Source organism: Bradyrhizobium canariense (assembly GCF_018130465.1).
Taxonomy (GTDB): Bacteria; Pseudomonadota; Alphaproteobacteria; order Rhizobiales; family Xanthobacteraceae; genus Bradyrhizobium; species Bradyrhizobium canariense_C.
Genome location: NZ_JAFCKJ010000013.1, coordinates 1 through 56,276, shown reverse-complemented (window position 1 = coordinate 56,276; position 56,276 = coordinate 1). Strand labels below are relative to the sequence as shown.

The 56,276-nt window shown below is 64.8% G+C and carries 56 protein-coding genes (1 of these 56 running past the window's edge); 26 read left to right on the top strand and 30 right to left on the bottom strand.

The annotated features are described in order from the left end of the window. Positions 1–166 carry the end of a 4'-phosphopantetheinyl transferase family protein gene (locus tag JQ591_RS27740; protein ID WP_211399185.1) on the top strand. 566 nt of this gene lie to the left of the window's left edge, so the window shows 166 of its 732 coding nt (coding positions 567–732); the start codon falls outside the window, past its left edge; the stop codon is at positions 164–166. Continuing rightward, positions 163–1,143: an LLM class flavin-dependent oxidoreductase gene (locus JQ591_RS27735; protein ID WP_211399184.1), complete on the top strand. Its 981-nt coding sequence runs from the start codon at positions 163–165 to the stop codon at positions 1,141–1,143. Before JQ591_RS27740 ends, JQ591_RS27735 begins: the two co-directional genes overlap by 4 nt. Before the next feature lie 40 nt (positions 1,144–1,183). Here the strand turns inward: JQ591_RS27735 and JQ591_RS27730 are convergent, their stop codons facing one another. From JQ591_RS27730 to JQ591_RS27720, 3 genes are all read right to left on the bottom strand, one after another. Then, positions 1,184–2,209, bottom strand: coding sequence for a histone deacetylase family protein (locus JQ591_RS27730; protein WP_211399183.1), 1,026 nt, complete (start codon positions 2,207–2,209; stop codon positions 1,184–1,186). Positions 2,210–2,335: 126 nt separating this feature from the next. Then, complete coding sequence (locus JQ591_RS27725; protein WP_211399182.1) at positions 2,336–3,277, bottom strand: SMP-30/gluconolactonase/LRE family protein; 942 nt, start codon at positions 3,275–3,277, stop codon at positions 2,336–2,338. Then, positions 3,234–5,306, bottom strand: a complete 2,073-nt coding sequence (locus JQ591_RS27720; RefSeq protein WP_211399181.1) for a PQQ-dependent sugar dehydrogenase — start codon at positions 5,304–5,306, stop codon at positions 3,234–3,236. The genes JQ591_RS27725 and JQ591_RS27720 overlap by 44 nt, the downstream gene beginning before the upstream one ends. A 206-nt stretch (positions 5,307–5,512) precedes the next feature. Here JQ591_RS27720 and JQ591_RS27715 point away from each other — a divergent pair, with 206 nt between their 5' ends. The 3 genes from JQ591_RS27715 (at position 5,513) to JQ591_RS27705 (ending at position 7,809) form a co-directional block, all read left to right on the top strand. After that, complete coding sequence (locus JQ591_RS27715) at positions 5,513–5,746, top strand: DUF6894 family protein (protein ID WP_211399180.1); 234 nt, start codon at positions 5,513–5,515, stop codon at positions 5,744–5,746. 9 nt (positions 5,747–5,755) lie between these two features. Continuing rightward, positions 5,756–5,932, top strand: a complete 177-nt coding sequence (locus tag JQ591_RS27710) for a hypothetical protein (protein WP_211399179.1) — start codon at positions 5,756–5,758, stop codon at positions 5,930–5,932. Positions 5,933–6,219: 287 nt separating this feature from the next. Beyond that, positions 6,220–7,809 carry a gamma-glutamyltransferase family protein gene (locus JQ591_RS27705; protein ID WP_211399178.1) on the top strand — a complete coding sequence of 530 codons (1,590 nt, stop codon included), beginning with the start codon at positions 6,220–6,222 and terminating at the stop codon, positions 7,807–7,809. Positions 7,810–7,811: 2 nt separating this feature from the next. Here the strand turns inward: JQ591_RS27705 and JQ591_RS27700 are convergent, their stop codons facing one another. Genes JQ591_RS27700 through JQ591_RS27685 form a run of 4 tightly spaced genes read right to left on the bottom strand, consistent with a single transcriptional unit; the run spans position 7,812 to position 11,283 of the window. Further along, positions 7,812–9,098, bottom strand: a complete 1,287-nt coding sequence (locus tag JQ591_RS27700) for an NAD(P)/FAD-dependent oxidoreductase (RefSeq protein ID WP_211399177.1) — start codon at positions 9,096–9,098, stop codon at positions 7,812–7,814. Positions 9,099–9,110: 12 nt separating this feature from the next. Next, positions 9,111–9,842, bottom strand: coding sequence for an amino acid ABC transporter ATP-binding protein (locus JQ591_RS27695; protein WP_211399176.1), 732 nt, complete (start codon positions 9,840–9,842; stop codon positions 9,111–9,113). After that, positions 9,839–10,492: an amino acid ABC transporter permease gene (locus JQ591_RS27690; protein WP_211399175.1), complete on the bottom strand. Its 654-nt coding sequence runs from the start codon at positions 10,490–10,492 to the stop codon at positions 9,839–9,841. The genes JQ591_RS27695 and JQ591_RS27690 overlap by 4 nt, the downstream gene beginning before the upstream one ends. Positions 10,493–10,518: 26 nt before the next feature. After that, entirely contained in the window at positions 10,519–11,283 is a 765-nt protein-coding gene (locus JQ591_RS27685; RefSeq protein ID WP_211399174.1) for an ABC transporter substrate-binding protein, read from the bottom strand. Positions 11,284–11,464: 181 nt separating this feature from the next. Between JQ591_RS27685 and JQ591_RS27680 the strand changes: the two genes are divergently transcribed. Continuing rightward, entirely contained in the window at positions 11,465–12,121 is a 657-nt protein-coding gene (locus JQ591_RS27680; RefSeq protein WP_211399173.1) for a helix-turn-helix domain-containing protein, read from the top strand. Positions 12,122–12,330: 209 nt separating this feature from the next. Here the strand turns inward: JQ591_RS27680 and JQ591_RS27675 are convergent, their stop codons facing one another. Both JQ591_RS27675 and JQ591_RS27670 read right to left on the bottom strand, forming a co-directional pair. Then, the gene (locus tag JQ591_RS27675) at positions 12,331–13,596 is read right to left on the bottom strand and encodes a D-amino acid dehydrogenase (RefSeq protein WP_211399172.1); all 1,266 of its coding nucleotides are present in this window, start codon (positions 13,594–13,596) and stop codon (positions 12,331–12,333) included. A gap of 70 nt (positions 13,597–13,666) precedes the next feature. Beyond that, complete coding sequence (locus JQ591_RS27670) at positions 13,667–15,001, bottom strand: aspartate aminotransferase family protein (RefSeq protein WP_211399171.1); 1,335 nt, start codon at positions 14,999–15,001, stop codon at positions 13,667–13,669. Positions 15,002–15,143: 142 nt separating this feature from the next. Between JQ591_RS27670 and JQ591_RS27665 the strand changes: the two genes are divergently transcribed. After that, positions 15,144–15,692 carry a cupin domain-containing protein gene (locus JQ591_RS27665; RefSeq protein WP_211399170.1) on the top strand — a complete coding sequence of 183 codons (549 nt, stop codon included), beginning with the start codon at positions 15,144–15,146 and terminating at the stop codon, positions 15,690–15,692. A gap of 186 nt (positions 15,693–15,878) precedes the next feature. Continuing rightward, a complete protein-coding gene (locus JQ591_RS27660; protein WP_167552259.1) occupies positions 15,879–16,031 on the top strand; it encodes a hypothetical protein in 153 nt (50 codons plus the stop codon). Positions 16,032–16,068: 37 nt separating this feature from the next. On the opposite strand, the gene JQ591_RS27655 is transcribed toward JQ591_RS27660, so the two are convergent. The 3 genes from JQ591_RS27655 to JQ591_RS27645 are packed head-to-tail and all read right to left on the bottom strand — an operon-like array spanning position 16,069 to position 19,872. Next, on the bottom strand, positions 16,069–18,330 hold the full coding sequence (locus JQ591_RS27655) for a xanthine dehydrogenase family protein molybdopterin-binding subunit (protein ID WP_211399169.1): 2,262 nt from the start codon (positions 18,328–18,330) through the stop codon (positions 16,069–16,071). Further along, entirely contained in the window at positions 18,323–19,378 is a 1,056-nt protein-coding gene (locus JQ591_RS27650) for an FAD binding domain-containing protein (RefSeq protein ID WP_211399168.1), read from the bottom strand. Before JQ591_RS27650 ends, JQ591_RS27655 begins: the two co-directional genes overlap by 8 nt. Further along, the gene (locus JQ591_RS27645; RefSeq protein WP_211399167.1) at positions 19,375–19,872 is read right to left on the bottom strand and encodes a (2Fe-2S)-binding protein; all 498 of its coding nucleotides are present in this window, start codon (positions 19,870–19,872) and stop codon (positions 19,375–19,377) included. The genes JQ591_RS27650 and JQ591_RS27645 overlap by 4 nt, the downstream gene beginning before the upstream one ends. 239 nt (positions 19,873–20,111) lie before the next feature. On the opposite strand from JQ591_RS27645, the gene JQ591_RS27640 reads away from it, so the two are divergent. After that, positions 20,112–20,753, top strand: a complete 642-nt coding sequence (locus tag JQ591_RS27640; RefSeq protein ID WP_211399301.1) for a TetR/AcrR family transcriptional regulator — start codon at positions 20,112–20,114, stop codon at positions 20,751–20,753. Positions 20,754–20,755: 2 nt separating this feature from the next. On the opposite strand, the gene JQ591_RS27635 is transcribed toward JQ591_RS27640, so the two are convergent. Continuing rightward, a complete protein-coding gene (locus tag JQ591_RS27635; protein ID WP_211399166.1) occupies positions 20,756–21,646 on the bottom strand; it encodes a LysR family transcriptional regulator in 891 nt (296 codons plus the stop codon). A 108-nt stretch (positions 21,647–21,754) separates the two neighbouring features. Here JQ591_RS27635 and JQ591_RS27630 point away from each other — a divergent pair, with 108 nt between their 5' ends. Both JQ591_RS27630 and JQ591_RS27625 read left to right on the top strand, forming a co-directional pair. Beyond that, the gene (locus tag JQ591_RS27630) at positions 21,755–22,171 is read left to right on the top strand and encodes a cupin domain-containing protein (protein WP_211399165.1); all 417 of its coding nucleotides are present in this window, start codon (positions 21,755–21,757) and stop codon (positions 22,169–22,171) included. Positions 22,172–22,238: 67 nt separating this feature from the next. Beyond that, positions 22,239–22,640, top strand: a complete 402-nt coding sequence (locus tag JQ591_RS27625) for a DUF4864 domain-containing protein (RefSeq protein WP_211399164.1) — start codon at positions 22,239–22,241, stop codon at positions 22,638–22,640. On the opposite strand, the gene JQ591_RS27620 is transcribed toward JQ591_RS27625, so the two are convergent. Then, positions 22,637–23,902 (bottom strand): MFS transporter, encoded by a 1,266-nt coding sequence (locus JQ591_RS27620; protein WP_211399163.1) that lies wholly within the window; start codon positions 23,900–23,902, stop codon positions 22,637–22,639. The two genes, JQ591_RS27625 and JQ591_RS27620, sit on opposite strands and share 4 nt — an antisense overlap. A 152-nt stretch (positions 23,903–24,054) precedes the next feature. On the opposite strand from JQ591_RS27620, the gene JQ591_RS27615 reads away from it, so the two are divergent. The 9 genes from JQ591_RS27615 to JQ591_RS27575 all read left to right on the top strand — a co-directional run bounded on the left by JQ591_RS27615 (position 24,055) and on the right by JQ591_RS27575 (position 35,975). After that, positions 24,055–24,501, top strand: coding sequence for a hypothetical protein (locus JQ591_RS27615; RefSeq protein WP_211399162.1), 447 nt, complete (start codon positions 24,055–24,057; stop codon positions 24,499–24,501). Positions 24,502–24,580: 79 nt separating this feature from the next. Continuing rightward, complete coding sequence (locus tag JQ591_RS27610) at positions 24,581–24,865, top strand: hypothetical protein (RefSeq protein WP_211399161.1); 285 nt, start codon at positions 24,581–24,583, stop codon at positions 24,863–24,865. Between the two features lie 9 nt (positions 24,866–24,874). Next, entirely contained in the window at positions 24,875–26,314 is a 1,440-nt protein-coding gene (locus JQ591_RS27605; RefSeq protein WP_211399160.1) for a TolC family protein, read from the top strand. A 13-nt stretch (positions 26,315–26,327) separates the two neighbouring features. Beyond that, complete coding sequence (locus JQ591_RS27600; RefSeq protein ID WP_211399159.1) at positions 26,328–27,659, top strand: copper oxidase; 1,332 nt, start codon at positions 26,328–26,330, stop codon at positions 27,657–27,659. 35 nt (positions 27,660–27,694) lie between these two features. Beyond that, positions 27,695–28,150 (top strand): cupredoxin domain-containing protein, encoded by a 456-nt coding sequence (locus tag JQ591_RS27595; protein ID WP_211399158.1) that lies wholly within the window; start codon positions 27,695–27,697, stop codon positions 28,148–28,150. Between the two features lie 23 nt (positions 28,151–28,173). Further along, positions 28,174–28,476 carry a copper-binding protein gene (locus JQ591_RS27590; protein ID WP_211399300.1) on the top strand — a complete coding sequence of 101 codons (303 nt, stop codon included), beginning with the start codon at positions 28,174–28,176 and terminating at the stop codon, positions 28,474–28,476. Between the two features lie 338 nt (positions 28,477–28,814). Next, positions 28,815–30,956: a flagellar biosynthesis protein FlhA gene (flhA, locus tag JQ591_RS27585; protein ID WP_211399157.1), complete on the top strand. Its 2,142-nt coding sequence runs from the start codon at positions 28,815–28,817 to the stop codon at positions 30,954–30,956. 294 nt (positions 30,957–31,250) lie between these two features. After that, positions 31,251–31,451 carry a hypothetical protein gene (locus JQ591_RS27580; RefSeq protein ID WP_211399156.1) on the top strand — a complete coding sequence of 67 codons (201 nt, stop codon included), beginning with the start codon at positions 31,251–31,253 and terminating at the stop codon, positions 31,449–31,451. Between the two features lie 1,056 nt (positions 31,452–32,507). Then, positions 32,508–35,975: a caspase family protein gene (locus tag JQ591_RS27575; protein ID WP_211399155.1), complete on the top strand. Its 3,468-nt coding sequence runs from the start codon at positions 32,508–32,510 to the stop codon at positions 35,973–35,975. 48 nt (positions 35,976–36,023) lie between these two features. On the opposite strand, the gene JQ591_RS27570 is transcribed toward JQ591_RS27575, so the two are convergent. The 7 genes from JQ591_RS27570 to JQ591_RS27540 form a co-directional block, all read right to left on the bottom strand. Further along, the gene (locus JQ591_RS27570; protein WP_211399154.1) at positions 36,024–37,250 is read right to left on the bottom strand and encodes an NAD(P)/FAD-dependent oxidoreductase; all 1,227 of its coding nucleotides are present in this window, start codon (positions 37,248–37,250) and stop codon (positions 36,024–36,026) included. Positions 37,251–37,348: 98 nt separating this feature from the next. Next, positions 37,349–38,317: a hypothetical protein gene (locus JQ591_RS27565; RefSeq protein WP_211399153.1), complete on the bottom strand. Its 969-nt coding sequence runs from the start codon at positions 38,315–38,317 to the stop codon at positions 37,349–37,351. 4 nt (positions 38,318–38,321) lie between these two features. Further along, on the bottom strand, positions 38,322–39,626 hold the full coding sequence (locus JQ591_RS27560) for a tetratricopeptide repeat protein (RefSeq protein ID WP_211399152.1): 1,305 nt from the start codon (positions 39,624–39,626) through the stop codon (positions 38,322–38,324). Beyond that, positions 39,623–40,813, bottom strand: coding sequence for an AAA family ATPase (locus tag JQ591_RS27555; protein WP_249137809.1), 1,191 nt, complete (start codon positions 40,811–40,813; stop codon positions 39,623–39,625). Before JQ591_RS27555 ends, JQ591_RS27560 begins: the two co-directional genes overlap by 4 nt. A gap of 5 nt (positions 40,814–40,818) precedes the next feature. Continuing rightward, entirely contained in the window at positions 40,819–41,445 is a 627-nt protein-coding gene (locus JQ591_RS27550; protein WP_211399150.1) for a hypothetical protein, read from the bottom strand. 81 nt (positions 41,446–41,526) lie between these two features. Continuing rightward, positions 41,527–42,486 (bottom strand): helix-turn-helix transcriptional regulator, encoded by a 960-nt coding sequence (locus JQ591_RS27545; RefSeq protein ID WP_211399149.1) that lies wholly within the window; start codon positions 42,484–42,486, stop codon positions 41,527–41,529. A 266-nt stretch (positions 42,487–42,752) separates the two neighbouring features. Continuing rightward, entirely contained in the window at positions 42,753–43,034 is a 282-nt protein-coding gene (locus JQ591_RS27540; protein WP_211399148.1) for a hypothetical protein, read from the bottom strand. Between the two features lie 97 nt (positions 43,035–43,131). Here JQ591_RS27540 and JQ591_RS27535 point away from each other — a divergent pair, with 97 nt between their 5' ends. Together JQ591_RS27535 and JQ591_RS27530 are read left to right on the top strand one after the other, a co-directional pair. Continuing rightward, the gene (locus tag JQ591_RS27535) at positions 43,132–43,371 is read left to right on the top strand and encodes a hypothetical protein (protein ID WP_211399147.1); all 240 of its coding nucleotides are present in this window, start codon (positions 43,132–43,134) and stop codon (positions 43,369–43,371) included. A 295-nt stretch (positions 43,372–43,666) separates the two neighbouring features. After that, the gene (locus JQ591_RS27530; RefSeq protein ID WP_211399146.1) at positions 43,667–43,912 is read left to right on the top strand and encodes a hypothetical protein; all 246 of its coding nucleotides are present in this window, start codon (positions 43,667–43,669) and stop codon (positions 43,910–43,912) included. Positions 43,913–43,978: 66 nt separating this feature from the next. Here the strand turns inward: JQ591_RS27530 and JQ591_RS27525 are convergent, their stop codons facing one another. The 4 genes from JQ591_RS27525 to fliI all read right to left on the bottom strand — a co-directional run bounded on the left by JQ591_RS27525 (position 43,979) and on the right by fliI (position 47,673). Further along, positions 43,979–45,031, bottom strand: coding sequence for an anti-sigma factor (locus JQ591_RS27525; protein ID WP_211399145.1), 1,053 nt, complete (start codon positions 45,029–45,031; stop codon positions 43,979–43,981). Between the two features lie 51 nt (positions 45,032–45,082). Continuing rightward, positions 45,083–45,628 (bottom strand): sigma-70 family RNA polymerase sigma factor, encoded by a 546-nt coding sequence (locus tag JQ591_RS27520; protein WP_211399144.1) that lies wholly within the window; start codon positions 45,626–45,628, stop codon positions 45,083–45,085. Between the two features lie 178 nt (positions 45,629–45,806). Further along, on the bottom strand, positions 45,807–46,226 hold the full coding sequence (gene fliJ, locus JQ591_RS27515) for a flagellar export protein FliJ (protein WP_211399143.1): 420 nt from the start codon (positions 46,224–46,226) through the stop codon (positions 45,807–45,809). A 121-nt stretch (positions 46,227–46,347) separates the two neighbouring features. Beyond that, entirely contained in the window at positions 46,348–47,673 is a 1,326-nt protein-coding gene (gene fliI / locus JQ591_RS27510; RefSeq protein WP_211399142.1) for a flagellar protein export ATPase FliI, read from the bottom strand. A gap of 443 nt (positions 47,674–48,116) precedes the next feature. Here fliI and ctrA point away from each other — a divergent pair, with 443 nt between their 5' ends. The 4 genes from ctrA to JQ591_RS27490 all read left to right on the top strand — a co-directional run bounded on the left by ctrA (position 48,117) and on the right by JQ591_RS27490 (position 50,998). Then, the gene (gene ctrA, locus JQ591_RS27505) at positions 48,117–48,818 is read left to right on the top strand and encodes a response regulator transcription factor CtrA (protein ID WP_007600544.1); all 702 of its coding nucleotides are present in this window, start codon (positions 48,117–48,119) and stop codon (positions 48,816–48,818) included. Between the two features lie 169 nt (positions 48,819–48,987). Continuing rightward, the gene (locus tag JQ591_RS27500) at positions 48,988–49,392 is read left to right on the top strand and encodes a DUF350 domain-containing protein (protein WP_211381727.1); all 405 of its coding nucleotides are present in this window, start codon (positions 48,988–48,990) and stop codon (positions 49,390–49,392) included. 1 nt (position 49,393) lies between these two features. Then, the gene (locus JQ591_RS27495; RefSeq protein WP_211399141.1) at positions 49,394–49,834 is read left to right on the top strand and encodes a hypothetical protein; all 441 of its coding nucleotides are present in this window, start codon (positions 49,394–49,396) and stop codon (positions 49,832–49,834) included. 3 nt (positions 49,835–49,837) lie between these two features. Then, positions 49,838–50,998: a glutathionylspermidine synthase family protein gene (locus JQ591_RS27490; protein ID WP_211399140.1), complete on the top strand. Its 1,161-nt coding sequence runs from the start codon at positions 49,838–49,840 to the stop codon at positions 50,996–50,998. A 49-nt stretch (positions 50,999–51,047) separates the two neighbouring features. Here JQ591_RS27490 and JQ591_RS27485 read toward each other — a convergent pair whose 3' ends face one another. The 5 genes from JQ591_RS27485 to JQ591_RS27465 all read right to left on the bottom strand — a co-directional run. Continuing rightward, entirely contained in the window at positions 51,048–51,920 is an 873-nt protein-coding gene (locus JQ591_RS27485) for a CheR family methyltransferase (protein WP_211399139.1), read from the bottom strand. Then, a complete protein-coding gene (locus JQ591_RS27480; RefSeq protein WP_211399138.1) occupies positions 51,917–53,119 on the bottom strand; it encodes a protein-glutamate methylesterase/protein-glutamine glutaminase in 1,203 nt (400 codons plus the stop codon). Before JQ591_RS27480 ends, JQ591_RS27485 begins: the two co-directional genes overlap by 4 nt. A gap of 74 nt (positions 53,120–53,193) precedes the next feature. Next, on the bottom strand, positions 53,194–53,559 hold the full coding sequence (locus tag JQ591_RS27475; protein ID WP_007600538.1) for a response regulator: 366 nt from the start codon (positions 53,557–53,559) through the stop codon (positions 53,194–53,196). A gap of 72 nt (positions 53,560–53,631) precedes the next feature. Further along, positions 53,632–54,102: a chemotaxis protein CheW gene (locus tag JQ591_RS27470; protein WP_211399137.1), complete on the bottom strand. Its 471-nt coding sequence runs from the start codon at positions 54,100–54,102 to the stop codon at positions 53,632–53,634. 31 nt (positions 54,103–54,133) lie between these two features. Continuing rightward, a partial coding sequence (locus JQ591_RS27465) for a hybrid sensor histidine kinase/response regulator (protein ID WP_211399136.1) occupies positions 54,134–56,276 on the bottom strand: 2,143 nt, incomplete at its 5' end.

Below are 56,276 nucleotides of genomic sequence, written 5' to 3'. Positions count from 1 at the left end.
CGAGATCAGCTTCAAGCCCGATATCGCCGACGATCCGGAAGGCTGGCGCTTCTCGCTGTGCTCGCCGTCGCCCTCGCATCGTCTCGCGATTGCCGACGGCTCCCGCGCCACCGGCGGCCTTCCCATCACCCGCAATGCATGGCCGCTGCAGGAGGCGGCTGAATGACGCCGCCGCGGCTGCGCGTCTTTCCCGCGATTTCGCGCAACCGCGACCCCAGGAAATATGTCGGCGAGTTGATGCGGATGGCGCAGTTCGCCGACCGCAACGGCTTCGAAGGCATCCTGCTGTTCGAAGGCAACGACGTGTTCGTCGAGCCCTGGGCGATGGCCCAGCACATCATCAGCGAGACGACCCGATCCTCGCCGCTGATCGCGGTCAATCCGGTCTACATGCACCCGTTCACGGCGGCAAAATTCGTCTCGTCCTTTGCGCAGCTCCACGGCCGCAAGGTCTATCTCAACATGATCACGGGAACGGCGGTCAGCGATCTGCAGGGGCTGGGCGACGAGCAGTCGCATGCCGACCGCTATGTCCGGCTCGGCGAATTCGTCGCGCTGATGCGCCAGCTGCTGGCAAGCCCGCGGCCGACGACTTTCGAGGGCCGGTTCTACCGCGCAAGCAATCTGCAACTGCGGCCGCGCCTGCCGCCGGAGCTGATGCCGGAATTTCTGGTCGCGGGCCAGTCCGAGGCGGCACAGCGCGTGGCGAAGGAGACCGGCTGCATCAAGATGCAGATGCTGCTGCCCGATCTCGACCGCGGCCTTAATGCGCCCGGCATGAATTTTGGAATTTTCGCCCGCGAGGGACGCGACGAGGCACGGCAAGCGGCAAAGGCGCGTTTCCGCGACAATGCCGACGATCGCGAGCTGCTCGCGCTCACCGTGGATAACAGCGACTCCGTGTGGAAGCGGCGCCTCTACGAGGGCCAGAGCGGCGAGCTCGCGGACAATGGCTATTGGCTGCTGCCGTTCCTGACCTTCCAGGCCGACTGCCCCTACCTCGTCGGCAGCTACGCCGAGATCGGCGCGAAGCTGAAGGAGTTTGCCGCCAAGGGGCTGACCACGATCATGCTCGACCTGGTCGCGGACGAGACCGAGATGCAGCACGTCTGCAAGGCGCTCGCGGCAAGCGGGATGTTTTGAATTTTCCCCCTCTCCCCGCATGCGGGGAGAGGCGAACAGATCACCGCGCCTCTTCGAATCCCGCCAGCACCGAGGTCAGGTTCGCGCCGAGGATATCCGAGAGGTAGCCGCCCTCCTGCACGAACACGGTCGGCAGGCCCATCTTTGCGATGGCCTGGCCGATGCGGCGGAAGCCGGGCGTGGTGACGGCGAGGCCCTTCAGCGGATCGTGCTCGGAGGCGTCGAGGCCGAGCGCGATGACGAGGGCCCCGGGCGCGAAGGATTCGATCGCCTTGCGCGCGACGTCCATCGCCTGGATGTAGCCGTCATCCCCGGTGCCGATCGCCAGGGGGATGTTGAGGTTGGTGCCGAGGCCGGGACCTTCGCCGCGCTCATGCGCGTAGCCCCACACGTACGGATAGTAAGCGACGGGATCGGCATGGATCGACACCGTGTAGACATCCGGTCGCGCGTAAAAAATGCCTTGCGTGCCGTTGCCGTGATGGACGTCGACGTCGAGGATCACGACACGCTCGTGCCTCTGCCGCAGATGCGCCGCCGCGATCGCGCTGTTGTTGAGGAAGCAGAAGCCGCCGGCCATGTCGCGATAGGCGTGATGGCCGGGCGGCCGGCAGAGCGCATAGGTCGCATCCTCGCCATCCATCACCATCTGTGCCGCGGTGACCGCGACGTCGGTCGCGGCGCAGGCCGCGGCCCATGTGCCCGCGCCGATCGGCGCCGCGGTGTCGGCGGTGTGCCAGCCGAGTCGGCCTACGATGTGAGTGGGATAAGTCGCGGCATGGCGCACCGGATGGATGTTGCCGATCATCTCCGGACCGGAATCGCCGAGCGCGGTCCAGGCCTCCCAGGCCTCGCTCAGGAACGACAGATATTCCGGACTGTGGACGCGCGCTCGCGGCCCCTGCCCGAATGTGGTTGGCTCGACCAGTTGATGCTTGCCGTCCTTCAATCCCTTGAGCAGGCGGTCGGCACGTTCGGGCTGCTCGGTGGTGCGCTTGACGACGCCGCGAACCAGGAAGAATTGCGGATCGTGGCTGCGATGAAGTTCGGTATGGACGGCTTTCACTCAAACACTCCGTGGTCGCTTTGGCGGTGCCACAGTTGTCTAAATCCCTGCGGCGGCGAGATGCAAGCAAGAAGAATGCCGCCCCTGTCGCGCCGCCCTGCGCCGGAAGCAGATCGTCTCTGATGCTCAGCAGCGCCCGCGCTGGAGGCAGTGCTCGCGGCCCTGCTGGTCGGTGCGGAAGGACTCGACGAAGCCGCCCTGACGCTGGGTGACGAAGATTGTCTTGCCGTCGCTGCCGCCGAAGGCAAGGTTGGTCGGCTCCTTGGCCCTCAGCGCGATCTCCCGCTCGACCGCGCCGTTGGTTTTCATCAACGTGATCGTACCCCTGAGGATGCGCGCGACATAGAGGCGGCCGGCCACGTCGGTGCGCAGGCCGTCGACGGTGTCGGGCTGAAACGCCTTGACGAGTTTTGGACTGGTGAGCTCGTTGCCGCCAACGGTGTAGGACCAGATCTGGCCGCTGCTGGATTCCCCGACATAGAGCGTCTTGTCATCAGGGCTGAGATCGATGCCGTTGGTGGTGCCCATCGCGCGCGGCGCCGACATGACCTGTCCCTGCACCGTTCCGTCGGCTCCCTTCGCGATGCGCCAGATGTGGCCTTCCCTGCCCTTCCAGTTCGGATCACTCGCGTAGATCGTGCCGTCGCGGGCGATGGTGATGTCGTTTGGCTGGTTCATCTCGTCGGAGTGAAACCATATGGCGGGCTCGGTTGATCCCTTCGGGATCGCGAAGATGTTGTGCTTCTTGTAGTCGGCGATGAACATGGTGCCGTCGCGCGCGAAGCGGATGGCATTGCCGACGCTGCCCTCGGGCAGCGTCGTAAAGGGCTCGGACGCCGCGCCGCCGACAGGCAGCTTGCCGATGGTGCCGGGCTTGCCGAAATTGACGACGAAGAGATTGCCATCGAGATCGGCGGCCGGCCCTTCGATGCCAAACGTGTATTCGCCTGATGGCGTCACCTGCACGCTTTCGAACAGTTTTGTTTCCGCTCGGGCCGGTGCCGTCGCAAGGACGAGAACAACGCTACTGCACAGGCACCAGAAATTCCTGCCGGATGTAATAGCCATCGTCGTCGCTGCACTCGCCATTCAGATAGGGATCGGCCGGCCGGAAGAAGCGGCTGAAGCCGGGTTTGTCTACAGCGTTCCTTTGTGTCACGACGACGACCTTGGCGGCCGGTATTTCGCCGCATTCCTTGTTCGTTTTCCCAAAGAACTTGCGCTGCGGCGGGCCGGGCTTGATCCGCATTCGGATGCCTGGAACCATTTTTGCCACCAGCAGATCCGCCGTGTCGAGCAGGCGCGTGTAACCAGGTTCGGCCTTCGGCAGGCCTTCGCCACCCGGCGGCATCAGCTTCTCCGCGCCTAACCCACGAAGGCGCGTGCGCAACTTGCCGGAGTCGGGATCGTCAGGGTAGACCCAGCCGTCCTGCGCCAGCATGAAGCGAAGGACTGTCGCGTCCTTCTGTGCGTCGGATTGGCCCGGCTTCAGGCCGAAATCCGAGTGACAGCCGACGCAATGCTTTTCGACGAGGCCCTTGCGCAACGCGGTGAGCCGGACGCTGTTCTGCGCATCCCTGGCAACGAAGACCGCCAGTTGATCGATCAGCGCCTGGCTACGCATGTCGCAGGGCAACGGCGGCGGCGCATCACCCGCGGCGCGGTCGATCCGGATCACGGTCTGGTTCTTGTCCTCGACCAGCCAGATGGCGCCGTCCTCCGCGACCGTCATGCCGACCGGGGCGCCCTGCGGCCGTGCGCCGTTGACGCGGTGCCAGCCTGCGATCAGCTCCTCGAACGGCGCGGCGGCGACGTCGCCGGCCTCGGTCTGAAAGCTGTGGGTCGGATCGGCCGCGCAACTGACATGGTAGCGCACCGGCACCGGGGCGGGCTTCGGAAAGCCGCGGTCGTCGACGTCATAGACGATGACGCGGCTGCCGGTCGGGCGATAGCCATGCAGGCCGACCAGCAGCTTGCCCTCGAACTCCGGAAATTTCGCGCCGTGATAATAGAGCATCGCGAGCGGCGCGCCGTGCGGCGGCAGCAGCGAGAACGGCGCCTTGTAGAGCGCGTTGGCGGTGCACAGCGACTTGTAGATCCCCGACTGCAATACGATCCTGAACTCGGGACTCGGCGTCGACAAATCGTAGCAATAGGGCCAGCCGTAATGCCTGCCCTGCTCGATCGCGTTGATCTCCTCGTTCGGCTTGAAAATGTCAGGCAGGTCGCGGCCGTTCTCGCCTTGCAGGAAGGCATAGCCGGCATCGGGAAAGTTCGGATGCAGCGCCAGCGCCATCGAGTTGCGCAGGCCGCGCGCATAGACCACGTGCGGTGGGTCGGTCTCGCCAGGCTTCAACGCCGGGAAGATGCCGCCCGGGGGCGGCGTGAACAGCCAGATCGATGCCATCGCGGAAGCGCCCTCGGCCGCCGCGCAAGGTTTCGTGATCGGCGCCGGCGTGATGCAGTCGTCGCTGTGCGAGCCGACATTGACGAACAGCCGGCCGTTCCTGTCGAACACAAACTGCTTGAGCGGGTGGGCGCTCTCGTCGAGCCTGGTCCCGTCGGGCAATGTGATCCGGCGACCGGGCATGTGACGGACGACGGTCTCGACCGTGTCGCGCGGATTGTCGGCGAGCGGATCGAACCGGAAGATCGTCTCCGCGCTCGAGGCATAGAGCTTCTTGTCCGGGCCGATCACGAGACCGAACGGATATTCGATTGCAGTTAGCAGTTCCCTGAACCGCTGGCCTTGGGGTGCGCGCGGGTCGAGCAACAGCAGCCGGCCATCGGTATGGCCCCAGCCCGCCATGTCGGCGACCACGAACAGGTCACGACCGGGCACCTGGATGATCGAACGCGGGAATTTCAGCCGATCCTCCTCGCTGGCGACGAGGCCAGCGCAAAATCCCGCCTTCATGTCGATCTGGATTTTTGGAAAAGCCAGATCCGCGCTACCGCAGGTCTCCGTGCCGATGGCATAGCCGCTCTTGCGGACCGGTTCTGATGAGCCTACCGAGGCGAGGGTCAGGAGGACCACCAAGGCGCCCGCGCATGCGCGCAGGCTTCGGCTTTCGCGCCAAGATATGAGGTGGTTCACGGTAGCCTCCGGACTTTCCGTCCAAGGTTGTTCCATGCCGTGGGAACGCCGTCCAGTTGATCAACACCCCCTTGTGATCAAACCAGCAGGGGTCTTGGTGCCGACCAATATCCGTAGATTCCCTTACCGGGCTCACCCCGAATGTTTCGCGAATGCTTCGGGTGGTATTGGTTTGCCGTCCCAGTCGCTTTCTACAGGAGGCGTGTATGGTCCAGATGTATTTCCATTGTTCCAATGCCGAAGGCACGCTGATCGATCGGTACGGCACCGCCGTCGCCAATCTGAACGAGGCGCGCGACCGTGCCGCCCAGATCATGCGCTCGATGATCCTGACGCCCGGCACTGAGGACTGGCGCGACTGGGTGATTCATATCAGCAGCGACGACGGCGAGGAGATCTTCGACCTCCCCTTCACTGCCATGCTCGGCAAGCCGCACTGAGGTGATGCCATGTTGCTCGCGTCACTGACCCTGCTCCGCCATCCCCTGAACTTCGTCGCCAGCAAATGGCAGACGCTGATCCGGATCGCGGGCAATTCCTACCGGCCCGAGCTCCACTACATGCGCGGGCCTGGCCCGAAATGGCACGCCAAGTATCAGGCCAGCCGGCTGGATCGCGCGCGCTGAGCCCTGAGGCTCCTGCTTCCCACTGATCGGTCTCTCGACTCATGATGCCCGGGCATAGCCGTCCGAAGGACGGCGTCGCTTCCACTCGCCTATGCCCCCGGGCATTAACGTCTTGGCATCTAACGTCTTGGCGACTGCGCCATCCCCCGCCTGTTTCACACCAGCCATGCCGCGCCGCCCTTTCGATGTTCTCGGTGGGGGCGATGTGCCATTCTTCGCGCGCTCCCGCCAATCGCGGAGCTCAGCGCAACGTACCAGACAACCGAAGACAGCACGCAGACATCATCATGCCGCATCAGCTCAGCCACGCCCAAACCGTCCGCAAGCCCGCCGTCACATCCAAGGGCGGCATCGTCGCCGCGCAATCGCGGCGAGCGGCCGAAGTGGGGGCGCAAGTGCTGGCGGCAGGCGGCGACTGTGTGGACGCGATCGTCGCGACCACCTTCGCGCTCAACGTGCTGGAGCCCTGGAACAGCGGCATGGGCGGCGGCGGCGCGATGGTGCTCTACCGCGCCGCGGAAAATAGCTATGAGGTGATCGACTACGGCATGTGCGCGCCGCAAAGCCTGCACACCGCCGACTATCCGCTCAGCGGCGAAGGCGCGGCTTCCGATCTGTTTCCCTGGTCGCGGGTGAAGGACGACCGCAACATCCACGGCCCCGGCTCGATCGCCGTGCCCGGCGTCGTCGCCGGCATGGAGGAGGCGCATCGCCGCCACGCCAGGCTGCCTTGGAAAGATCTGGTCGCGCCGGCAGTGGCCCTCGCCGACGAAGGCCTGCTGGTCGACTGGTGGACCACGCTGACGATCGCGAGCTCGGCGGCGGACCTTCGGCGCTATCCCGCGAGCGCAGCAACGTTTCTGAAGGACGGCCTGCCGCCGAGCGCGCCGTGGGGCATCAAATCCGAGACGCGACTGCCGCTGGACATGCTGAAGGCGACGCTGTCGCATCTCGCGGCCGCCGGTCCGCGCGATTTCTACCAGGGCGATCTCGCCAAGAGCATCGCGTCCGACATCAGGGCCGACGGCGGCTCGCTGTCGGTGGAGGACCTCGCTGCGTTCCGGGCCCATCTGCGCGAGCCGCTGGCGATCCCCTATCGCGGCGGCAAGGTGTTTGCGACGCCGGAGCTCACGGCCGGCCCGACGATGGCGCATGCGCTGCGCCTGTTGCAGCAAAATCTGAAGCCGGGAAGCGTGCCCGATGCGGCCGCCTATGCCGAATATGCCGCCGCGCTGCAATCGGCCTATCGCGAGCGGCTCAAGGATATGGGCGATGCCGACGGCAAGCGCTCGCTCGGCGCGGAATATCTGGCGCCCGCCTGCACCACGCATTTCTCTGTGGTCGACCGCCACGGCAACATCGCGGCGGTGACGCAGACGCTGCTGTCATCCTTCGGCTCGAAATACGTCACGCCGCACACCGGCATTGCCATGAACAACGGCATCATGTGGTTCGACCCGACGCCGGGCACCACCAACTCGCTCGTGTCAGGCAAGCGCTGCCTCACCAACTACACGCCTGTCATCGCCGAGACCAAGGACGGCAGGCGGCTCGCCGTCGGCGCCTCCGGCGGTCGCCGCATCCTGCCGTCGGTGATGCAGATCGTGTCCTTTGCGATGGATTTCGGCATGGATCTCGATACCGCGATCCATCAACCGCGCATCGACGCCAGCGAAGGCGCGATCGTGATCGGCGATATCAGACTGCCGGCGGACACACGCGAGACGCTCGCGGCGCGATTCGACTATGAAGAGGCGCGGGTGCAGTCCTTGCCGCAGAAGTTCGCCTGCCCGAGCGTCGTGATGCGCGACGGCGACACCAATTCCGGCGCGGTCGAGATCTTCCAGCCTTGGGCCGACGCAGTGGCGGAGGGCTGAGCTTAGATCCCCAGCCGGTCCCGCACCCGGCCTGCGATCACCGCCGTCGTCACGCCGATCGGCCAGAATGCGTGCATCGGGATCGGCTTGATGCCTGTCACGGGCATGTCGATCTCGGCCTTGGTGCCGCCGATCAGCCGGCGTGCGAGCTGCGCGCCCATCGCGGTCGAGAGTGCGACGCCGCGACCGTTGCAGCCGAGCGAGATCAGGATGTTGTCCGCGGGCTCGTGCACATGCGGGTAATGATCCCCGGTGATGGCGAGCCGGCTGTTCCAGCCATGGGTCCAGGCAACGCCCCTGAGCTGCGGCCATAACCGCTCGGCGTACCGCATGAGATAGGCGACGTCGGTGGGCGAGCTGATCCAACGCATCGGGCCGCGGCCGCCCATCAAGAGGCGGTTCTGCTGATCGATGCGGTAATAGACGGTGATGTGGCCGCTCTCGTAAAGAACGGGACGCGTCGGCATGATCGCACGGGCGACCTCATCCGAAAGCGGCGCGGTGGCAGCGATCGAGGAAAACACCGGCACGATGGTGCGGCGGAGCGCCGGCCAGAGATCGTCCGTAAAACCGTTGGTCGCAAGCAGCACCTTGTCGGCATGCACCACCGCGCGCGGCGTTTCGATACGCCAGCGGCTGCCCTCGCGGCGCAGCGACAGCGCCGGTGTTTCGCCGTGGACCTGCGCACCCGCGGAGATCGCGGCGCGCGCAAGGCCGCGGGCATAGCTGAGGGGATGCAGATCGCCGCCGCGCGTATCCAGCATGGCGCCGATGTAGCGATCTGTGCCGGTCATCTCGCGCAACTGCTCGCGATTCAGGTACGACACCGGCATGCCACGGACGATGCATTGCTGCGCGGTTTTCTCGATCGCGGCGGCGCTGGCCTCGTTATAGGCCGCGCGCAGCGTGCCGCTCTGCCGCGCCTCGCACGGGATCTGGTAACGGCGGATCAAATCATGCGTGAAGTTGGTCGTGCCGTAAGAGAAGTCGATCATGCGGCGCCCGAGTTCGGCACCGAAATCGGCCTCGATCTGATCGGGATCGTGCTTCAGGCCGGGATTGGTGTGGCCGCCATTATTGCCGGATGCGCCCCAGCCCGGCTCCTGCGCCTCCAGCACCAGTGCCTCGGCACCTTGCTCCGCCAGATGCAACGCGGTGGACAAGCCGGTGTAGCCGCCGCCAATGATGGCGACCGAGACCGTCTTGTCGACGTCGAGCGGCGGCGTGGCAACTGGCGCGACGGCGGTGTCGGCATAGAGAGACGGCGGCAGCGGCAGGCGCGCGTTCATGGCGAAGACCGGTCAGAGCGGATGCAGCACGCGGCGCAAAAAATCCTGCGTGCGCGGATGCTGGGGTTGGTTGAGCAGCGCCTTGGCCGGCCCCTGCTCGACGATAACGCCGCCGTCGATGAACAGCACGCGGTCGGCGACGTCGCGGGCAAAGCCCATCTCATGGGTGACGACGACCATGGTCATGCCGTCGTCGGCGAGCTTGCGCATCACGCCGAGAACGTCGCCGACGAGCTCGGGATCGAGCGCCGAGGTCGGTTCGTCGAACAGGATGGCCTTGGGCTGCATGGCGAGCGCGCGCGCAATCGCGACGCGTTGCTGCTGGCCGCCGGAGAGCTGCGGCGGATGCGCGTCGGCTTTCTCGGCGAGGCCCACTTGCGCAAGCAGGGCACGGCCGCGCTCGAACGCCTGCGCACGCGGCTCCTTCTTCACATAGAGCGGACCTTCGACGACGTTCTCCAGCACCGTCCGGTGCGGAAACAGGTTGAAGCGCTGGAACACCATCGAGACCTGTGTGCGGACCTTCACGATCGACGGGGCGTCGCGCTCGACCTTCAATCCTTCGACGCTGATCTGGCCGCGGTCGTAGCTTTCAAGGCCGTTGATACAGCGCAAGATGGTGGACTTGCCGGAGCCGGACGGGCCGACGATGCAGACCACCTCGCCCTTCTCGACGGACGCCGTGATGCCCTTGAGCACCTCGTTCTCGCCAAAGCTCTTGTGGACGTCGGTAAGCTCGATCATTTCTTGCCGGCCCGCTTCTCGAAGTGACGGACCAGCAGGATCAGCGGAATGCTCATGGTGAGATACATCAGCGCAACCAGCGTGAACACGTTGGTGTTCTTGAAGGTCGAGGACGCGATCAACTTCCCTTGCAGCGCGAGCTCGGCGACCGTGATGGTCGAGGCCTGCGAGGAATCCTTCAGCATCATGATCATGACGTTGCCGTAGGGCGGCAGCACGATGCGCACCGCCTGCGGCAGCACGACGCGGCGCATGGTCAGCCACCAGCCCATGCCGATCGATTGCGCCGCCTCGATCTGCCCCTTGTCGATCGCCTCGATTCCGGCGCGGAAGTTTTCCGCCTGATAGGCGGAATAGGCGACGCCGAGTCCGAGGATCGCGGCCTGGAGCGCACTGAGCGTGACGCCGAGATCCGGCATCACGAAATAGAGGTAGAACAACAGCACGATGATCGGGATACCCCGGATCACGTTGATCAGGCTGGCGCTGAGCATCGACAGCGCCTTGATGCCGGAGACCCGCATCATCGCCCAGATCAGGCCGAGCACCGTCGAAAGCAGCAGCGAGCCGATGGTGACGACGATCGTCAGCACGACGCCGCTCATCAGGATCGGGAAGAACTCGGCGGCGTCGTGCCAGAAGCCTTTCATCGGGCAGCCTTACCAGCCTCTGTCGATCAACCCTGTGCCTTCTGACCCCACTTCTCGAGGATCTTGTCGATGGTGCCGTTGGCCTTCAGCTTGGCAAGCGAAGCATTGATCTTGCCGAGCAGCGCGGTCTCGCCCTTGCGCACGCCGATGCCGACCGAGCCGACCGTGGCCGGCTTGTAGCTGTCGACGAGCCGCACCTCGGGGAAGCCGCCCTGCTTCAGATTGTAGGCGAGGATCGGGTAGTCGGCGTAGCCGGCCTTGAGGCGGCCGGTGTTCACGTCGCGCAGGATGTCGGGAATGGTGTCGTAGGCCTTGACGTCGGCAAACAGGCCGGACTTCTTCAGCGCGTCGACGAAGGCGGTGCCGACCTGGGCGCCAACCGTCTCGCCCTTCAGGTCGTCCTGCGTGGCGTAGGCCTTGGTGTCGCTCTTCGGCACCACGAGGCCTTCACCATAGGTGTAGATCGGGTCGGAGAAATCGACGACCTCTTTGCGCGGCGCGGTGATGAACATCGCGGCCGCGATGATGTCGATCTTGCTGGAGGTCAGCGACGGAATCAGCGCCGAGAACGCCATCGGCTCGATCTGCACGTTGAGGCCAGCATCCTTGCCGATCTCGGTGACGAGATCGACCATGATGCCCTGGATGGTGTTGGTCTTGGTGTCGAGGAAGGTGAAGGGAATGCCGGTCGGCGTCGAACCGACCTTCAGCACCTGCTGCGCCGAAGCTGGCACGACTGCGGCAATCGCGAGCACCGCGACTGCGGCCTGGACAAAACGCTTCAACGCCATCGCATTCCCCTTTGGGTCCGGCCGATGGCGGCGCTCGCAGATGTCGTGATCGCAGACATTGCGGGCCGAGCCGTTTCGGCCTATTTTCACCAATATGAAAATTTGGTCACACTTTCGCGACCGATGCAAGCGGTTTTCATGCACATGAAGGAAGCGGTTTGACGTGAGCGGTGGCAAAAGAATGCGCAAACCGGCCGCCGTAAAGTCGGTGAAGAAGGTGAAGGTGAAAGCCAATACCAAGGCTATCGCCAAAGCGGCCGAACCGGCGATGGACGTCGCGGTCGGCCGCCGTATCCGCGATCTCAGGCGTATCAGGCAGTTCTCGCTGGAAACGGTCGCGGCGCGCACCGAGCTGTCGATCGGCTTCCTCAGCCAGATCGAGCGCGGCCTGTCGTCACCGTCGCTGCGCGTGCTGGCAACGCTCGCCGACGTGCTCGGCGTCGGCATCGCCGCGCTGTTCGGCGCAAGCCCGAGCGCCGATGGCACGTCCGACCAGGTCGTCACGCGCGGGCTTCAGCGGCCCGAGCTGAAGCTCTGGCGCACCGGCGTGTCGAAGCAATTGCTGAGCCCCGCCACCGCCGATAACCGGCTCAATCTGTTCCTGGTGCATCTGGAGCCCGGCGGCTCCACCGGCGACGAGCTCTACACCCATGACGGCGAAGAGGCCGGCCTCGTGCTCGAAGGCGAGATGATGCTGACGGTAGACAGCGAGACATGGTCGCTGAAGACGGGCGACAGTTTCAGATTCGCCAGCCGCCGGCCGCACCGGTTTTCAAATCCGGCCGAGGACGCGAAAGCGGTGGTGCTGTGGGTGAATTGCGTGACGGGGGCGGGGTAAGCTTCTCGTCCCTTCGCGCAAACAGCGCCAGCCCGTCATCCTGAGGTGCGAAGCTTGCGATGCGATCGCATCGCAAGGGAAGCCTCGAAGGATGCACGGCCCCGATGCAGCCGCGCCGTCGCCCTTCGAGGCTCGCCGCACGGCGCGTTGCGCCGCGCGGCTCACGCCTCAGGGTGACGGTGATGGAGTTGGACGCGCGGAGAGACCGCTTAGCCAAACCGGTGATTGTACCGGTCCACCGTCAACGCGCTCACATCAATGTCCGGCTTCTTGCCTGACAGCATGTCGGCGAGCACGCGGCCGGAGCCGCACGACATGGTCCAGCCCAGCGTGCCGTGGCCCGTATTGAGATGCAGGTTGGCATATTGCGTCGGGCCGATCACGGGCGGGCCGTCCGGTGTCATCGGGCGCAGGCCGCTCCAGAACGTCGCCTTGGAGAGATCGCCGCCGCGCGGGAACAGATCGGTCAGCGAGTGATCGAGCGTGGCGCGGCGCGCATCATAGAGCTGGCTCGAGAAGCCGGAGATTTCGGCGGTGCCACCGACGCGAATGCGATTGCCGAGGCGCGTAATGGCGACTTTATAGCTCTCGTCCATCACGGTCGATTCCGGCGCGCCGGAAGCGTCCTTGATCGGCACCGTGATCGAATAACCCTTCACGGGATAGACCGGCAGCGAGATGCCGAGCGGCGCGACCAGACGCGACGACCAGCTTCCGAGCGCGAGGACGTAAGCGTCTGCCTGCAACATTCCGGCGCTGGTCGCCACGCCGCTGACGCGCGCGCCGTCGGTGACGATACGGTCGATGCCGGTGTTGAACATGAAGCGCACGCCGAGCGCTTCGGCGTGCTTGGCCAGCGCCTGCGTGAACATGTGGCAGTCGCCGGTCTCGTCCTGCGGCAAGCGAAGTCCACCGGCGAACTTCTCCTTCACGCTCGCCAGCGCCGGCTCGGCCGCGATGCAGCCCTCGCGGCTCAGCACCTCAAAGGGCACGCCGTATTGCTTGAGCACGGCGATGTCCTCACCGGTGCCGTCGAGCTGGGCCTGGTAGCGGAACAGCTGCAGCGTGCCCTGCGAGCGCTCGTCATACTGGATGCCGATGTCGCGGCGCAGGTCGCGCAGGCAATCGCGGCTATATTCCGCGATCGGGATCATCCGGCTCTTGTTGACCGCGTAGCGCGCGCTGGTGCAATTGCGCAGCAACTTGAGCAGCCAGACCCACATCACGGGATCGAGCTTCGGCCGGATCACCAGCGGCCCGTGCTTCATCAGCAGCCATTTGACCGCCTTCACCGGTACGCCGGGACCGGCCCAGGGCGAGGAATAGCCGGGCGACACTTCGCCGGCATTGGCAAAGGAGGTCTCGAGCGCCGGTTCGGGCTGACGGTCGACAACCGTCACCTCATGGCCGGCACGCGCGAGGTAGTAGGCAGAGGTGACACCGATGACACCGCTGCCGAGGATCAGAACTTTCACGCTTCGTCAAACTCCCGCGGCATCACGCTCGCCGCTGCAAGAGGGAACTCCGCAACGGCGAGAGCAATTATCAGGCCACCCGCTTGATGGCGTCGCCGAGGATCGACACGATATCGTCGATGTGGCTCTTCTCGACGATGAGCGGAGGCGACAGCGCAAAGGAGTCGCCGCTCATGCGGAAGTACAGCCCGCGATTGAAGCAGTCGACCATGACGTCGTAGCCACGCGCACCGACCGTACCGTCACGCGGCGACAGCTCGACCGCGCCCATCAGGCCGCAATTGCGGATGTCGACGACATTGGGCAGGCCCTTCAGCGAATGCAGCGCATCGCGCCAATATTCGGAGATCGACGCACCGCGCGTCAGCAGGCCTTCGTCCTTGTAGATGTCGAGCGTGGCGATGCCCGCGGCGCAGGCGACCGGATGGGCCGAATAGGTATAGCCGTGGAACAGCTCCATCGCGTTCTCCGGGCCGACCATCAGGCCATCGTGAACCTTGCGGCTCGCAAACACGGCGCCGCAGGGAATGGTGCCGTTGGTGATACCCTTGGCCGTCGTCATCAGGTCCGGCGTGACGCCGAAGAAGTTGGCGGCGAAGGGCGTGCCGAGGCGGCCGAACCCGGTGATGACCTCGTCGAAGATCAGGAGGATGCCGTGCTTGTCGCAGATCTCGCGCAGGCGCTGGAGATAGCCCTTCGGCGGCGGCAACACCGCGGTCGAGCCCGGCACCGGCTCGACGATGACGGCAGCGATGGTCTCGGCGCCGTGCAGAGCGACGAGGCGCTCGAGATCGTCGGCAAGCTCGGCGCCATGCTCGGGCTGATCCTTGGCGAAGGCGTTGCGGGTGAGATCATGGGTGTGGCGGATGTGGTCGACGCCCGGCAGCAGGGTCGCGAAGGCGCGGCGGTTGGCGACCATGCCGCCGACCGAGGTGCCGCCGAAGCCGACGCCGTGATAGCCGCGCTCGCGGCCGATCAGGCGGGTGCGGCTGGCCTGGCCGTTGGCGCGGTGGTAGGCGAGCGCAATCTTCAGCGCGGTGTCGACCGACTCTGAGCCGGAATTGGTGAAGAAGATGCGATCGAGGCCCTTCGGCGCGATCTCGGCCAGACGCTCGGCGAAGTCGAAGGCCAGCGGATGGCCCATCTGGAACGACGGTGCGAAGTCCAGCGTCATCAGCTGGCGCTCGACGGCGGCGGCGATCTGCTTGCGGCCGTGGCCGGCATTGACGCACCAGAGGCCGGCGGAGGCGTCGATCACCTTGCGGCCGTCGACGGTGGTGTAGTGCATGCCCTCGGCCGAGGAGAACAGGCGCGGCGCCTTCTTGAACTGCCGGTTGGCCGTGAACGGCATCCAGAACGAGTCGGTCTTGATGGTGTTCGGAATCTGATGAAGGGTCACGGCCATGCTCCTTTGCTGACACGCTACCAGAGCCACGTCTTCAAAAGCGCAACAAGTCCTTTTCTGATGACCTGCAAGCCGTTGATTTTACTAGGGCTGTCGGTCCATATTTGCGCGATCCGCAACACCTGCAACACGGGACAGGGACATGAGCGTCGATATCGGTGGACGGCTGCGATTCATCCGGGCGCGCCAGAAGCTGTCGCAGCGCGAACTCGCCAAACGCGCCGGCGTCACCAATTCGACGATCTCGCTGATCGAATCCAACCAGATGAACCCGTCCGTGGGGGCGCTCAAGCGCATCCTCGACGGCATTCCGATGGGGCTCGCCGAATTCTTCGCGCTGGAGCCGGAGAGCCGGCGCAAGATCTTCTACCGCGCCGAAGAGCTGACCGAGGTCGGCAAGAAGCCGATCTCCTATCGGCAAATAGGCGACAATCTGTTCGGTCGCAGTCTCCAGATGCTGAAGGAGCGCTACGAGCCCGGCAGCGACACCGGGCGCGTTCACCTGGTCCATGACGGCGAGGAGGGCGGCATCGTGATCTCAGGAAAGCTCGAGGTCACCGTCGAGGACGAGCGCCGTATCCTCAATCCCGGCGATGCCTATTATTTCGAGAGCCGCCGCCCGCATCGCTTTCGTTGCGTCGGCGGCAAGCCGTGCGAGGTGATCTCGGCCTGCACGCCGCCGACGTTTTGACGCACATCAAAATCCCCCGGAACCTTACGGCCTGCCCGGTATCTTACGGAGCTTGAGCCATCTCAATTTCAGCGAGCCGAACCGCTATATATTACGAACCGTAGCCGAGCAGCCTCGCGCAAGGTGTTGAGGTTACGGCCCCGGACTCCTAGGCACTCCGGGGCCGCTTCGTAACAGGGCTCGCAGATGAAGATCACGCTCGCCAATGCAGAAGCCGCACTCGATGAAGTGCAGCGCGATAGCGACAAGCTCCATTCGGAGGAGCTGCGCAAGGCCATCGCGAACTACATCGAGTCGCAGCGAGAAGCGCTCAAGGCTCTTCGCAAGAAGCTGCATTAGCACGCGGCGGAGCGAGAAGGCCTCGCCCGCGGCTGCATCAAGGCTGCGTCAGCAATTCCTCGATCCGGATCGGGAACCGACGCACACGCACGCCGGTCGCATGCCAGACCGCGTTGGCGACCGCGCCTGCGCTGCCGGTGACGCCGATCTCGCCGACACCCTTGATGCCGAGCGCGTTGACGTGCGGATCGTGCTCCTCGACCGTGATCACGTCGAGCGGCGGGACGTCGGCATTCACGGGGATATGGTACTCGCCGAGATTGGCGTTCATGATCCTTCCGGTGCGGCGGTCGGTGATGGCTTCCTCGTGCAACGCGAAGGATAGGCCCCAGATCATGCCACCGAACAGCTGGCTCTGCACCATGCGCGGATTGACGATGCGTCCCGCCGCGAAGGCGCCGACCATGCGGGTGACGCGGACCTGGCCGAGCTCGGGATCGACCTTCACCTCCGCGAACACCGCGCCATGGGCGTGCATCGCATACTCCTCCATCGCCGCCGGATTGGGCGCGCCGGTGCCGCGCGCTTCGACCTCGGCAACGCCGGCGCGCGCGAGAATCTCGGCGTAGCTTTCGCCGCGGCTTTCATCGTCACGCCGGATCAACCTGCCATCGCGCGCGATCACGCCGGCATTGCCGGCACCGAACAGCGGCGACCGCTCATCGCTGGTGGCGAGATCGGCGAGTTTTGCAATCACGGCCGCACCTGCGCTGTGGATCGCAGCACCCGCGGTTGCCGTGTGGGCCGAGCCGCCGGCAATGCCGGCATCGGGCAGGTCGGATGAACCCGCCTTGAACTCGACGCGGTCGATATCAAGCCCGAGTTCGTCGGCCGCAATCTGCGCAAGCGCCGTCCAGGCACCCTGCCCCATATCATGCGCGCCGATTTCCATGGCACCGGAACCGTCGCGCCGAAGCACGGCACGCGCTTCGGCCTGGAACATCAGCGCGGGGAACGTCGCGGTGCCCATGCCCCAGCCGACAAGCAGGCCGGCATCGTCGCGCATCTGCCGCGGCTGGAGCGGTCGCTTCGCCCAGCCGAAACGCGCCGCGCCTTGCTCGTAACAGGCACGCAACGCCTTGGAGGAGAACGGCTTTCCTGTGATCGGCTCGACCTCGGCATAGTTCTTCAGGCGGAACGCAAGCGGATCGATGCCGCAGGCCCAGGCCATCTCGTCGATCGCGCTCTCCAGAGCGATCGATCCGGTCGCCTCGCCGGGCGCGCGCATGAACAGCGGCGTGCCGGTGCTGACGCGCACGGCATCATGCGAGGTGCGGATCGCAGGCGCCGCATAGAGCGTGTGCGAGGCATCGGCGGCGGGCTCGTAGAAATCGTCGAACGTGCTCGACACGGTCCTCGCATGGTGATCGAGCGCGGTCAGGCGCCCGTCGCCGTCGGTGCCGATACGCAGCCGCTGCCGCGTCGGCGCGCGGTGACCGACCGGGCCGTACATCTGCTCGCGGCGCAGCACCAGCTTGACCGGTCTGCCGACGAGCTTTGCCGCCATGATGCCGAGGACCGGAGGGCCGGCCATCAGCCCCTTCGAGCCGAACCCGCCGCCGAGGAAGGGGCTGCGGATGTGGATCTTGTCGTGCGCGATGCCGAACAATTCGGCGATGCGCGCCAGCGACAGCATCAGCCCCTGGGTCGGCATGTCGACCGACAGATTGTCGCCGTCCCAGGCAGCGACGATCGCATGCGGCTCCATCGCGTTGTGATATTGCGGCGGCGTCTCGTAAACCGCATCGATCCGCTTCTCGGCCGAGGCAAGGCCCGCCTCGACATCGCCGCGGTGATTTTCCGTCGGGTTGCCGACGCCGACGACCGGCGGCACGAAGCTGTCACCGGCGTCGAGGCCGACAAGCGCGGGCAGCGTCTCGTAGCGCGGCGCCAGCAGCGCCGCGCCTTCCGTCGCCGCCTCCAGCGTCTCGGCGATCACGACGGCAATGGGCTGGTTGGCGTAGCGAACCTCATTGCTCTGCAACACCTCCATCCGGAACACGAACGGATTGGTCTTGATCTCGGGGTCGATGGCGAGCCGTGGCTTGTGGTCTGATGTCATGACGTCGACCACGCCGGGATGGCGCCTGGCGGCAGCGACATCGAGCGAGGTCACATGGCCGCGCGAAATGCTGGCGACGGCCATCACCGCAAACAGCATGCCGGGCGGATGATTGTCGGCGGCGTAGGTCGCCTGCCCTTTGACCTTGAGGACCCCGTCGCGGCGGGTCAGCGGCTGGCCGATGTTCGAGCCGTGGCGCAGATGAGCGGGCGCGCTGGTAAGATTGAGCTCAGGCATGAATGGCTCCGGACGTCGAGGCAAAGGGAGAGGCCGGCAGCGCGGGGATGCGCGCGGGCGTACCGGCGACGGCGAGGCTCAGCGCGCGCACGACGATGCGGCGCGCGAGCTCGATCTTGAAGGCGTTGTCGCCGGACGGTTTTGCGTCGGCGAGCGCGCGCCGGGCGGCTTCCTGGAAAGCGTCCACCGTGGGCGCGACGTTCCTGAGCACGTCCTCCGCGGCGCGGGCGCGCCATGGCTTTGCGGCGACACCGCCGAGCGCAAGCCGCGCCTCCGCGATCTTGCCGTTCTCGATCCGCAGCGCAGCGGCAGCCGAGACGACCGCAAACGCGTAGGACGTTCTATCGCGGACCTTGAGATAGCGCGCACGCGCGGCAAAGCCGCGCGCAGCGGCCGGCAGACGCACCGCGACGACGAGGTCGCCGGGCTCGAATGCGGTTTCACGCTCCGGCGTATCGCCGGGCAGGCGATGCAGTTCGTCGAGCGCGATCTCGCGCCGCCCGTTCCTGCCCTCGATCTCGACGATTGCGTCAAGCGCGACCAGCGGTACGCAGAAGTCGGACGGATGCGTGGCGATGCAGTTTTCGCTCCAGCCGAGCACGGCGTGGGTGCGGTTCTCGCCATCGCGCGCGTCGCAGCCGCTGCCGGCCTCGCGCTTGTTGCAGCGACTGGCCGTGTCGTAGAAATACGCACAGCGCGTCCGTTGCAGCAGATTGCCGCCGACGGTCGCGGCATTGCGCAGTTGCGCTGATGCGCCGGAGAGCAGCGCTTCGGCGACGGCCGGGTAGGACTTTGCAAAGTCGGCGTCATGCGCAAGATCGGCGTTGCTCACCAGTACGCCGATACGCACACCACCGTCGGCGAGGCGCTCGATCCGATCGAGCCCGTCGAGATGCGTGACGTCGACCAGACGATCCGGACGGCTGACGCCGCCCTTCATCAGATCGAGCAGATTGGTGCCGGCGGCGAGATAGACGGCGCCCGGCTGGGCCGCGGCCGCGACGGCCTCGGCGACCGTAGCCGGCCTGACATAATCAAATTGCTTCATGCGGAGCGCCTCTGATTGGATTCGTCCATGCCGGCCTGCGCGTCGAGCACGGCATCGACGATGCCGGCATAGGCGCCGCAACGGCAGAGATTGCCGCTCATGCATTCACGGACGCGCTCGGGATCGTTGCCGGCCTGCGCCTCGCTCATCATGCCGATGGCGCTCATGATCTGACCGGGCGTGCAGAAGCCGCACTGAAATCCGTCGTGGGCGATGAAGGCGGCCTGCACGGGGTGAAGCTGGTCGCCGCGCGCCACACCCTCGATGGTGAGAATGTCGGCGCCGTCATGACTGATGGCCAGCGCGAGGCAGGAGTTGATGCGCTTGCCGTCGACGAGAATGGTGCAGGCGCCGCATTGGCCGCGGTCGCATCCTTTCTTGGTTCCGGTCAGATGAAGGCGCTCACGCAGGAGATCGAGCAGCGTGACGCGCGGATCTTCGAGGACGAATTCGCGCCGCGCACCGTTCACGGTGAGGCTGATGGAGTGGTTCATACAAGGCTCCGATCAGATATGGACATGAGTGATCGCGCAGCGCGCCACCGCCGTGGCCGCCGTCGATATCGCGCCGTCCGGACGTGGGTCCGAGCCGGCACCAGCGAAGATACGGAGGGAGCCTCCGCTTAACAAGAGCCGCCGAAAAATATTTGGAATTCGTCAAAAGCCCGTGCGCATCAACGCGGTGCAGCCCCGCAAGGGTTCAATCTAACCAATTCGTGATCTACATTGCCGGCATGGACGAGCACACCGACCAGACCCGGAAGCCCCGCGCCGATGCCGTGCGCAATCGCGAGCGCGTGCTCGAGGCGGCCAAGGCCGTATTCAACGCGGGTGGACCGGAGGCGAGCCTGGAAGCCGTCGCGAAACGCGCCGGCGTCGGCATCGGCACGCTCTATCGGCATTTCCCGACGCGCGAGGATTTGTTCGAGGCGGTGTACCGGCGCGAGGTCGAGCAGCTCAGCGAGTTCGCCGAGCAGTTGAAGAATGCGAAGGATCCGGTCGACGCGCTCAGGCGCTGGCTGTGCTCGGGGGTCGAATTCGTTGCCACCAAGAAGGGCATGGTGGCAGCCTTGGCACTCGCGGTGCAGAGCGGGTCGGAGCTGCATGCCTTTTCCTTTGAGCGCCTGACCAAGGCGATCGGCTCGCTGCTCGATCGCGCAGCCGCGGCCGGCGCGATGCGCGCGGACGTCAGTCCCGAGGACTTGCTGCGGGCGTTCTTCGGCATGTGCTACATGCACGACCAACCCGGCTGGCAATCCTCGGTGCTGCGGATGCTCGACGTGTTCGTCGACGGTTTGCGGGTGCAGCCTGTCGTGAAAGCCAAGGTCCGTGCGGCCGCCAAGCCCGCGAAGCCGGCTGCAAAGCGGAAGCGCTAGCGTCACCCTGTCAGGATCGGCCTCAGTGCCTCGCGATGATGCACGATGAAGTCGAAGAAGGCGGCGATCCGCGGCACGCGTCGGAGATCGGGATGCGTCAGGATGCGCCAGCTTCGCGTCAATTCCGGAATCGGGCCAAGGACGCGCACGAGATCGGCTTCGGCATCGCCGAGCGCGACGGGAAGCGGACCGATGCCGACGCCGGACTTGATCGCGGAAACGAGGCCGAGCACGCTGTTGACGCGCGCAGCCATCTGGGCATTGGGCGCGACCTCCTTCAGCCATTTGACAGCGCGATGCTTGGCAAGGGATTCGTCCAGCCCGACCAGCAAATGAGGCGCGAGGTCCTCGACACGATCCGGGCTGCCGTGCCGGTGAAGATAGTCGCGGCTGGCGTAGACCGCCCAGATCGACTCGGCGATCTTGCGCCCGACCAGCTCGTCGTCGGTATCGCCCGAGCGAAAAGCGATATCGACCTCGCCCTTCGACAGGTCGAGATAGCCGTCGCTCATCACGAATTCGACCCGCAGCGAAGGATGCAGCGCGTGAAAGTCGCCGATGAGGCCGGATTGGATGAGCCGGGCGACAATCGGCTCGGGACAGGTGACGCGGATCACGCCCTTCATGTCTTGCTCGGCGTCAGCCGTCCGACGCTGGAAGTCGTCGATGGTGGCTTCGACCCGTTCGGCATAAGGCAGCATGATGTGACCGAACTCGGTGAGGCGGTAGCCGCTCGGCTGACGCGTCACCAGCGCGCGGCCGAGCCGCCGCTCCAGCTCCTCGAGCCGACGGTGCACGGTCGACTGGCTGAGGCCGAGCGCCTTGCCGGCGGCAATGGTGCTGCCATGCCGCGCGACCGCCAGGAAGTATTTGAGGTCGTTCCAGTCGAACATCGAGCGATTATGCACTTCTGCGGCCGCCGGCCGCAATGTTGCGGCTGCCGGGCCTGAACGACGGCACCTAGGCTGACGTCTTCAGCGACTTTTCAATGGAGACTTTGGATGCGCCCCCATTTCACTCTCGCCGCCGCAATCGTTCTGGGATGGTCGGCCGCAGCCACCGCGCAGGACCATGGGACACAGGGTATCGCCAAACCGAATCTGGTGCTTCAACAACTGGTTGAAGGCTCGCCGAAGGACGAGAAGCAGTCCGTGCGGGTGATGACCGCGTCGTTCAAGCCGGGCGACAAGACGGTCCATCATACCCACCGCTTCCCGGTGACCGTCTACGTGCTGGAAGGCGCCTTCACACTCGAACTCGAGGGCAAGCCGCCGCTGACGATTAAGGCCGGCGAGGCAATGGTGGAACCGCCGAACGTGGCGATGACCGGCTACAATCGGACAACCGGCGAGACCAGGGTCGTGATCTTCTATGTCAGCGCGGTCGACACGCCTTTCCTCGATCCACTGTCACATTAGGCTGTTTGCCCGAACATCTGCGTGGCGATATCCTTGCTGGACCGGGATGACCAAGCGAGGTTTTGCCATGCGTGTGCTCCTTGTCCTGATATTCGCGCTGCTGGGTGGCGTCTCCGCACGCGCCGACGATGTCGCGACGGCACAGGGCGTCATCCGCGCCCAGGAACAGGCCTTCGTCCGCGACGATGCGGCGACGGCCTATTCCTACGCCGCGCCGGCGATCAGGGAGATATTCCCCGCGCCCGACATCTTCATGTCCATGGTGCAAAACGGCTACGCGCCAGTCTACCGGCACAAGAGCTTTGAGTTCGGCGACAGTAAGAGCGAAGGCAGCTGGATTTCCCAGCGCGTTCACATCGTCGATGCCAATGGCGAGGCCTGGGAAGCGCTCTACACGCTCGAACAGCAGCCGGACGGCAGTTTCAAGATCACGGGCTGCTCGCTATTGAAGGTCGGACGAGAGGCCTAGGTTGCGAAACTCGGTCCCGCCTTCGTCGCGTTCATCCGCGACCGAATCAGCAACGTCAGCACGATGCCGATATTGAGCGCGTTCCACGCCACGCCGTTGGCGAACGCAGCCGCGTAGGAGCCGGTGGCGTCGAAGATGACGCCCGAGACCCAGCCGCCGAAGGACATGCCGAACACGGACGCGAAGATCACGATGCCGACGCGGGTTGCGGCTTCGCTCGCCGGCATCGCCTCGCGCACGATGATGGCATAGCTCGGCACGATGCCGCCCTGGAACAGGCCGAACATCGCGGAAATCAGATAGAGCGAGGTAAGGCTGTCGAAGAACAGGTAGAATACGAGCGCAAATCCTTGGGCGACCGCTCCGATCAGCAGTGTGGGGATGCCCCCGATCTTGTCGGCGAGATAGCCCGAGCCGATACGGCTGACGATGCCGCAGGCCATCATCAGCGACAACATCTCGGCGCCGCGCGCGACACCGAAACCGAGATCGCCGCAATAGGCGACGATGTGCACCTGCGGCATTGCCATCGCCACGCAGCAGGAGATGCTCGCGATCGAGAGCAGCACCGTCAGCGTGTTGGTGGACAGCTTGAGATCGACCCGCGGCGGCGGCGCATTGGCATGATTGCGGACCTTGTCGTTGCCCATCTGCCCGCGCAGGACCAGCACCAGGATCGTCATCAGGCTCACGCAGACAAGGCCGATGCCGATATGAGTGAAGCGCCAGCCGCTCGTCTGCATGCCCCAATTCACAATCGGCGGCCACATCGTGCCGGCGACGTAATTGCCGCTGGCGACGATGGTCACGGCTAGGCCGCGATAACGCTCGAACCAGTGCGAGGCCTCCGCCATCAGCGGCGCGAAGGTCGCTGAGGTGCCGAGCCCGATCAGGAAATACGCCGCCACGAACTGCCAGAGCTGGGTCGACAGACCCGCCAGCACATTGGCGACGCCGAGGAAGGCGATGCTGATCGCCATCGCCGCCACGATGCCGAACCGGTCGGTGATCCTGCCGGCGATGACGCCGCCAAGCCCGAAGCCGAACATCATCAGGGTGAAAGCCAGCGACACCGCGCCGCGCGTGGCGGAGAATTCGGCCTGCACCGCGGGAATCATGACGACGATCGCCCACATGCCGACGCCGCCGATCGAGCCGATCAGAAGCGCAATGGCGAGGCGCATCCAGGCCTGACGAGAATCAGGGCTGAATGTCTCAGGTGTTTGTCCTGATTGATTTGGCGCGTGCACGGGCGGGACCATGGCCCGCGGATCGCCACAGGGTCAACCATTGTGGCGCGATATTGGGCATGCACGGTGCACTGCGGTAAGAAGGAGCTTGGCGAACGCGCGTTTTGCCATTATTTTGCAAATCAGCGTGTGCAACATTGCCGCGCGGAGAGCATGTCGGCGGAATGTTGCTGCGATTGACACGATCGATGCGGATCAGGGTGGGGCGCTTCATTGCCCTTGCCTATCTGTTCTGCGTGCTCGCGCCGGCAGCAAGCCTCGCCTGGGGTCAAAATCCGGCGCCATGCCTTGGCGACGACGTCGTGCTCGCCAACATCGTGCCGGCGCATCATCAGATGCAGACGAACCATACGCATGGTGACTCCGCGCATCACCACGCGGGGACGCATACGCATCACCAGACCGCCGCGCAGGACGCGCCCGCCCCACATCATCACGACGGCAAGGGGACGCCAGGACCGTGCTGCGCGATGATGTGTGTGAGCGCACTGCCGGCCGACCTGCCCAGCGTCGCAAAGCCGCTTCAGCCGGTTTCCGCCTGCTCGCCCGAGATCGTGGCCAGCCTGCACAGCGCGGCGCCGCCCCTGCTCTACCGCCCTCCCATCGTCTGATCTGACGCGCGACGACGTCAGGCCGAGCGCGCATCTGCGCGCGCGAGCCTGTGGTCTCCAGACAGATCAGGGATGACTCATGCTTACGCTTTCCGGGGCGAAGTCCGCCGCTGCATCCGCGGCGCGGGGACGACACTTTCGATTCAATTGGCCGCTGCTGGCCGCGACGGCACTCGCGTTGTCCGGCTGCTCGCCGGCAACGACACAAGTCGCCGGCGCTGATCCTGCCGATCCCGCGGCCAAGGTCGCGCGCGCCGGCTATCGTTCGACGATTGCGCCGTACACCAGCCTGCGGCCTGCGACGCCGGCACCATGGCGCGAGCGCAACGAGAACGTCGCGCCGCAGCCCAAGCAAGACCGGTAGGAGCGCGCCATGACACACCGTCTCGCGCGACGCCTTTACGCTCTTGCTGCGCTCGGCCTTGGCGCGCCCGGACTTGGCGGCTGTGCCGCATTCTCGCCCGACAGCGGCATGAATGCCGTCTCGGAGCTGACGAGCCAGACCATCAACAAGGATGTCGCCTTCGTGCGAACGGCCGAGGGAGCCGGTGCGGTCGATGCGCGCGTTCGCCAACTGCTCTCGCGAACACTCAACCCCGAGACCGCCGTGCAGATCGCACTGCTCAACAACAAGGGGCTTCAAGCCGTCTATAACGAGCTGGCGCTGGCCGAGACCGATCTCGTCGAGCAGAGCCTGCCGCCCAATCCCGTGTTCTCGGTCTCGCGGATCTCGGGCAACGGCGCCAGCGAAATCGAGCGTCAGGTTGTCGGCGACATCCTCGCGCTCGCCACACTGCCGTTCCGCTCGGAGATCGCCCGCGACCGTTTTCGCCAGGCGCAATTGCGCGCGGCCCTGGCGACGTTGCGGCTTGCCGCCGATGTCCGCCGCGTTTATTGGCGCGCCGTTGCCGGCAACGAGATGGTGGCGTTGCTGACGGACGCGAAGGCGACGGCGGAATCGACCGCACAGCTCGCAGTCAAGCTCGGCGAAACCGGCTCGATCAACAAACTCGACCAGGCCCGTGAACAGGTGTTTTACGCCGAAACCACCGCCGACCTCGCAGCCGCGCGGCAGACGGCAACGAGCGCGCGCGAAAAGCTAGCGCGCCTGATGGGACTGTGGGACGGCGGCCTCGACTTCCGCCTGCCCGGTCAACTGCCGCCGCTGCCGCGCCGGCCGCAGGCTTTGCCGTCAATTGAAGCCGACGCAGTCGCCCATCGCATCGACCTTCAGATCGCGCGGCTCGAGCTGACGGCGCTCGCGAAGTCGCTGAACCTCACCGAGGCGACGCGCTTCGTGACGCTGCTCGATCTCGCCGGCATCTCCCGCCGCACCCGGGATCCGGAAGGCGCGCCGTTCCGCGAGCGCGGCTTCGACGTGCAGTTCCAGATCCCGATCTTCGACGGCGGCGAGGTGCGGGTGCGGCAGGCGGCGGAGACCTACAACCTTGCCTTCAATCGGCTGACCGAGCGCGCCGTGAATGTACGCTCCGAGGCGCGCGATGCTTATCGGGTCTATCGCTCCAGCTACGACATCGCCAGCCACTATCAGCGCGAGATCGTCCCCTTGCGAAAAATCATCACCGAGGAGATGCAGCTCCGCTTCTCCAGCATGCAGGTCGATATCTTCGCGCTGCTCACCGAGGCGCGGCAGCGTCTGGCTTCGCTGCGCGGCGCGATCGATGCCAGGCAAAGATTCTTCCTCGCCCAGTCCGACTTGCAGACCACCGTCAACGGCGGCGGCGCGCCTGCTCCCGACGGCGACAGTTCAACCACCATCGCCGCGGCAGCGCCTGCCGATGGCGGTCACTGACATGGAGGCCAACATGTTTTCCCGCCGAGGATTCTTGGGCACTGCCGCGCTAGCCAGCGCATCCGTCGTCAGCGGCCGGGCGCAGGCCGCCTCGATTCCGGAAGCCCCGCACATGGACAAGGTGGTGATGCAGCCGCCACTGCACCCCATCAGTGGTCCGGACTATCGACCCGTGGTCACGCTGAACGGTTGGTCGCTGCCGTTCCGGATGAACGGCGACTGGAAGGAATTCCATCTCGTCGCCGAGCCCGTGGTGCGCGAATTCGCCGAGGGCATGCAGGTGAATTTGTGGGGCTATAACGGCCAGTCGCCGGGCCCGACGATCGAGGCCGTCGAGGGCGACAAGGTCCGTATCTTCGTGACCAACAGACTGCCCGAATACACCACCGTGCACTGGCACGGCATGATCATTCCCAGCGGCATGGACGGCGTCGGCGGACTGACCCAGCCGCACATCCAGCCGGGAAAAACCTTCGTCTACGAGTTCGAGATGAGGAAGAGCGGGACCTTCATGTACCACCCGCATTCCGACGAGATGGTGCAGATGGCGATGGGCATGATGGGCATGGTCGTCGTGCATCCGCGCGACCCGAACTTTCGCCCGGTCGACCGCGACTTTGTCTTCGTCATGAGCACCTATCGCGTCGATCCCGGCACTTATTTGCCGAAGGTCAACGAGATGACCGACTTCAACATGTGGACGTGGAATGCGCGCGTGTTTCCCGGCATCGATCCGCTGCCGGTCAGGCTCGGCGACAAGGTGCGCGTGCGCATCGGCAATCTCAGCATGACCAACCATCCGATCCATTTGCACGGCCACAGCTTTGCGGTGACCTGCACCGACGGCGGCTGGATTCCGGAGAGTGCGCAATATCCGGAAACGACGACGGACGTCCCGGTCGGCGCGGTGCGGGTGTTCGACGTGCTCGCCGACAATCCCGGCGACTGGGCGTTCCACTGCCACAAGTCGCATCACACCATGAATGCGATGGGACACGACATGCGCAACCTGATCGGCGTGTCGCGCAAGGATCTCGCCAAGGCGGTCGGCAAGCTCGCGCCTGACAGCATGGCCATGGGATCGACCGGCATGGCGATGGGCAACATGGAGATGCCGGCGCCCGACAACACGCTGCCGATGATGACCGGCACCGGTCAGTTCGGTCCGATCGAGATGGGCGGCATGTTCACGGTGATGAAGATCCGCGACGGCCTCGCGCGCGACGATTATCGCGATCCCGGCCCCTACCAATTCCCGAAAGGCACCGTCGCCTACGAGGTCACGCCGCCGACCCCGGAGCCGGCGCGGCAACAAGGGACGCCGATGCACAAGATGAAGATGTGAGCGTTTCGATGAACCACCACCAACTGGAGATACCAATGAAGAAGACGATCAAGCTCGGTCTCGCGCTGGCCGCGCTTTTGACCGCGCCGGCCTTTGCCCACGACCAGCACGGGCACGGCACCTTTTCGGCCGGCGAGCCCGGCGACCCCAAAAAGCCCGCGCGCACGATCGAGGTCCTGCTGAACGAGATGGACTACGCGCCCGCCAGGATCGAGGTCAAACGCGGCGAGCAGATCCGCTTCGTGCTGCGCAACGTCGGCAAGGAGGACCATGAATTCCTGCTCGCCACCACCAAGGAGAATCTCGCACATGCGGTGGAGATGAAGAAGCATCCGCACATGGAGCACGACGATCCCAACGGGGTGCGGCTCGCGCCGAGCAAGACGGCCGAGATCCTCTGGAAGTTCAGCAAGGCCGGCACGTTCGAATTTTCCTGCCTGATTCCCGACCACCGCGACTACGGCATGGTCGGCCACGTCACCGTGAAGTAACAAGGGAGGCTCCCATGAACCGCATCAACCGCATCATCCGCATCGCCGCAGCGCTGGCGTTGACCGCAGGCCTTGCCACAGGTGCCCTGGCGGCCCAGGGCGCCGCGATCAGCGGCGAGGTCAAGAAGATCGACGAGGGCGCCGGCAAGATCACGCTCAAGCACGGGCCCGCGAAGAACCTCGGCATGGATGGACCCATGACCATGGTCTACCGCGTCAAGGACCCGGCCGTGCTCAGGCAGGTGAAGGTCGGCGACAAGGTGACTTTCGAAGCCGAGGAGGCGGCTTCGGGCTATACGGTGACCCGGATGGAGAAGGCGAAGTAGGGTCATCCTGGTCATTCCGGGGCGCGCGCAGCGCGAGCCCGGAATCCATTCATCCGCCAACTCCGCCGCACTATGGATTCCGGGCTCGCCCTTCGGGCGCCCCGGAATGTCCGGGCCCCGAAATACCCCGGTCCGCCCCCATGCCGCACCCTCCGTTAACCCTTTGCTAACCATACACCCGGCAAGAATTGCCGGGTGAAGTCGAGTGTCGTCAGCCGCGTAGAACGGGAGCTCCCGTGGACGCAAGTGCCGTGCCTCACTTTCGGAACGGCGGCCCTTCGGCCGCAGCGCAGACGTTTGGGGCGCGCGGACGGCAGTCCCGCGGAGAGGCAGCTACCATGGTCGACGTCACCGCGGGACAGGGCGTAGGCGGCACGAACGCCGGCTTCCCCACCCTTGCCGAGGTCGGCAACATCCTCAAGCGCGGCGATATCGCGCTGGCTCTCGGCGTCCTCACCATCCTGGTGGTGCTGATCCTTCCCCTGCCCGCGATCGTGCTGGACCTGTTCCTGGCGATTTCGATCACGCTCTCGATCCTGATCCTGATGACGTCGCTGTTCATTCAGGCGCCGCTGGAATTCTCCGCTTTCCCGACCGTCCTGCTGATCTCGACCATGCTGCGGCTGTCGCTCAACATGGCCTCGACCCGCCTGATCCTGTCGCACGGGCACGAGGGCACGGATGCCGCCGGTCACGTCATCGAAGCCTTCGGCAGCTTCGTGATGGGCGGCAATTTCGTCATCGGTATTATCGTCTTTGCCATCCTGATCATCGTCAACTTCGTCGTCATCACCAAGGGTTCGGGCCGTATCGCCGAAGTCGCGGCGCGCTTCCACCTCGACGCCATGCCCGGAAAACAGATGGCGATCGACGCCGACCTCTCCGCCGGACTGATCGACGAGAAGGTCGCCAAGCAGCGGCGCAAGGATTTGGAGGACGAGAGCGGCTTCTTTGGCGCCATGGACGGTGCCTCCAAATTCGTCCGCGGCGACGCCATTGCCGGCCTTCTGATCGTCTTCATCAACGTCGTCGGCGGCATGATCATCGGCGTGGCGCAGCAGGGCCTGTCCTTTGCCGACGCCGGTCGCAGCTACACGCTGCTGACGGTCGGTGACGGTCTCGTCACCCAGGTGCCGGCGCTGATCGTCTCGACCGCGGCCGGCCTGCTCGTCTCCAAGGCCGGCGTCTCAGGCGCCGCCGACAAGGCGCTGATGAAGCAGTTCTCCGGATATCCGCAGGCGCTCGCGATGTCCGCGGCGGTCATGCTGGTGCTGGCGGCCCTGCCGGGCATCCCGACCCTTCCCTTCCTGGCGCTCGGCTCCGGCGCCGGCGCCCTCGCCTGGCACGCCCGCAACCGCAACCGGGCGACCGCCAGAGCCGACGAAGTTGCAAAGACCGCACCTGCGCCGGGAACGCCGGGCGCACCGGGCTCCGCTGCGGCCGAGGAGCCAATCTCCTCGGCGTTGAAGATCGACGACCTCAAGATCGAGCTCGGCTATGCCTTGCTGCCGCTGGTCAACGGCCCCGACGGCACCGATCGTCTCACCGAGCAGATCAAGGCGCTGCGCCGCTCGCTCGCGATCGAGATGGGCTTTGTGATGCCCGCGGTGCGAATCCTCGACAACGTCCAGCTCGAAGCCAACACCTACATCATCAAGATCAAGGAGGTCGACGCCGGCACCGGCAAGATCTGGCCGAACCAGTTCATGGTCATGGATCCCGGCGGCAGCCAGGTGCAGGTGCCCGGCATCCACACCACCGAGCCGACCTTCGGCCTGCCCGCGACCTGGGTCGATGCCAGCCTCAAGGAGGAGGCTTCGCTCAAGGGCTACACCGTCGTCGACGCCGCGACCGTGCTCTCGACCCACCTCACCGAGCTGCTCAAGGCCAACATGTCGGACCTGCTCTCCTATGGCGAGGTGCAGAAGCTGCTCAAGGAGCTGCCGAAGGAGCAGGGCGAGCTGGTCAAGGACATCGTGCCGGGACAGGTCACGGTCTCCGGCATCCAGCGCGTGCTGCAGCTGCTGCTCGCCGAGCGCATCTCGATCCGCGACCTCTCGACCATCCTCGAAGGCATCGCCGACTCGCTCGCCTTCTCGCGCAACCCCGCCACCATGGTCGAGCACGTCCGCGCCCGCCTGGCGCGGCAGATCTGTGCGCAAAACACCTCCTACAACGGCTATCTGCCGCTGATCGCGCTGTCGGCCCGTTGGGAACAAGCCTTCGCCGAATCCATTATCGGCCAGGGCGAGGAGCGCAGCCTCGCGATGCAACCCTCGAAGCTGTCGGAGTTCATGACCGGCGTGCGCGAGGCCTTCGAGCGCGCCGCGCGCGAAGGCGAGGCCCCGGTGTTGGTCACCTCTGCGGCAATTCGTCCCTTCGTGCGTTCCCTGGTCGAGCGGTTCCGGGCCCAGACGACCGTGCTGTCGCAGGCTGAAATCCACCCCAGGGCGCGATTGAAAACGGTCGGAAGCATCTGATTTGCCTTAAGAAGCCGTGTGTTTTTTGGCCACAGGCAAATGGTTTTTCAGTTTTTGGCGTCTTGTCGACCAACGGCCGGGAAGGCGCCTGACAACTACATTACCGCTTTGAAATAATTGCAAAATTGCACGATCAAGGGCCGTTTTTGATCGCGGCTTTTCACGACCCGTCACGCTCTTGTGATCGCCTCTTGGGAACGAATCCCCCCAATACTAGGTTGTTGGGCACCGGAAGCATGAACCTGCCCGAACAAGCAGGCGACTACTTCGGGTAGATGGCGGCAGGAGCCTTCCATGAACCACTCGATTTACAGCGCAGATCGCTCGACCCACCTCAAGATCGTGGTTGTCGCGCTCGTTGCCGGCATCATGGTGGCGGGTCTCGGCATCACGGCGCGCACGAGTTCAGACGAAGGCATGACCCAGACCGCTCGCGTCATGAAGGCCGGCAAGCCGGTCGCTATCACCAGCTCGAACGTTTCGCTCGTTCGCTAAGGAGATTTGAGTTTCAGGAATTCACGCGGCTCTTTACCAGCCCCCCAAAGTCGCCACGTGGATATGTAGACGACCCCAACCCCAAGTCGACTACAGAAAGCGCCCGCCCCCCACGGGCGCTTTCTCATGTCTGGAGTGTGTTGCGGCAGTCTCTCCCCTCGTTTTCCCGGACGCGCTGTGAGCGCGCAACTGTATCATCCTCGTCATTGCGAGCGGGTGGGGCAGCAGCGTCGCTCCTTTAATTCGTAGGATGGGTAGAGCGAAGCGAAACCCATCAACCCTTCCTCCGCGCTGAAACGTGATGGGTTTCGCAAGTGCTCTACCCATCCGACGGCCGCGTAGACACGCCTTCGCCTTCTCGCGGCTCACCTCGCCCGAGCTTTGCCCATCAAGTCACCCTCGATTGAAAGAGGGCGCAGGGAAGACCGGGTGCCGGCCGGGCACCCACGGTCCACTGTGCGAAAGGTGGCAACAAGAATTTGCACAGCGGCATACAGGTGTAGCCAGACATCCGGCCTTCCCTGCGCAGTGGCTTTACGGCTTATGTCGTGATCTCCCCGGGGAGCGATGCACTATTGCCCCCGTCGCCTTGCGGATGACCGATGCGAGGGCCCGGTTGGGCCGCACGCATCACCGCAACACTTGACGCACAGACCCCGGGCGTCAGGACCACACGATTTTGCCGTACGCAGATCGCACCGGTCGTGTGCGCGACGTCTCCGCTCACGGTTGCCCGCCCTGCAAAAACCCTCCGCGCCGATGTGACCCACGTCCACCGCCGCCCGGCCCGCGTTCGTGACGATCGCGATACGCCCCTCTTCCCAGGGCCGGGTTGCGCGACACATACGCCGTTTCCGAATTTCGGTAAAGTGGAATATTCTTAGCCAAGCGGATTGACCGACGGCTGGGTGTTTTGCTCGGCCGGCACCGCAAGGGCTTGTCGACGAAGAAGCGTCAGGCCATTGCGGAAGCCGGTTCCATTGGGGCACACTCCAGGCATTGGGTCTTTGCAGACATTGCCGGCCAATTGATGATCATTCTCGTCGGAGAATCGGAATGCGATTGCCGATCATGCGTTCGTTGCTTGCTGCCGCTGCGGCGCTCATTTTCACGTTTGGTCCAGGGACTTTGCCGAAGGCCGTTGCCGAGCAGCCGGGACCTGCCGCGGCGGTCGAGACCGTACCGAACGTTCGGAATGACCCAAGGTCGCTTGCTTTCTCCAATGACGGGTTTTTGGCGCTGTCCGGCGGCGGGAGCGGTCCGGTCGACATCTGGGACGTGCGCTCCGGTCGACTGATCCGAACCCTGTCCGGACATCGGGACGAGGTCCTGGCAGTCGCCTTCGTGTCGGACGGGCGACAAGTCCTGTCGGCGAGCCGCGACAACACCGTCAAGCTCTGGGACACCGCGACCGGTCGCTTGCTGCGCAGCGTTCAACTCGCAGGCCAGACCGAGTGGCTGAGTGCCATGGCGATTTCACCGGACGGATCCCGGGTCTTGTCGGGCAACAATATCAGCGACGTCAGACTCTGGGACGCTGCGACCGGCCGTCTCCTCAAGACCTTCAAATCGGAAAGCATATTCGCCGTCGTCTTCTCTGCCGATGGCACCCGGGCCGCGAGCAGCGGCAGTCATGTCAGCGTCTGGGATCTGGCGGGCGGACGGCTGCTCCACACGTTCAACCACGCGAGCGGAGGCAGCGTCATAAAAGGCCTGGCCTTTTCGCACGACGGCGCGCGGCTCGTCTCCGGTGCCTACGACAAGACCGCAAAATTGTGGGATGTCGCGAGTGGCCGACTGCTGCGCACGTTCGTGCATTCCGGCTCAGTCTCATCCGTTTCGATTTCACCTGATGGCACGCGCATCGCCGCAGGGGGCAGTCACAATGTCGACCTCAATATGCAGGTCTGGGATGCGATTGACGGCAGACTGCTATACACGCGGCAACATTCCTATGGGCCGAACGTGCTATTCGCTCCGGACGGAAGGCACATTCTTGCCGGAACGGAAGGAGCCCCCCTCCAGATCAAATTCTGGGAGGTGGAGACCGGAAGTCTCGTGCGGGATTTCGGCGGAGATACGGAAACTCTGGGCGCCCCTCAATTCTCACGGGATGGCTCCCGAATAGTTTCGGGGGGCGTATCCCTGCAACAATGGGATGCCGGCACTGCGCAACTGCTCAGCACGACGCTCGCGCCGGAGCAAGGAACATTTTCCCTGGCATTTTCCAACGATGGCTCCCGGGTCGTTTGGAAAATGCCGGACGGAAAAGCTCTCAAATTCGCAGACGCGCAAACAGGCAGGGTGATATCCACATTTCTCGGTCATACCGAGACGGTCTCGGTGGCTGCGATCTCGCCGGATGGCTCAAGGATCGCCTCCGGTGGAGGCTTCAACGAAAAGTCCGTCAAGCTATGGGAAGCATCGACTGGCCGTCTGCTTCGAACCATCCCCATAGCCAGCGTCAATGCCATCGCCTTGTCGCCTGATGGCACCAGATTGCTGGCGGGAAGCTTCAACAAAACGGCCGAGCTTTGGGACCTCGCGACCGGCCAACGAATCCGTACTTTCGCTCATACCGCCGCCGTCTGGGCGCTCGCGTTTTCGTCCGACGGCACTCGTATCCTGACGGGCGACGCGGCCGAGCGCACCAGCAAGGTCTTTCTTTGGGACGTCGGGAGCGGAAAGTTGCTGCGAACGCTCAGCGGACATACCGCCTCGATATTTGGCGGCGTCGCTTTCTCGCCTGACGGAAAGTTCGCGCTTTCCGGATCCTATGACAAGACCCTCAAATATTGGGATCTCGATACCGGTCAATTGGTTCGCTCAATCGAGAGCGACGGTGACTCGCCAGCATTCTCTCCAGATGGTCGCCGTGCCCTGAACGGCGATGCGATATGGGACCTGGCGACCGGCAACAGGCTGGTTTCGATCATCAAGTCCGCCAACGATCAGTGGCTGGCCATGACCCCAGAGGGCTTTTTTGCTGCCTCGGAGCATGGCGCCGAGATGCTCAGCGTCGCGCGCGGCATCGACGTTTGGTCGATCGACCAGTTCTACCAGTCGCTCTATCGCCCCGATCTCGTGCGCGAGAAGCTCGCAGGCGATCCGCGCGGGCTGGTCCGTCAGGCTGCGGCGCAGCTCGATCTCACCAAGGTCATCGCGAGCGGCAATGCGCCCGATGTGCGCCTGATCGTGCCCGGGCGGGCGGTCGGCTCAGCCACTGTCGACGGGACGAGCGCCGCGGCAGAAGCGGAGATCACGGATCGTGGTGGAGGCATCGGCCGCGTCGAGTGGCGGATCAATGGCGTGACGGTCGGCATCGACGCTCCTGCAGCGGGGACGCCGTCGCCGCTGAGACTGGCGCGAAGCCTGGCGCTCGAGCCCGGCGATAACGCCGTTGAAGTCACAGCCTACAATGGCGCCAATCTGGTTGCGTCCGTCGCGGCGCGGCTCAACGTCCTCGCGCAAACGCCCGCGCCTTCCGCCGCACCGCAAGCGGCCCCCTCGTCACCGCCTGTTGTGGCAGCTAAGCCGCGCCTGTTCGTGCTGGCGGCCGGCATCAATGACTACGCAGACCAGCGCTTCAAGCTGGAGAAGGCCGTGTGGGATGCGCAGGAGGTCGCGCGGGGCTTCAAGGAAGCATCCGGGAGCCTCTATCAATCAGTCGAGGTGAAGCTGCTGACCGACGCCGGGGTGACCCAAGGCAAGCTCGATGCTGCCTTTGGCGAGCTTTCCGCAAAGGCCGCTGCCACCGACGTGTTCGTGCTCTATCTGGCCGGTCACGGCAAAACGGTCGATGGCCGCTACTATTTCGCCCCTCAGGATTTCGCCGTCGAGGGTGAGCTCACCGAGCAGTCGATCAACGCGGCCGTGAAGGCCAAGGCGATCTCGCAAGAGCAATGGCAGCGCTGGTTTGCCGGAATTCCGGCGCGCAGGAGCGTGATGCTGTTCGACACCTGCGAGTCCGGGACACTTGCCGACGATGAAACCCAGCAACTCCAGAAGGGAGCCGCCAACGACCGCCTGGTCCAGGCAACGGGCCGTTCAATCCTGGCAGCCTCGGGCGGAAGCCAGGAGGCGCTGGAGGGCTATCACGGACATGGCCTGTTTACCTACGAAGTGCTCGATGCGATCAACGACGCGGACGGCGATCACAACGGCACGATCGAACTGAACGAGCTCGCGGCCTACGTCTATGCGGAGGTCTCGGAGGTCAGCGAGCGAGTCTTCAGGCAACGCCAGGTGCCGCAAATGAAGTTGACGGCAAACTATGCGCTGGCGAAGCGGATGCGGATCCTCCAGGACGAAGCGACACCGGTAGCTGCGGCAAAGCCCACTTATAAAGTGGCACAAGCCGCACAGTTGCAGGTTCGGCCTGGCCCTGGCGCAACCGTGGTTCGCAGCTTGTCCGCCAGGAGCGACGTGACCGTGCTTGAAAGCAAGAACGGCTGGTCGCTGATCGCGAGCGACGGCAAGCCGCTGGGCTACGTCGCCACGCGGGACCTGGCGCCCATGCAGTGAGGTTCGCTTTCCGGCGTTTCATCAGGGTTGATGGATGCACGGGCCGGCTCAGCGACGCGGCGCCCCATAGGTCGGCGGCGGCGCCTGCACGGTTGGTGCTGCGGCGGCGAACAACTCCTCCTTGCTCCCGGTGAGCGGCGGATAAATCCGCTTGCGGTTGATGGTCTGCTTGGTTGCCTTCGCGGCCGCGCCGGTGGCGCGGACTTCGCGGTCCCACCCTTCCGTATAGAGCGCGCCCCAGCCGCCGAGATCGAGCACGGTCACGTACCAGTCGATCCGTAGCGGCAGCATCGGCAGGCCTGCGAGATCGGCGACCACATTATGGCCGGCGAAGCGGCCCATGGGACGCGCGAACTGGCAGGACATCACGGTCGGATGCAAGCCGTCGACCACGCTCGAGGCGACGTCGCCGGCCGCGAACACACCGCCGACATCCGCAACCCGCATCAAGGGATCGACAAGAAGGCGCCCGAGGCGATCGCGTGCGTCCGGAAAGCTCGCGGCCAAGGGGCTCGCGCGCATCCCGGCACACCAGATCACCGTCTGGGTCGGAATGAACTCGCCCGAGCTCAGGCGCAGGCCGGCGGCCTCGACGGAGACGACGCGCACGCCAAGCCGTGTCTCGACGTCGAGCGAGGCCAACGCCGCCTCGATGACGGGACGCGCGTGCGTGCCGATAGTGGCGCCGACGGCCGGATTGGGATCGACCAGGATGATGCGGCGGCTGCCGGTGATGCCGGCGCGCGCCAGCCGGTCGGGCATCTCGGCCGCGACCTCGATGCCGGTGAAGCCGGCGCCGACCACGACGATCGTCGAGCGCCCCGGCGCGGGCACGCTGCGTCCGAGCGAGGTGAGATGATCCTCGAGGCGGAGCGCCGCTGTATAAGTGTCGACATCGAAGGCATGCTCGGCAAGGCCGGGAATGTCGGGGCGCATCACTTCGCTGCCGAGCGCCAGCACCAGCCGGTCATAAGCCAGCGTCTCGTCGCCGCCACTCGTGACCAGCGAAATCTCGCGCCGTGCCGGATCAATGGCTTCGACCTCGCCGATCCCGTGACTGACGCCGATCGGATCGAGCAGTTGCGGCAGCGGAAGCGCGACCTCGCTGAGGTCGGCCTCGTAATTGCGGACGCGGATGTTGTGATAGGGATTGCGATCGATGACACGAATCTCGATGTCACGGCCGGCCGCGCCGATCTCGTCGCGCTTGCGCGCGGCACCGATGGCCGCCCACAGACCAGCAAATCCGGCGCCGAGCACGACGATACGCGCCATCCGGTCCCACCGCGCAATTCCGCTGACGCGACCTTAGCGCCGCGCGTGCAGACACATCTATAGCGCAGGCGGCCAATCCAGCCAACCAGGCGCAAGCGCTAAATGCTTACCCTGTGGTACAATGCGCTCACTTGCGGACGCAGCTTTCGCGCGAACGCAAAGCCAAGCAGCACTGCGAACAGAACAGGTGGAAATTCAATGGAATACTGCGCGATCGGGCCCGGCGGATTTGCGTGCGCCGCCGAGAGTTGAATGCCGATCGGCAGGCTGATGGCCATGCACCAGGCCCATTGCCGGGTGAGCAGACCGATCACGGCGCCGGCAGCAAGACACGGTAGCGCCACCTTGAAGAAGTTAATGCCCCAGAAGCTGAAAATCCAGAAGCCACCGTATAGCAGACCAGAGACGATGATCGCTGCCGCAATGCCAAGTGCCATAAGTCTGAAGACGAGCGAAACAATCGAGATCGCATTCCATTCCATCCTGGCGCGATGTTCGCCCGCGACCGCTGGCTCGTTCCTCGCGGAGACGCGATTGCAGGCCATGCGGACGCAAAGCGCCAGCGGAGCTCCGATCAGCATGCCGCTCACCAGGATTGGCACCGCGTAGAACATGCAGAAGAATGCGGCCGGCCCCAGGACAGTCAGCATCGACTTGAGGATCATCCCTGGAATCTCGCCGGGAAAAAGCGTCGGCAGGAGCAGATAGAGCCCGCCCATGGCGGGGCAGAGAAACGAGATGAATATGCTGACGAGCTGGATACGGAATGCCGCAAACCCTCCGCTTAGTGCAGTGCGAATCGGACCCCGGTCGTAACGCTTCGGCCAAGCCCAATAGGCGAAGAGGCCCGCGAGCAGCATCGGAACCCACAGAGGCGACCAGAGCGTCGTCTCCGGGATCGGCTTGTCCAGGTCGATGCCGCCGCTGACCTTCGGCTCGGTTGCGAAGCTCAGCACCTCCGAGATCGCACGGACGAACGCGATCGCCAGCAGAGCGGCAGCGAGCTTTGCGATCCTGACGATCGTCGTCTCCGTGGGCAACAGGGATGCGATCGATACCTTGGTCATGGGGTCAATCCGGCATGGGTTGCAGGGGACGCCTGTTCAGACCCACCTGAAGCTGGATCAGATCCAGGCTGGACAGTTCCTTGCCGAGTTCGGCAAGACGCGTCCGCGCCTTCTCGTTATTGCCGTCCCGGTTCGCGAGCAGATACATCGCGTAGAGCATTTTGACGTCTCGCGGCCCCAGGCCGTCGTCGAGCAAACTCGCATATGACATGGCGCAGCCCGGATGCCCGGTCTGGTCGACGCAGCGCTTCAGGAGTTCCATCCCGCGGCCGACGTCGAGCTGTCCCGATTTTGCGGCGTAGTCGAGATAGTAGTTGGCGAGCCCCTGGAGCGCAGACGGCTCGTTTCGCTCTGCGGCCAGTTCGAGCCATTTGAGCGCGTCGGACGGATTGTCCGAAACGCCCGCCATGTAGGCGTACATCCTGCGCAGACCGACCACCGACTGTGCCTCGCGATTGCCGAGCACGGCGCTCTTCTCGGCGAGGCTGTCGCCTTCGACATCGTCCTTGGCCACACCGCGGCCGGTGAAATACATGTCCGCCAGGAATAGCATCGCCTTGGGATCGTTGCGGTCGGCGGCGAAGCGAAGGTATTTTGCTGCCCGCGCGGGATCGATGCTCCCCATCCAGCCGGACATATAGCCCATGCCAGCAACGCGCGAAGCGTCGGCATCGCCGGTCGCGGCAGCCTTCAGGATCAGCTTCTGTCCCTTCTCGAGATCGTTCTGAAGGCCGGGCGTGCCGATAATGTATAGCGCGCCGAGCACCGACATTGCCTTGACGTCACCTTTTGCGGCGGCGGCCTCCAGATCGAGTGCACCAGCGCGCAATGCGCCGTTCTCGGGTTGCGCCATGGTGGCAAGGCCACGAAGCAGCAGCACGCGGGGATTGCCGGCGTCGGCGCCCTGCAACAGTTGAATCGATTTGAGCGAATGCTTGCTGCGATAGGCCCGCCATGCCTCGACCAGCGTGGCCCGCAGCGGCTCCGCGTCGCCGGCAAAATGCGTCTCGTCGAGCCCAAGCTCGTTGAGGCGCGGCAGCGCTGCGTTGTTGCGGCGGCCGAGCCGCGCGATGTCGTCCTGCGTCCTGATGTCCTTTTCGGAAACCGGCGCTGACGCAGGCAGACGATTCGGCAGACCGACCGAAGGCAAGGCCTGCAACCCGTGAATGAAGAACAGCACGATCGCGCCGATGACCGCGAACTCGGCGAACCCACGAAACGTTGCGTTGGCGGCGTGGAGATCGAGCAGAACCCGAAGTGGACCCTTGCGCTCACGAACCAGGAATTGCTGCTGAGCGGCTGCGCTCATCCCGCGACCTCGCGCTGCTGCGATGGGCCTGCCGTGTCGGCGCCCGCGTCGACTACCTCGATACGGATGCCGTCACGTTCGCGCACGAGCCGAACCTCGTGGGCGCCGCTGCTGCGCGCCTCGATCAGGCCGTCGGTGATCTGCCGCTCGATCGCGCGTGTCATGTCGCGGACGCCGCCCTGCACTCGGCCGGAGAGCTGATCGATTGCGCTCAGCAGGATCTGAGGGTCGATGCCGCCGCCTGCTACCTTCAGGCCGAACTGGGAGGCGATCGCCTCCATCTCGAGGGCGACAACCCGCGCGATATCCAGCCCCTTCAGCGGCCGGAAAGCGAAGACGTCGTCGACACGCGACAGCACCTCAGGCGCAAACTGCGCATCGCCGAGGGCCGCCTTCGCCAGCCTGCCCAGTTCCTCGGCGGATTCGGTCGTCAGATCGGAAAGCTCGGCGATACGGCGGGAAGCCGCATTGGTGGTCAGGACGAAAATGGCCCCGTTCGTCGCGATACGCGCGCCATCGCTGACCTCGGTGATGAAGCCGTCGTTCCACGCGGTCAGGAAGCGCTTGTGCACCTCGGGATGGGCCTTCTCGAATTCGTCGAGGAGGACGACAGCATCAGGAACGTCGCGTAGCGCAGCCGTCAAGGAGCCGTAGCTGCCCGAGCCGACATAACCCTTGGCCTGCCCGAACAGGCTTGCTGCCGCATGCGGCTGCCCGAACTGGCTCATGTCAAAGAAATGCAGATGGTTGCGGCCGCCGTAGAGTTCCTCGCACAGCACCTTCGCGAAATGCGTCTTGCCGACACCGGGAGCTCCAGCGAGGCAGAATACGGCGAGCGGCTTGTCGATCCGCCGTGCAGCAATCCGGCGTCGCAATTGTTGCGCAATCGCCTTGATCGCGTCACCCTGTCCGACCACCTTGGCGCTGATGCGCCGCGCCAGGTCTTCCGCATCGATGGTGATGAGGCTCTTCGTGCGCTTTTCGTAAGCCTGCTCAAGGCTGGCCTTGTTCGACAGCCGGTCGAGAATATCCATGACGAACCTCGGAAGATAGGACGCGCTGTAGAGAAAAATGGCGACGGCCGCGACGAAGGCGGCGATCACCAGCGAAACGGCAAGCGGAAAAGAGGCATGATCGATGCTGATCACGACCAGCAGCAGGACGAGCCGCCCCAGCCACGGATTCATTCCAGTCACGGCACCACCTCGATTTGTTCGCCGGGCTGCATGATCCGCATCGGCATGACGCCGGCGCTAGTTGCAAAAGCCACGGTGATGCCGCCCTCCACGCCATCGCGAACTGCGGTCACGTGGATCGGGCCGCCATCCGCAAGGATCGCGACGGGCGTCCAGCCCTTGGTCAAGACGATCTGCTGGGTAAGCCCGGACGATTCGACCGCGATGGTATCGCCATCGGGATCCATGCTGTCGGTGAAGACGATCCAGCCGATGCGTTGACGGCGTTCGGCCACCGCACGGGCGATCTCGGCGCGCTGCGGGCTTGCGATCTTCAACGCTGCAACGGCGGAGGCGACCGCGTCGCGATCGTCCGCTGGCACAAAGGTCACGACATTGGCCGAGAGATCGTCGGGCCGCTGCGGCACCTTGTCAGCATGGCCGGCCGGCGCAGTGAGCGCAAATGCGCCGCCGCCGATCACGCCGAGAATCAGCAGGGTCGGAACCAGGCGCGAGGATTGCTGGGCTGGGACGAGCGGTGACGGTTCGAGCTGCGGCATGAGGAAGGACTTGCACGGGAACGACTTCCCGGACAAGTTGCATGGCCGATCACAGGAACCCGTTAACGCGCGCGCATCATCCACCCTTGGCCCGGAAATGGGTTAGCGCTGGCCTACGGGTTCGTTTCAATTTTAAGCATCGCAGCCGGGCAGCTCGGCGCAGCCTCAAGCCTCGCGCAGTTCCGACGGCGTCGCGCCAAAGCGCTTGCGGAAGGCGCGGTTGAAATAGGACAGATCGGAGAACCCCGACGAGTGCGCGATGTCGCTGATCTTGCGTATCCTGGCGCGGGGATCGCCGAGCAGCTTGCGCGCCTGCAGCAGGCGCTGCTCCAGCACGAATTCGGTGAAGGTCGTTCCGGCTTGCTCGAACAGACGCTGTGCCTGGCGCGGGCTCAGGCCGGAGCGCGTGGCGATCTCGGACAGGCAGAGGTCGTTGCGGCCAAGCGCAGCCATCACGTCGGCGCGCATGAGATCGAGACGGGCCGCCGCCTGTCCACGGCCGCGCGCCAGGCTTGCATGTTCGGTGTCGGTGCCGAGCAGAAGGCCGACGAGATCGACCATGTGCTGCGCGCTGAGGCGCTGGCCGACGGCGTCGAGATGCGGCGCGTGATGGGCGGCAAGGGAGTGGTAGCGGAAGATCGTCTCGGCGACCGCCCCGTCCGAGAGCACTTGCGACAGCTTGTCCTCGGCACGCGGATTGATCTCGAGCAGCGCGCGGCGCGGCATGCGGATGGTGGTGAAGCGATCTTCCTCGGTGTGTCCGACGGTGCCGGTGATGCCCATGTCGACGAGCACCATCTGCGCGGGCGCAAGCTCCACGGAATGGCCGTTCTGTCCGACGCGGACGAGACCCGCATGTGCCGCGATCAGGACGAGATCGTCGCTGCCGTCGGCAAGGTGGCTCTGGGTGCGAGAATATTGCGCGGAGGCGCCTTCGGGAATGGCGAGCGCGATATTATCGACCACGCTGACCTGGAGCCGGCAATCGATGCTGTCGCCCCGGCTCGGCCCGATATCCAGACCGCAGGAACCGAAGGTCCGCTCGCGCCAATGTTCGAACGCCGGGCCGTGTGGCAGCCCCGCATATTGGTGAATGAAGATGCCCGACGTTTTCGCTGCATCCATCTGATTTCTCGCCCCTCTCCGGCACCATGATCGGCGGCGCCGACTGCAAATTCCGGGCATTTGACGCCGCGAAATGCGCAGAGGTTCAAATCGGAGGCGGATTCGGCGGGATTTGTCGAAATACGACGGCGGGACGGACCGGGGCGACAGTTTTGCGTGCTTGCAGCCAGTATGGAGCAAAGCGGAATGCGGGTTTGCTGGCGACGCCAGAAAGCTCCGGACGGCGACCGCGTGCAACAGCCCGTACCATTCGCTCGAAGGCGCTCTTACTGTTGGCACCTCACCACGCAGGCCATCATCACCAGATCCCGGACATTGAAATCGCCGACCATATGCTGACCGGGTTCTTGCGCGACCTGGCTATCCCTGCGACCGGCGGTAACAATGGCACGCTGCGAGCGTTCAACGGAGGTGAATGCCTTGTTCGCGCGCCAGATGGAAATCAGCTCGTGGGATGACACGAACGCTACCACCATCAAGAGGGAGCCGTTCGATAGGATCGAGTTGTTCTTTTTCAAGCAATCGGCAGCAGCGTTCACTGCGATCATCGACGAATCGCTTCGTTGATTTCGAACGCAAAGTAGTTTAACCAACGACAAATAATTCCTTTCTTTTCATCAATCGCGTTTTGTCTCTGGGGGGACCATGATCAAAACTCTGATGATTGCCGGCGCGCTGATAGCACTGAGCCTCACCGTTTCTTCGACTTCCAACGCCGCGGAACGAGTCAAAAACCGTTCAGCCCAAGGGGATGCTTGCCGTGCCGCCGCCGGTGGTGGCTTCACAGCCGACGACTGGAACGCCCGCACCGTTCCGGAGCCGAAAGCCACCAAGTATCGAAATTGCATGGCGCAGGCCCAGGCCAAAGCTGACAAGGCCAAGTAATCGGCGGGATGCATCATGAAAAAATATGTTGCAGTCGCGCTCGCCGCCACTGCCGTCTATTTGGTCCCCTCCGTTGCAGTCGCAAAGGACGATGCCCTTGAGGCCACCCGAGCCTGCATGGTGCGCCACGGCGCCACCCGCAAGCCGGATGGCAGCGTTTGGCTAGGTGGCGGTCGCGCAAATGCCGAAGGCATGCGCGCCAAATGCCGCCGCGAAGCTGGCTACAAAGCAAGCTGAAGAATTACAGCCCGGTAACGCACAACTCCTTTCGGTACCGCACCCCAGGAGAAAATCCGTGAAGGCAATGAAGATCCTTTTCGCTGCCGCTGCCATGCTCGCCGTTTCGGGTTCCGCCCACGGCGGTTCGTGGAGCTGCTCGGCCAACAACATGGTCACCGGCCACTACGACGGCGGCGCCACGGCCTACATCCATCTTTCTGGCTTCAACACCGGCAGCAACTACCCGGTCCGCAAGAGCGGCAACAAGGCCACCGGCGTCACCAAGAACGGGACCCCATTCACCTGCCGGTCGTCGAACTGATCCCTGCCGGCATTGCCTGTCTCACCTCCCGCGGCTACGCACGGGCCACCTCTGGCAGGCAAAGCACTATTTCTTCGCGGGCGGCTGCGACGGCGGCACGGTCTCGATCAGCTTGCCGGAAAATACCGGCGCCGAGGTCGGCTGGCCGTTGGGTGAGCCGCCCGTCTGCTCGACGGTGACGGCGTAGGTCGCGCCGTTGACGACGTCGGCATCGTACGAACCGAGCACCGGTCGTGCGGTGAAATCGCCTGTACCGATCACACCAAGCGAGCGCGGGCGCGGCAGCTTGTCGGAGATCAGCCAGAGCTCGAAACTCTTGCCGGGCTCCGGTGTCGCGCCCACCTTGCGCACGGTGAAGTTCTTGGTCGCACCGTCGATGGTGAGGATGAAGGCGGGACCTCCGCCCTGGCCCTGCAACAGCGCGACATATTGCGACGACGCCGGCAGCGGCGCCGGTGTCTTGACCTCGACCGTCTGGATCCGCACTGCCGGTCGCAAGCCGCCCGGCAGCGCCTCGGGCTGGAATATCTGAAGCGACAGCGTCACGAGCAGCGCGGCCGCGAGCGCACCGACGGCGGATGCGATGGTGCGCCAGCGCTTCACGCGGCCCTCGAGCCGGATCACATTGCTGTTGTCGGCGACCGGCGTCTGCGGCGCACGCGCGACCTCCGGGTCTGGCGCGTGGACCTGCGGCATGAATATCGGCACGACGTCGGGAATCGCATCGGATGCCGGCCGCGCCGTTTCGTCCTGCTCCGCTGCGGAAGGCTGCGGCCCCGGTTGCTGCATGGTCTCCGGCGGCACCTGCGGAGGCACGGCGTCGAGCGAGGAAAACTCCGGCACAGGTGGCGGCGGCGCGACGTCCGGCAGCGCCGGCGGCTCCTGCGCAAAGGCTGTCCGCGCGAGCTCGGACCTGATGTTCTCCCACACGATCGGACGTGGCTCGATCGAGCCGACCATCTGGTTGAGGACGCCGATTCGGTGCGCCCAGGCCTGCACGATCTCGGCGAACGCCTTGTCCACCGCCATCATGGTCTCGACCTGCGCGCGCTCGCCTGCGTCGAGCGTACCGAGCGCATATTCCGCGGCGAGCGCGATATGGTCCTCCGTATAGGCCATCACTTGCGGTCCAGACCCACCCTCACAGTATGAGCTCTCATAGCCCGACTCTCATAGCCCAAGACATTCGCGAATATCCAACATGCTGCGCCGAAGCCACGTCTTCACCGTGTTGACGGGCGCCGCGAATTTCTCCGCCAATTGCTCGCGGCTCCAGCCGTTGTAATAGGCGAGAAGCACGAGCCTCTGGCGATCCGGCTCGAGCCGGCCGATGCATTCCAGCAGCCGCTTCAATTCCTCGGTCATCTCCCTCCGCGCCAGCGGATCGGGGCTATCGCTTGCGACTTCCATCGCCTGCGGCTCTTCCTCGATGGAGACTTCCGTCTTCTTGCGCACGATGTCGATGGCGCGGTTGCGCGCGATCGATGCCATCCACGTGATCGGCGACGACAGAGCGGGATTGAACTGGCCGGCGCTGCTCCAAATCTTGACGTAGGTCTCCTGAATGACCTCCTCTGCGAGATCCTGTCGGCGCAAGATACGGAGCACGACGCCATAGAGTTTCGCGCGCGTGGCGACGTAGAGGCGCTCGAACGCGGCCTGGTCGCCCTGCGCTACCGCCCCAATCAGCCCGACCAGCTCTGCTGGCGTCAGCATTCACCCCCCCAATGCGCGGCCCGTCGCGTTCCGCGCAGGCCCTGGCACTCCACCACCATAGCGCGCGACAAAGCCGACCACCAAGGGGGCGCGGCGGCACACTGTGGACAGCACATGCGAAAACCCGGCCCTTGCGGTCCGGGTTTTGCAAATTCTCGCAGATCTGGCGGCTAGCGCCTCAGGCGACGGCGCCCATGCGGGCGCGCATCAGGCCGATGCTGTCGAGGTCGGCCTGCTCGCGGGCGTTTTCCTCGGCGCGTTCGCGGGCCTGATCGCGCTCGTCGAGGAGCTCGACCTTCTTCAGCTCCTCGAAGGCTTCGGCCAGCGCAGCCTTGGCTTCGTCGAGCTGGCCCTTCAGCTCGTCGGCCGAACGGGTCAGGTTCTCGCGGCGCTGGATGGCAGCCTTGGCATAGGTCGGATAGGCGAAGTGCGAGGGATCGTTGATCCCGGCACGATCCTGCTCGGTCGAGATCTCGCGTTCGAGATCGGTCGACATCCGCTGGAAGTCGGCGATCATCGTCTCGATCTGGGTGACCCGGCGGCGCTTCTCGTCGACCTGAAATTTCTTCAGGCGGATGAGGGTATCACGTGACTTCATCGACTCGTACTCCCCAGAAGTCCCTTGGCTGCACGTGGGACAACACCGGTCTCCCCACAGGCCCGACTAGGGCCAAGACCGGCTCTGCTACTCTGTGAGATGGGATGATGACCGGACAAAGTTAGCGTTCCGTTTCCAAATTACCGAGGATTTGCGCCAACTGGCGGTAGCCGTCCGCCAGCGATGCATTTTCGTCCTTGCGCTGGCGCAGGAAGGCCTCCAGCGGCTCGTGCAGGCGGATCGCCTCGTCGACCTCGGGGCTGGAGCCGGCGCGGTAGGCGCCCAGACGGATCAATTCCTCCATGTCGGCATAGGTCGCCATCACCTGGCGTGCCCGCTGGATGGTCGGCCAGAACTGCGGGTCGGCCGATTTCGGCATGGTACGGGAGACGGATTTGAGGATGTTGATCGCGGGGTAGCGACCGCGCTCGGCGATCGATCGCTGCATCACGATGTGGCCGTCGAGGATGCCGCGGACGGCATCCGCGATCGGCTCGTTATGGTCGTCGCCATCGACCAGCACCGTGAAGATCGCGGTGATGGCGCCCTCCCCCAGGCCCGGACCGGCGCGCTCCAGAAGCTTCGGCAGCTCGGTGAACACGGTCGGCGTGTAGCCCTTGGCGGTCGGCGGCTCGCCCGCGGACAGGCCGATCTCGCGCTGGGCCATGGCAAAGCGCGTCACCGAATCCATCAGACAAAGGACGTCCTGCTCCTCGTCGCGAAAATATTCGGCGACCGCGAGCGTCAGATACGCTGCCTGGCGGCGCATCAGCGCCGGCTCGTCGGAGGTCGCGACCACGACGACGGAACGCGCCAGGCCCTCCTCGCCGAGGTCGTCCTGCAAGAACTCCTGCACCTCGCGGCCGCGTTCGCCGATCAGCCCGATGACGCTGACCGCGGCATCGACGTTGCGGGCAAGCATCGACAGCAGCACCGACTTGCCGACGCCGGAACCCGCGAAGATGCCCATGCGCTGGCCGCGGCAGCAGGTCAGGAACGTGTTCATCGCGCGCACGCCGAGATCGAGCGGCGCGCCGACGCGCTTGCGCGAGTGCGCCGGCGGCGGCGAATTGCGGTACGGCATCGGCGCCGGGCCCTGCGGCAGCGGCCCCTTGCCGTCGATCGGCTCCCCCAGCGCATTGACGACGCGGCCGAGCCAGGCCGCGCAAGGCCGCACCTGATTTGCGGCATTGGCGATGACGGCCTTGCAGCCGCGCCGCACGCCGTCGAGGCCGGCGAACGGCATCACGACGGCGTTGTTGCCGGAGAAGCCGATCACCTCGCAGGGGATGGAACGGTTGCCGCCGGTCTCGATCACGAGCCGCGCGCCGACCGACATCGCATGGATCGGGCCGGCCACCTCGACCATCAGGCCGCGCACGCCGACCACACGGCCATAAATATTTATGCCGTCGATGTCGCCGATCTGTTCGGCAAGAGCCTTCATTGGACAGCCTTCATCGGAGAGCCTTCACAAGAGGGCCTTCATGAGGTGATCGCCCTCGTAATCCGGGGTTTCGTGGCGAAAACCTTAAGTTTCGCCATATTTCTGAACGGCGCTTAACTTCGTGTTTACCCGCATCGTTAATCATTGCGTCACTGTCTTTGTGACTGAGCGTGGCTCCCCTTCAGAAGAAGGTTGAGTCGCGGGAGTCGGTTAGGCCCGTCTCTTAAAGTGGAACTTGAACGCAACCGGATAACGAAAGCTGCTTCGCGCACAAGACCTTAGGGCGATTCGACGAAAATTGCATCTACAGGGCTTGCGTTCCAGAATCAGAATTTGTTAACCATCTGTTGTCAGGATCCGAATCAGTTGTTCAAAGGCGTTTTGTTGTGTGCCGCGAATGCGGCCGACCTGACGCCCAGGAGCGGCGACTATGGGGAACTGGCATGCGCGTTTTGCTGATTGAAGATGACAGCGCCGTCGCGCAGTCGATCGAGCTGATGTTGAAGTCTGAGAGCTTCAACGTCTACACGACCGATTTGGGGGAAGAAGGCGTCGATCTCGGTAAATTATACGATTACGACATTATCCTTCTCGACCTCAACCTGCCCGACATGTCCGGCTACGACGTGCTCAAGCAGCTCCGGGTCTCCAAGATCAAGACACCAATTCTGATCCTCTCCGGCCTCGCCGGCATCGAGGACAAGGTCAAGGGTCTCGGCGTCGGCGCCGACGACTACATGACCAAGCCCTTCCACAAGGACGAGCTGGTTGCCCGCATCCACGCGATCGTGCGCCGCTCCAAGGGCCATGCCCAGTCGGTCATCCAGACCGGCGACCTCGTCGTCAACCTCGACACCAAGACGGTGGAGGTCGGCGGCCAGCGCGTGCATCTGACCGGCAAGGAATACCAGATGCTGGAGCTGCTCTCGCTCCGCAAGGGCACGACCCTCACCAAGGAAATGTTCCTCAACCACCTCTATGGCGGCATGGACGAGCCCGAGCTGAAGATCATCGACGTCTTCATCTGCAAGCTGCGCAAGAAGCTCGCGAATGCCTCGGAAGGCCGCAACTTCATCGAGACCGTGTGGGGCCGCGGCTACGTGCTGCGCGAGCCGCACGAGGTCGAAGAGCGCATCCCCGCCTGATCCTGGGTTTACCCGCGAGCCCTTCGGGGCTTGCTCCTCCCAGCCTGGACCCCGCCGCAAATGGCGGGGTTTTGTTTTTTGGGGACGCGAACGCGGCCTCATCGTCCTGCCGCCGTTGAACCGCTATCCTTCCCCCGCCGACGAATGGTCGCTGCACGATGGGGGAACGATGATCCTGCAATCACTCGCCGGCCTGCCCGCCTTCCTGGTCTATTTCTGCACCGGGCTGATCGCCATCGTGGCGTACCTGTTCGTCTATACCCGCATCACCCCGTACAACGAGTTCCAGCTGATCCGCGACAACGAGCCGGCCGCGGCGATCGCGCTCGGCCTCAGCCTGCTGGGCTTCGTCGCGCCGCTGGTCAGCGCCATCGCGCATTCGGCCAATGTGCTGGATTGCCTGATCTGGGCGATCATCGCGCTGATCGTGCAGATCATCGTGCTCTTTCTCGTGAGGGTGCCGGTGCCGAATCTGCCGGCGCGGATCGCGGCAGGCGAGCTTGCGCCCGCGATCTGGCTCGGGCTGTCTTCGCTCGCCGCGGGCCTGCTCAACGCCGCCTGCATGATCTACTGACATGGCCGACAAGCCCTCCAAAAAGGAGTTCGGCAAGCGCCGGCCGGCGGCCGGACCGCCGCCTGCACAACAGCCGGCGAAGCGCTCCGGCCATGTCGCGCTGCTGGTGATGGGCACGATCGCGGTCGGCACCACCGCCTACACGCTGATCCCGCGGCAGAATTGCGAGCCCTCTCCTGCCGGGGCGATAGTCCCCGGGGCGACAGTCCCCGGGGCCACAGCCCCCGGCGCGGGAGCGCCGGTGCAAGCGAGCACCGCCTGCACCGGCAGAAGCAGCTCATCGAGCGGCGGCGGCAGCTCGCGCTGGTCGTCGCGATCGAGTTTCTTCAGCAGTGACTCGTCGAGCCATTCCTCGTCGGGAACGTCGTCCGATTCAGGCTCCGGCGGCGTGAGCCGCGGCGGCTTCGGCTCGTTTGGCCATGGCTTCTCTGGCGGCGGCTGACCCATGCAACGCATCGTCTGCCCCGAGCGCGATGACTGGCGGCAGACTGCCGAACAATGCGGCTTCGCCTTCCACACCATCGACGGCGAGCGCTATTGGGACGAGCGCGCCTACTACGCCTTCACGCTCGACGAGATCGAGCGCGGCATCGAGACGCCGACCGGCGAGATCGACGCGATGTGCCTGGAGCTCGCCGGCCGCGTCATCGGCGACGAGCGCCGTCTGCGGCGCTTGAAGATACCGGAGGCGTTCTGGAGCCTGATCGCCGAGAGCTGGGCGCGAGACGACCGCAGCCTCTATGGCCGGCTCGATCTGAAGTTCGACGGCAAGGGCCCGGCAAAGCTGCTCGAATACAACGCGGATACGCCGACCTCGATTTTCGAAGCCGCGGTGTTTCAATGGACCTGGCTCGAACAGGCGATCGAACGGCGCATCATCCCGTCACGCGCCGACCAGTTCAACTCCATCCACGAACGACTGATCGAAGCGTGGAAGCAGATTGCAGCTAGCCGCCATGTCCATCTCACCGGCACCACAGGCAACGAGGAGGACGCCGGCACGCTCGCTTATCTCGAAGACACCGCGCGCCAGGCGGGACTGGCGACCACACTGCTCGACATCGAGGCGATCGGCTGGCGCAATGATGCCGGCGGCTTCGTCGATCTCGACGACCGCGACATCGCGCTCGCCTTCAAGCTCTATCCCTGGGAATGGATGTTCCACGACAGCTTCGGCGCAAAGCTCAAGGACGCACAGACACGGTGGATCGAACCGCCGTGGAAGGCGGTGCTCTCCAACAAGGGCATCCTGCCGCTGCTCTGGGAGATGTTTCCGAACCATCCCAATCTGCTGCCGGCGTTCTTCGAGGACGATCCGCGGGCAGCCGAGCTCGGCAGCTCCTATGTGCGCAAGCCGCTGCTGTCACGCGAAGGGGCCAATGTCACGCTGGTGTCCGGCGGAATGCCGCTCGACGAGCAGGCAGGACCCTACGGCGCCGAGGGATTCGTGCGGCAGGCGCTCGCGCCGCTGCCGAATTTTTCGGGCTTCTATCCGGTGGTGGGAAGCTGGCTGGTGGATCACGAACCCTGCGGCCTGTCGATCCGCGAGGACGAGAGCCCGATCACCGGCAACGGCTCACGGTTTGTGCCTCACGCGATCTTGTAAGGCTCGCTTTCTTCCCCTCTCCCCTTGTGGGAGAAGGGAAGAACGCAGATCACCGCGCCGCTGCCACCTTCAACGACGGCGGCATCAACCCGCCCATCGGACGGCCGGAGCGTGTCGGGTTGAGCTGATAGAGACCACGACGGTCGGCGATCGGACGGAACGCGTCGGTGATGCCGACGACGGATTCGGCGGCGCCAAGCAGCAGCGTACCGTCGGCCTCCAGTCCCTTCGCCATGCGTTCGAAGATCACCGCCTTGGTGTCCTGGTCGAAATAGATCAGCACGTTGCGGCAGAAGATCACGTCGAACGTGCCGAGATGGGAGAAGTCCTGCAACAGATTGAGCTGGCGGAACTGCACCATCGCGCGAATGTCGGCATTGAGCTGCCAGACATCGCCCGCTTGCGTGAAGTATTTCATCAGGTGCTGGATCGGCAGGCCGCGCTGCACCTCGAACTGGCTGTAGACGCCGGCCTTGGATTTCTCCAGCACCTCCTGCGACAGATCGGTGGCGACGATCTCGATGCGCCAGCCGGCGAAGGCTGCGCTCATCTCCTTCACGCACATCGCGATCGAATAGGGCTCCTGTCCCGTCGACGACGCCGCCGACCAGATGCGCAGCGACTTGCGCGCCGCGCGCGCCCGAAGCAGCCCCGGCAGGATCGTTTCGCGCAAGTGATCGAACGGGATCTTGTCGCGGTAGAAGAAGGTCTCGTTGGTGGTCATCGCTTCGACCACGTCGCTCGCAAGCCGTCCGTCGCCGTTCCTGATCTTCAGCACGAGATCGGGAATGCCGGGAAGGCTCGCCTTGCGGGCCAGCGGCAGGAGCCGGCTCTCGACCAGATATTGCTTGTCTGGGGAGAGATCGAGGCCGGAGCGCTCTTTCAGGAATTTGCGCAGATACTCGTAGTCAACCGGCGTCACGAGCGGTCTCCCGCGAACAGGCGATTGACCCGGGCGCCGATCTGGTTGAGCGGCAGGATCGCCGCACAGATGCCGGCATTGGCCGCCGCGCCCGGCATGCCCCAGACCACGCTGGAGGCTTCGTCCTGCGCGATCACGCTGCCGCCGGCGGCGACGATGTCCTTGCCGCCGCGCATGCCGTCCGAGCCCATGCCCGTCAGGATCACGGAGAGGATGGCGCCATGCCAGATGTCGATGGCGGAGGTGAATAGCGGATCGACCGCGGGCTTGCAGAAATTGACGGCGGGGCCGTCGTCGAGCGCGATCGCCACGTCGGCGCCGCTGCGCACGACGCGCATGTGCTTGCCGCCCGGCGCAAGATAGATGCGGCCCGGCTTCACCGGCTCGCCATCGACCGCCTCGGCCGCCGGCTTGCGGCTTGAGCGCGCCAGATGCTCGGCGAGAATGGTGGTGAAGGTCGGCGGCATGTGCTGGGTGATCAGCACCGGGAAGCGGTCGATCACGGGGCCGAGTTCGGTGACAAGCGCCATCAGCGCCTGAGGGCCGCCGGTCGACGAGCCGATCAGCAGCACCTTCGGTGCCTGGGTCGAGAACGGACGCGTGGTCAGCGCCGAGGACGACGACGGCGCATGCACGGCCGGAGCCGCCGCGGGCGCGGCAGGCCGCGCGACAACCGGTCCACGTGCAGCCGGAGCCGGGTTTGCGGGCGCCAGCGGCGGGCTCGCAACCGCGGGCTTGCGGCGAAGCCGTGCGCCGAGGTGGCGGATCTTCTGGATCAGGTCGTGGTGGAAGATGTCCGCAGCCGACGCCTCGCGCGTCGATTCCGGCTTCGGAATGTAGTCGGCCGCGCCGAGCGACAGCGCCTTGAAGCTGATCTCCGCGTTACGGCGGGTCAGCGTCGAGGCCATGATGATGACGAGATCGCGCTTCTTCGCCAGGAGTTGCGGCAGCGCCGAGATGCCGTCGAGCTCGGGCATTTCGATATCGAGGACGGCAACGTCGGGGTTGATGCGTTCGATCTGGTTGACCGCCTCGAGCCCGGTGCGCAGCGAGGCCGCGACCTCCATGTCATGCTCGGCACCGACCCAGCGCGAGATCAGACCGCGAATGACGACGGAATCATCGACGATCATCACCCGCAACGGTCCGGCGTCCCGCGACGAGCCCGGGGTCGAATTACCTGCGAACGCAACACTCATTACTCACCAACTCAGACTGAAACGGTCAGTTGAAAACAAACGCCGAAGGAGCCGTTCAGCCTCCGGGCGGTCGCTCAGATAAGGCCGACTTCCTGGAATTTCGCCGTCACGATGTCTTTGTCGAACGGTTTCATGATGTACTCGTTGGCGCCGGCGTGCAGCGCGCGCGCGATATGCGCGACGTCGTTCTCGGTGGTGCAGAACACCACCTTGGGCTGGTCGCCGCCGGGCATGCGCCTGAGATGGCCGAGGAACTCGTAGCCGTCCATCACCGGCATGTTCCAGTCGAGCAGGACCGCGTCGGGCAAGCCGCGCTTGCAGGCCTCCAGCGCCTTCTCACCGTCCTCGGCTTCGAGGATCTGGAAGTCGAGGCCCTCCAGGATCCGGCGCGCAACCTTGCGGATGACGCTGGAATCATCAACGACGAGACAAGTTCGCATGTGAACCTCTGCTTCCACCCCCTTTGCGGGGGCACTTCCAATTGCAGTTACGTCGGCGGATGTGCCGGCGTATCAGGCCGCCATCATCTCGGGCGCGAGCTCGAGGACGCGGTCGACGTCGAGGACGACCATGAGCTGGCCGTCGAGACGGTGGACACCGCCGGCAAGCTTGGCCATGCGGGGGTCGAGATTGACGGGGTTTTCTTCCATGCCGTCCTCGGCAAGCCGCAGCACTTCGCCGATCTGGTCGATCAGCAGGCCATAGGATTCACCGCGCAGGTCGACACCGACCGCCATCGGGGTCTTGCCGTCCTCGGGCTTGGGCAGGCCGAGCCGGGCGCGCATGTCGACCACGGTGACGATGCGGCCGCGCAGGTTCAGCACGCCCGCGATCTCGCGCGAGGACAACGGCACGCGGGTGACGCGCTCGGGCATGAACACGTCCTGGACGCGGGAGATCGGCAGGCCGAACAGCTGGCCGCCGATCATCGCGGTGACGTATTCGACCATGGCGCCTTCGCCGGATTGGGTCTTCTTGGTCATGTGCGTATCTCCTGCTCCATCCCGCTGGGGTTTACGCTGCTGCCCGGCTCAGCTCGGAGGCACCGGCGGCGCCCGCGGTCTGTTCCTTCAGCGCCGCGATCAGACCGGGACGGTCGAACTTGGCGACATAGTCGTGGAAGCCGGCCTGACGGCCGCGCTCGATCGCCGCCGGCGACACCAGCGCGGACAGGCCGATGATCGGCATCGAGCCCAGATTGCTGTCGGAACGGATGGTCTCGGCAAACTCGAACCCGTTCATGTCGGGCATCTCGATGTCGGTCAGGACCACGTCGAAGCTCTGCGCGCGCAGCGCGGCCAGGCCCTCCTGCGCGGTCGGCGCGGTGCGGACGCGGTAGCCGGCCGCCTTGAGCACCGGGGCCAGCATGTTGCGGAAGAACGCGCTGTCGTCGACCAGCAGCACCGATTGCGAGTGCAGCGACGGCTTCATCTCCTTGCGGGTGAACCAGTCGGAGAACGCCATCGGCAGGAAGTGGCCGACGTCGATCACTTCGGTGGCCTGGCCCTTGATCACGGCCGAGCCGAGAATGCCGGAGGAGGATCCGCCGACCTCGATGTTGAGCCGTTCCTCGACGATGTCGATGATCTCGTCGACGACGAGGCCCATGGAGCGGCCGTCATCGGAGAACACCAGGATCGGCTGCGCGCCCTGGCTCGCGATGGTGACGCTCTCCATGGCAACGAGCGGCATCAGCTGCTCGCGGTACTGCACCATGTAGCGGCCGTTCGAGAACTCGATCTTGTCGGCCGGGAGCTCTTCGAGGCGCGTGACGAGCCCGAGCGGGACCGCCTTGGGCTGGGACGAGCCGGCGCGGAAGACCAGCAGCGAGGTGGTCTGCTCGCCGCTGCCAATGCTGTGAGTCCCGTTCTCGTTGCCCATGTCATGGGCCGAGGAGCCGGCGGCGCCGAGCGCCTTGGCAATGCCGTTGGGGTCGATGATCATGATGACCGCGCCGTCGCCCAGGATGGTGTTGCCCGAGAACATGTCGATGTGACGCAGTTTCGTCGACATCGGCTTGACCACGATTTCTTCGGTGTGGAACACGCCGTCGACGACGATGCCAAAGGTCTGGCTGCCGACCTGCGTCACCACGATGAAGCCGTTCTCGGGATCCGAGACGGCGCCGTCGTCGATCTTGAGCAGCTTCTTGAGGTGGATCAGCGGCAACAGCTTGTTGCGCAACCTGAGAACCGCGGTGTCCTTGATGCGCTCGATGCGGTGCTCCGAGTTGGCGCGGGCACGCACCAGCTCGACCACGGAGAGCTGCGGGATCGCAAAACGGTCGCCGGCGGCTTCCACGATCAGCGCGGAGACGATGGCGAGCGTCAGCGGGATCTTGATGGTGACGGAGGAGCCTTCACCGGCGACCGACTTGATGTCGATGGTGCCGCCGATCTGGTCGATATTGGTGCGCACCACGTCCATGCCGACGCCGCGTCCCGACACCGAGGTGATGGCGGCCGCGGTGGAGAAGCCCGGCGCGAAGATGAACTTGTGGATCTGGGCTTCGCTCATCTTCTCGAGCTCGGCCTCGGTGACGAGCCCCGAGGAGATCGCCTTGGCCTTGATCTTGTCGGTGTTGAGGCCACGGCCGTTGTCGGCGATGCAGATGATGATGTGGCCGCCCTCGTGATAGGCGGACAGGCGGATGGTGCCCTGCTCGCCCTTGCCGCCGGCGAGACGCTCGGCGGGGGTCTCCAGGCCATGGTCGGCGGAGTTGCGCACCATGTGGGTGAGCGGGTCCTTGATCAGGTCGAGCACCTGGCGGTCGAGCTCGGTGTCGGCGCCGTGCATCTCCAGCTCGATCTGCTTGCCGAGTTCGCTCGAGAGGTCGCGAACGATGCGGGGCAGCTTCTGCCAGGCATTGCCGATCGGCTGCATGCGCGTCTTCATGACGCCTTCCTGCAGCTCGGCGGTGACGTTGGACAGCCGCTGCAACGGCACCTTGAACTCGGTGTCCTCGTTGCGGCGGGAGATCTCCAGCAGCTGGTTGCGGGTCAGCACCAGCTCGGAGACCATGGTCATCAGATGCTCCAGCGTATCCACGTTGACGCGGATCGACTGGTTGGCGATGCGGTCGCCCTCGACGGCGCCCTCCTCGGCGATCGACTTCTTCGGCGCGGGCTTTTCCTTGGGCGCCTTGGTCTCCTTGGCT

Bases quoted from the DNA above. Each gene is read 5' to 3' on its own strand.
- JQ591_RS27705 (WP_211399178.1), top strand. From the start codon at position 6,220: ATGCCGCATCAGCTCAGCCACGCCCAAACCGTCCGCAAGCCCGCCGTC.
- JQ591_RS27560 (WP_211399152.1), bottom strand. From the start codon at position 39,626: ATGAGCGCAGCCGCTCAGCAGCAATTCCTGGTTCGTGAGCGCAAGGGT.
- JQ591_RS27700 (WP_211399177.1), bottom strand. From the start codon at position 9,098: ATGAACGCGCGCCTGCCGCTGCCGCCGTCTCTCTATGCCGACACCGCC.
- JQ591_RS27710 (WP_211399179.1), top strand. From the start codon at position 5,756: ATGTTGCTCGCGTCACTGACCCTGCTCCGCCATCCCCTGAACTTCGTC.
- JQ591_RS27680 (WP_211399173.1), top strand. From the start codon at position 11,465: ATGCGCAAACCGGCCGCCGTAAAGTCGGTGAAGAAGGTGAAGGTGAAA.
- JQ591_RS27625 (WP_211399164.1), top strand. From the start codon at position 22,239: ATGCGTGTGCTCCTTGTCCTGATATTCGCGCTGCTGGGTGGCGTCTCC.
- JQ591_RS27595 (WP_211399158.1), top strand. From the start codon at position 27,695: ATGAAGAAGACGATCAAGCTCGGTCTCGCGCTGGCCGCGCTTTTGACC.
- JQ591_RS27725 (WP_211399182.1), bottom strand. From the start codon at position 3,277: ATGGCTATTACATCCGGCAGGAATTTCTGGTGCCTGTGCAGTAGCGTT.
- fliJ (WP_211399143.1), bottom strand. From the start codon at position 46,226: ATGAAGTCACGTGATACCCTCATCCGCCTGAAGAAATTTCAGGTCGAC.
- JQ591_RS27605 (WP_211399160.1), top strand. From the start codon at position 24,875: ATGACACACCGTCTCGCGCGACGCCTTTACGCTCTTGCTGCGCTCGGC.
- JQ591_RS27635 (WP_211399166.1), bottom strand. From the start codon at position 21,646: ATGTTCGACTGGAACGACCTCAAATACTTCCTGGCGGTCGCGCGGCAT.
- JQ591_RS27655 (WP_211399169.1), bottom strand. From the start codon at position 18,330: ATGCCTGAGCTCAATCTTACCAGCGCGCCCGCTCATCTGCGCCACGGC.
- JQ591_RS27470 (WP_211399137.1), bottom strand. From the start codon at position 54,102: ATGACCAAGAAGACCCAATCCGGCGAAGGCGCCATGGTCGAATACGTC.
- JQ591_RS27630 (WP_211399165.1), top strand. From the start codon at position 21,755: ATGCGCCCCCATTTCACTCTCGCCGCCGCAATCGTTCTGGGATGGTCG.
- JQ591_RS27660 (WP_167552259.1), top strand. From the start codon at position 15,879: ATGAAGATCACGCTCGCCAATGCAGAAGCCGCACTCGATGAAGTGCAG.
- JQ591_RS27500 (WP_211381727.1), top strand. From the start codon at position 48,988: ATGATCCTGCAATCACTCGCCGGCCTGCCCGCCTTCCTGGTCTATTTC.
- JQ591_RS27685 (WP_211399174.1), bottom strand. From the start codon at position 11,283: ATGGCGTTGAAGCGTTTTGTCCAGGCCGCAGTCGCGGTGCTCGCGATT.
- flhA (WP_211399157.1), top strand. From the start codon at position 28,815: ATGGTCGACGTCACCGCGGGACAGGGCGTAGGCGGCACGAACGCCGGC.
- JQ591_RS27565 (WP_211399153.1), bottom strand. From the start codon at position 38,317: ATGACCAAGGTATCGATCGCATCCCTGTTGCCCACGGAGACGACGATC.
- JQ591_RS27650 (WP_211399168.1), bottom strand. From the start codon at position 19,378: ATGAAGCAATTTGATTATGTCAGGCCGGCTACGGTCGCCGAGGCCGTC.
- JQ591_RS27695 (WP_211399176.1), bottom strand. From the start codon at position 9,842: ATGATCGAGCTTACCGACGTCCACAAGAGCTTTGGCGAGAACGAGGTG.
- JQ591_RS27535 (WP_211399147.1), top strand. From the start codon at position 43,132: ATGATCAAAACTCTGATGATTGCCGGCGCGCTGATAGCACTGAGCCTC.
- JQ591_RS27610 (WP_211399161.1), top strand. From the start codon at position 24,581: ATGCTTACGCTTTCCGGGGCGAAGTCCGCCGCTGCATCCGCGGCGCGG.
- JQ591_RS27690 (WP_211399175.1), bottom strand. From the start codon at position 10,492: ATGAAAGGCTTCTGGCACGACGCCGCCGAGTTCTTCCCGATCCTGATG.
- JQ591_RS27495 (WP_211399141.1), top strand. From the start codon at position 49,394: ATGGCCGACAAGCCCTCCAAAAAGGAGTTCGGCAAGCGCCGGCCGGCG.
- JQ591_RS27600 (WP_211399159.1), top strand. From the start codon at position 26,328: ATGTTTTCCCGCCGAGGATTCTTGGGCACTGCCGCGCTAGCCAGCGCA.
- JQ591_RS27555 (WP_249137809.1), bottom strand. From the start codon at position 40,813: ATGAATCCGTGGCTGGGGCGGCTCGTCCTGCTGCTGGTCGTGATCAGC.
- JQ591_RS27580 (WP_211399156.1), top strand. From the start codon at position 31,251: ATGAACCACTCGATTTACAGCGCAGATCGCTCGACCCACCTCAAGATC.
- JQ591_RS27575 (WP_211399155.1), top strand. From the start codon at position 32,508: ATGCGATTGCCGATCATGCGTTCGTTGCTTGCTGCCGCTGCGGCGCTC.
- JQ591_RS27640 (WP_211399301.1), top strand. From the start codon at position 20,112: ATGGACGAGCACACCGACCAGACCCGGAAGCCCCGCGCCGATGCCGTG.
- JQ591_RS27525 (WP_211399145.1), bottom strand. From the start codon at position 45,031: ATGGCCTATACGGAGGACCATATCGCGCTCGCCGCGGAATATGCGCTC.
- ctrA (WP_007600544.1), top strand. From the start codon at position 48,117: ATGCGCGTTTTGCTGATTGAAGATGACAGCGCCGTCGCGCAGTCGATC.
- JQ591_RS27490 (WP_211399140.1), top strand. From the start codon at position 49,838: ATGCAACGCATCGTCTGCCCCGAGCGCGATGACTGGCGGCAGACTGCC.
- JQ591_RS27540 (WP_211399148.1), bottom strand. From the start codon at position 43,034: ATGATCGCAGTGAACGCTGCTGCCGATTGCTTGAAAAAGAACAACTCG.
- JQ591_RS27520 (WP_211399144.1), bottom strand. From the start codon at position 45,628: ATGCTGACGCCAGCAGAGCTGGTCGGGCTGATTGGGGCGGTAGCGCAG.
- JQ591_RS27735 (WP_211399184.1), top strand. From the start codon at position 163: ATGACGCCGCCGCGGCTGCGCGTCTTTCCCGCGATTTCGCGCAACCGC.
- JQ591_RS27570 (WP_211399154.1), bottom strand. From the start codon at position 37,250: ATGGCGCGTATCGTCGTGCTCGGCGCCGGATTTGCTGGTCTGTGGGCG.
- JQ591_RS27645 (WP_211399167.1), bottom strand. From the start codon at position 19,872: ATGAACCACTCCATCAGCCTCACCGTGAACGGTGCGCGGCGCGAATTC.
- JQ591_RS27615 (WP_211399162.1), top strand. From the start codon at position 24,055: ATGTTGCTGCGATTGACACGATCGATGCGGATCAGGGTGGGGCGCTTC.
- JQ591_RS27620 (WP_211399163.1), bottom strand. From the start codon at position 23,902: ATGGTCCCGCCCGTGCACGCGCCAAATCAATCAGGACAAACACCTGAG.
- JQ591_RS27480 (WP_211399138.1), bottom strand. From the start codon at position 53,119: ATGAGTGTTGCGTTCGCAGGTAATTCGACCCCGGGCTCGTCGCGGGAC.
- JQ591_RS27670 (WP_211399171.1), bottom strand. From the start codon at position 15,001: ATGGCCGTGACCCTTCATCAGATTCCGAACACCATCAAGACCGACTCG.
- JQ591_RS27545 (WP_211399149.1), bottom strand. From the start codon at position 42,486: ATGGATGCAGCGAAAACGTCGGGCATCTTCATTCACCAATATGCGGGG.
- JQ591_RS27715 (WP_211399180.1), top strand. From the start codon at position 5,513: ATGGTCCAGATGTATTTCCATTGTTCCAATGCCGAAGGCACGCTGATC.
- fliI (WP_211399142.1), bottom strand. From the start codon at position 47,673: ATGAAGGCTCTTGCCGAACAGATCGGCGACATCGACGGCATAAATATT.
- JQ591_RS27475 (WP_007600538.1), bottom strand. From the start codon at position 53,559: ATGCGAACTTGTCTCGTCGTTGATGATTCCAGCGTCATCCGCAAGGTT.
- JQ591_RS27665 (WP_211399170.1), top strand. From the start codon at position 15,144: ATGAGCGTCGATATCGGTGGACGGCTGCGATTCATCCGGGCGCGCCAG.